Annotated in this window: 51 protein-coding genes (1 of these 51 cut by a window edge); 24 read left to right on the forward strand and 27 right to left on the reverse strand. The window is 65.1% G+C overall.

Annotated features, from left to right (window positions below; translation table 11 throughout):
• Positions 1–483: 483 nt before the first annotated feature.
• Positions 484–1,977, reverse strand: a complete 1,494-nt coding sequence (locus tag ACPFMA_RS25385; protein WP_009400834.1) for a CoA-acylating methylmalonate-semialdehyde dehydrogenase — start codon at positions 1,975–1,977, stop codon at positions 484–486.
• A gap of 62 nt (positions 1,978–2,039) precedes the next feature.
• Positions 2,040–3,386 (reverse strand): aspartate aminotransferase family protein, encoded by a 1,347-nt coding sequence (locus ACPFMA_RS25390; protein ID WP_064304411.1) that lies wholly within the window; start codon positions 3,384–3,386, stop codon positions 2,040–2,042.
• A gap of 117 nt (positions 3,387–3,503) precedes the next feature.
• Here ACPFMA_RS25390 and ACPFMA_RS25395 point away from each other — a divergent pair, with 117 nt between their 5' ends.
• The 3 genes from ACPFMA_RS25395 (at position 3,504) to ACPFMA_RS25405 (ending at position 5,775) form a co-directional block, all read left to right on the forward strand.
• Positions 3,504–4,421 carry a LysR family transcriptional regulator gene (locus ACPFMA_RS25395; RefSeq protein WP_009400832.1) on the forward strand — a complete coding sequence of 306 codons (918 nt, stop codon included), beginning with the start codon at positions 3,504–3,506 and terminating at the stop codon, positions 4,419–4,421.
• Positions 4,422–4,520: 99 nt separating this feature from the next.
• Entirely contained in the window at positions 4,521–5,180 is a 660-nt protein-coding gene (locus ACPFMA_RS25400) for a TetR/AcrR family transcriptional regulator (RefSeq protein WP_064304412.1), read from the forward strand.
• A gap of 10 nt (positions 5,181–5,190) precedes the next feature.
• Positions 5,191–5,775 carry an IMPACT family protein gene (locus ACPFMA_RS25405; RefSeq protein ID WP_420058233.1) on the forward strand — a complete coding sequence of 195 codons (585 nt, stop codon included), beginning with the start codon at positions 5,191–5,193 and terminating at the stop codon, positions 5,773–5,775.
• A 276-nt stretch (positions 5,776–6,051) separates the two neighbouring features.
• On the opposite strand, the gene ACPFMA_RS25410 is transcribed toward ACPFMA_RS25405, so the two are convergent.
• Complete coding sequence (locus ACPFMA_RS25410; RefSeq protein WP_420058232.1) at positions 6,052–6,477, reverse strand: hypothetical protein; 426 nt, start codon at positions 6,475–6,477, stop codon at positions 6,052–6,054.
• 85 nt (positions 6,478–6,562) lie between these two features.
• Between ACPFMA_RS25410 and ACPFMA_RS25415 the strand changes: the two genes are divergently transcribed.
• The 3 genes from ACPFMA_RS25415 to ACPFMA_RS25425 all read left to right on the forward strand — a co-directional run bounded on the left by ACPFMA_RS25415 (position 6,563) and on the right by ACPFMA_RS25425 (position 8,691).
• Positions 6,563–6,928: a MerR family transcriptional regulator gene (locus ACPFMA_RS25415; RefSeq protein WP_009400828.1), complete on the forward strand. Its 366-nt coding sequence runs from the start codon at positions 6,563–6,565 to the stop codon at positions 6,926–6,928.
• Positions 6,925–7,608: an SDR family oxidoreductase gene (locus ACPFMA_RS25420; RefSeq protein ID WP_064304415.1), complete on the forward strand. Its 684-nt coding sequence runs from the start codon at positions 6,925–6,927 to the stop codon at positions 7,606–7,608. The genes ACPFMA_RS25415 and ACPFMA_RS25420 overlap by 4 nt, the downstream gene beginning before the upstream one ends.
• Before the next feature lie 129 nt (positions 7,609–7,737).
• Entirely contained in the window at positions 7,738–8,691 is a 954-nt protein-coding gene (locus ACPFMA_RS25425) for an adenosine deaminase (RefSeq protein ID WP_425929000.1), read from the forward strand.
• A gap of 7 nt (positions 8,692–8,698) precedes the next feature.
• Here the strand turns inward: ACPFMA_RS25425 and ACPFMA_RS25430 are convergent, their stop codons facing one another.
• The 3 genes from ACPFMA_RS25430 to ACPFMA_RS25440 all read right to left on the reverse strand — a co-directional run bounded on the left by ACPFMA_RS25430 (position 8,699) and on the right by ACPFMA_RS25440 (position 10,778).
• Complete coding sequence (locus ACPFMA_RS25430; RefSeq protein WP_425929002.1) at positions 8,699–9,418, reverse strand: ArsR/SmtB family transcription factor; 720 nt, start codon at positions 9,416–9,418, stop codon at positions 8,699–8,701.
• A 43-nt stretch (positions 9,419–9,461) separates the two neighbouring features.
• A complete protein-coding gene (locus tag ACPFMA_RS25435; RefSeq protein WP_425929004.1) occupies positions 9,462–9,686 on the reverse strand; it encodes a hypothetical protein in 225 nt (74 codons plus the stop codon).
• Positions 9,687–9,872: 186 nt separating this feature from the next.
• The gene (locus tag ACPFMA_RS25440) at positions 9,873–10,778 is read right to left on the reverse strand and encodes a LysR family transcriptional regulator (protein ID WP_064304418.1); all 906 of its coding nucleotides are present in this window, start codon (positions 10,776–10,778) and stop codon (positions 9,873–9,875) included.
• A 117-nt stretch (positions 10,779–10,895) separates the two neighbouring features.
• Here ACPFMA_RS25440 and ACPFMA_RS25445 point away from each other — a divergent pair, with 117 nt between their 5' ends.
• The gene (locus ACPFMA_RS25445) at positions 10,896–11,909 is read left to right on the forward strand and encodes a zinc-binding alcohol dehydrogenase family protein (RefSeq protein WP_425929006.1); all 1,014 of its coding nucleotides are present in this window, start codon (positions 10,896–10,898) and stop codon (positions 11,907–11,909) included.
• 111 nt (positions 11,910–12,020) lie between these two features.
• On the forward strand, positions 12,021–12,188 hold the full coding sequence (locus ACPFMA_RS25450) for a hypothetical protein (protein ID WP_009400822.1): 168 nt from the start codon (positions 12,021–12,023) through the stop codon (positions 12,186–12,188).
• On the opposite strand, the gene ACPFMA_RS25455 is transcribed toward ACPFMA_RS25450, so the two are convergent.
• Complete coding sequence (locus tag ACPFMA_RS25455; RefSeq protein ID WP_420058225.1) at positions 12,172–13,353, reverse strand: multidrug effflux MFS transporter; 1,182 nt, start codon at positions 13,351–13,353, stop codon at positions 12,172–12,174. The genes ACPFMA_RS25450 and ACPFMA_RS25455 overlap by 17 nt on opposite strands.
• A gap of 196 nt (positions 13,354–13,549) precedes the next feature.
• Complete coding sequence (locus ACPFMA_RS25460; protein WP_009400819.1) at positions 13,550–13,747, reverse strand: heavy-metal-associated domain-containing protein; 198 nt, start codon at positions 13,745–13,747, stop codon at positions 13,550–13,552.
• Between the two features lie 146 nt (positions 13,748–13,893).
• On the opposite strand from ACPFMA_RS25460, the gene ACPFMA_RS25465 reads away from it, so the two are divergent.
• Genes ACPFMA_RS25465 through cueR form a run of 3 tightly spaced genes read left to right on the forward strand, consistent with a single transcriptional unit; the run spans position 13,894 to position 16,934 of the window.
• On the forward strand, positions 13,894–14,280 hold the full coding sequence (locus ACPFMA_RS25465; RefSeq protein WP_420058224.1) for a hypothetical protein: 387 nt from the start codon (positions 13,894–13,896) through the stop codon (positions 14,278–14,280).
• Between the two features lie 54 nt (positions 14,281–14,334).
• A complete protein-coding gene (locus ACPFMA_RS25470; protein WP_425929010.1) occupies positions 14,335–16,539 on the forward strand; it encodes a heavy metal translocating P-type ATPase in 2,205 nt (734 codons plus the stop codon).
• Positions 16,536–16,934, forward strand: a complete 399-nt coding sequence (gene cueR, locus ACPFMA_RS25475) for a Cu(I)-responsive transcriptional regulator (protein ID WP_009400815.1) — start codon at positions 16,536–16,538, stop codon at positions 16,932–16,934. Before ACPFMA_RS25470 ends, cueR begins: the two co-directional genes overlap by 4 nt.
• Positions 16,935–17,100: 166 nt before the next feature.
• On the opposite strand, the gene ACPFMA_RS25480 is transcribed toward cueR, so the two are convergent.
• Positions 17,101–17,994, reverse strand: coding sequence for a PA4780 family RIO1-like protein kinase (locus tag ACPFMA_RS25480; RefSeq protein ID WP_425929012.1), 894 nt, complete (start codon positions 17,992–17,994; stop codon positions 17,101–17,103).
• Between the two features lie 130 nt (positions 17,995–18,124).
• A complete protein-coding gene (locus tag ACPFMA_RS25485; RefSeq protein ID WP_425929014.1) occupies positions 18,125–18,916 on the reverse strand; it encodes an AraC family transcriptional regulator in 792 nt (263 codons plus the stop codon).
• Between the two features lie 85 nt (positions 18,917–19,001).
• Between ACPFMA_RS25485 and ACPFMA_RS25490 the strand changes: the two genes are divergently transcribed.
• A complete protein-coding gene (locus ACPFMA_RS25490) occupies positions 19,002–20,027 on the forward strand; it encodes a bile acid:sodium symporter family protein (protein ID WP_425929016.1) in 1,026 nt (341 codons plus the stop codon).
• On the opposite strand, the gene ACPFMA_RS25495 is transcribed toward ACPFMA_RS25490, so the two are convergent.
• Positions 20,014–21,297, reverse strand: a complete 1,284-nt coding sequence (locus tag ACPFMA_RS25495; RefSeq protein WP_425929018.1) for an acetyl-CoA C-acetyltransferase — start codon at positions 21,295–21,297, stop codon at positions 20,014–20,016. The two genes, ACPFMA_RS25490 and ACPFMA_RS25495, sit on opposite strands and share 14 nt — an antisense overlap.
• Positions 21,298–21,416: 119 nt before the next feature.
• Between ACPFMA_RS25495 and ACPFMA_RS25500 the strand changes: the two genes are divergently transcribed.
• From ACPFMA_RS25500 to ACPFMA_RS25525, 6 genes are all read left to right on the forward strand, one after another.
• Positions 21,417–22,769 (forward strand): 3-oxoacyl-ACP reductase, encoded by a 1,353-nt coding sequence (locus ACPFMA_RS25500; RefSeq protein ID WP_425929020.1) that lies wholly within the window; start codon positions 21,417–21,419, stop codon positions 22,767–22,769.
• A 2-nt stretch (positions 22,770–22,771) separates the two neighbouring features.
• The gene (locus ACPFMA_RS25505) at positions 22,772–23,623 is read left to right on the forward strand and encodes a MaoC family dehydratase (RefSeq protein ID WP_425929022.1); all 852 of its coding nucleotides are present in this window, start codon (positions 22,772–22,774) and stop codon (positions 23,621–23,623) included.
• 196 nt (positions 23,624–23,819) lie between these two features.
• Entirely contained in the window at positions 23,820–24,569 is a 750-nt protein-coding gene (locus tag ACPFMA_RS25510) for a methyltransferase (RefSeq protein ID WP_009400808.1), read from the forward strand.
• 10 nt (positions 24,570–24,579) lie between these two features.
• Positions 24,580–25,212: a DUF4136 domain-containing protein gene (locus tag ACPFMA_RS25515; RefSeq protein ID WP_420058219.1), complete on the forward strand. Its 633-nt coding sequence runs from the start codon at positions 24,580–24,582 to the stop codon at positions 25,210–25,212.
• Between the two features lie 17 nt (positions 25,213–25,229).
• Positions 25,230–25,790: a DUF4136 domain-containing protein gene (locus ACPFMA_RS25520; protein WP_009400805.1), complete on the forward strand. Its 561-nt coding sequence runs from the start codon at positions 25,230–25,232 to the stop codon at positions 25,788–25,790.
• A 103-nt stretch (positions 25,791–25,893) separates the two neighbouring features.
• A complete protein-coding gene (locus tag ACPFMA_RS25525) occupies positions 25,894–27,843 on the forward strand; it encodes a pilus assembly protein TadG-related protein (RefSeq protein WP_425929025.1) in 1,950 nt (649 codons plus the stop codon).
• Here ACPFMA_RS25525 and ACPFMA_RS25530 read toward each other — a convergent pair.
• Together ACPFMA_RS25530 and ACPFMA_RS25535 are read right to left on the reverse strand one after the other, a co-directional pair.
• Positions 27,828–30,485, reverse strand: a complete 2,658-nt coding sequence (locus ACPFMA_RS25530; RefSeq protein WP_425929027.1) for an ATP-binding protein — start codon at positions 30,483–30,485, stop codon at positions 27,828–27,830. The two genes, ACPFMA_RS25525 and ACPFMA_RS25530, sit on opposite strands and share 16 nt — an antisense overlap.
• Positions 30,482–30,925 carry a TadE/TadG family type IV pilus assembly protein gene (locus tag ACPFMA_RS25535; protein ID WP_064301602.1) on the reverse strand — a complete coding sequence of 148 codons (444 nt, stop codon included), beginning with the start codon at positions 30,923–30,925 and terminating at the stop codon, positions 30,482–30,484. The genes ACPFMA_RS25530 and ACPFMA_RS25535 overlap by 4 nt, the downstream gene beginning before the upstream one ends.
• Positions 30,926–31,001: 76 nt before the next feature.
• Here ACPFMA_RS25535 and ACPFMA_RS25540 point away from each other — a divergent pair, with 76 nt between their 5' ends.
• Together ACPFMA_RS25540 and ACPFMA_RS25545 are read left to right on the forward strand one after the other, a co-directional pair.
• Positions 31,002–31,472 carry an A24 family peptidase gene (locus ACPFMA_RS25540; RefSeq protein ID WP_279896403.1) on the forward strand — a complete coding sequence of 157 codons (471 nt, stop codon included), beginning with the start codon at positions 31,002–31,004 and terminating at the stop codon, positions 31,470–31,472.
• A gap of 135 nt (positions 31,473–31,607) precedes the next feature.
• On the forward strand, positions 31,608–32,390 hold the full coding sequence (locus ACPFMA_RS25545) for a response regulator (protein WP_425929030.1): 783 nt from the start codon (positions 31,608–31,610) through the stop codon (positions 32,388–32,390).
• A gap of 130 nt (positions 32,391–32,520) precedes the next feature.
• On the opposite strand, the gene ACPFMA_RS25550 is transcribed toward ACPFMA_RS25545, so the two are convergent.
• The 8 genes from ACPFMA_RS25550 to cpaB are packed head-to-tail and all read right to left on the reverse strand — an operon-like array spanning position 32,521 to position 39,902.
• The gene (locus tag ACPFMA_RS25550) at positions 32,521–32,802 is read right to left on the reverse strand and encodes a DUF3613 domain-containing protein (protein ID WP_425929032.1); all 282 of its coding nucleotides are present in this window, start codon (positions 32,800–32,802) and stop codon (positions 32,521–32,523) included.
• Positions 32,799–33,476, reverse strand: a complete 678-nt coding sequence (locus tag ACPFMA_RS25555; RefSeq protein WP_064301598.1) for a tetratricopeptide repeat protein — start codon at positions 33,474–33,476, stop codon at positions 32,799–32,801. The genes ACPFMA_RS25550 and ACPFMA_RS25555 overlap by 4 nt, the downstream gene beginning before the upstream one ends.
• Positions 33,477–33,490: 14 nt before the next feature.
• Positions 33,491–34,375 (reverse strand): type II secretion system F family protein, encoded by an 885-nt coding sequence (locus ACPFMA_RS25560; protein WP_420058215.1) that lies wholly within the window; start codon positions 34,373–34,375, stop codon positions 33,491–33,493.
• Position 34,376: 1 nt separating this feature from the next.
• A complete protein-coding gene (locus ACPFMA_RS25565) occupies positions 34,377–35,258 on the reverse strand; it encodes a type II secretion system F family protein (RefSeq protein WP_425929035.1) in 882 nt (293 codons plus the stop codon).
• Positions 35,255–36,523, reverse strand: a complete 1,269-nt coding sequence (locus ACPFMA_RS25570) for a CpaF family protein (protein ID WP_064301595.1) — start codon at positions 36,521–36,523, stop codon at positions 35,255–35,257. The genes ACPFMA_RS25565 and ACPFMA_RS25570 overlap by 4 nt, the downstream gene beginning before the upstream one ends.
• Entirely contained in the window at positions 36,510–37,712 is a 1,203-nt protein-coding gene (locus tag ACPFMA_RS25575) for a hypothetical protein (protein WP_009400781.1), read from the reverse strand. Before ACPFMA_RS25575 ends, ACPFMA_RS25570 begins: the two co-directional genes overlap by 14 nt.
• Entirely contained in the window at positions 37,709–38,950 is a 1,242-nt protein-coding gene (locus ACPFMA_RS25580; RefSeq protein WP_425929037.1) for a type II and III secretion system protein family protein, read from the reverse strand. Before ACPFMA_RS25580 ends, ACPFMA_RS25575 begins: the two co-directional genes overlap by 4 nt.
• Before the next feature lie 22 nt (positions 38,951–38,972).
• A complete protein-coding gene (gene cpaB / locus ACPFMA_RS25585) occupies positions 38,973–39,902 on the reverse strand; it encodes a Flp pilus assembly protein CpaB (protein WP_425929039.1) in 930 nt (309 codons plus the stop codon).
• A 318-nt stretch (positions 39,903–40,220) separates the two neighbouring features.
• Here cpaB and ACPFMA_RS25590 point away from each other — a divergent pair, with 318 nt between their 5' ends.
• Positions 40,221–40,403, forward strand: a complete 183-nt coding sequence (locus ACPFMA_RS25590; RefSeq protein ID WP_009398750.1) for a Flp family type IVb pilin — start codon at positions 40,221–40,223, stop codon at positions 40,401–40,403.
• A gap of 74 nt (positions 40,404–40,477) precedes the next feature.
• Positions 40,478–40,894 (forward strand): response regulator, encoded by a 417-nt coding sequence (locus ACPFMA_RS25595; RefSeq protein WP_425929041.1) that lies wholly within the window; start codon positions 40,478–40,480, stop codon positions 40,892–40,894.
• 40 nt (positions 40,895–40,934) lie between these two features.
• Here the strand turns inward: ACPFMA_RS25595 and ACPFMA_RS25600 are convergent, their stop codons facing one another.
• From ACPFMA_RS25600 to pbpC, 4 genes are all read right to left on the reverse strand, one after another.
• Entirely contained in the window at positions 40,935–42,605 is a 1,671-nt protein-coding gene (locus ACPFMA_RS25600) for a ShlB/FhaC/HecB family hemolysin secretion/activation protein (RefSeq protein ID WP_420058210.1), read from the reverse strand.
• Between the two features lie 105 nt (positions 42,606–42,710).
• Positions 42,711–44,021, reverse strand: a complete 1,311-nt coding sequence (locus ACPFMA_RS25605; protein WP_425929044.1) for a collagen-like triple helix repeat-containing protein — start codon at positions 44,019–44,021, stop codon at positions 42,711–42,713.
• Positions 44,022–44,077: 56 nt separating this feature from the next.
• A complete protein-coding gene (locus ACPFMA_RS25610; protein ID WP_420058208.1) occupies positions 44,078–44,455 on the reverse strand; it encodes a hypothetical protein in 378 nt (125 codons plus the stop codon).
• A gap of 393 nt (positions 44,456–44,848) precedes the next feature.
• Positions 44,849–47,203, reverse strand: coding sequence for a peptidoglycan glycosyltransferase PbpC (pbpC, locus tag ACPFMA_RS25615; RefSeq protein WP_425929046.1), 2,355 nt, complete (start codon positions 47,201–47,203; stop codon positions 44,849–44,851).
• A gap of 80 nt (positions 47,204–47,283) precedes the next feature.
• On the opposite strand from pbpC, the gene ACPFMA_RS25620 reads away from it, so the two are divergent.
• Entirely contained in the window at positions 47,284–47,577 is a 294-nt protein-coding gene (locus tag ACPFMA_RS25620; protein ID WP_064301586.1) for a hypothetical protein, read from the forward strand.
• Between the two features lie 117 nt (positions 47,578–47,694).
• Here ACPFMA_RS25620 and ACPFMA_RS25625 read toward each other — a convergent pair whose 3' ends face one another.
• On the reverse strand, positions 47,695–52,593 hold the full coding sequence (locus ACPFMA_RS25625) for an alpha-2-macroglobulin family protein (protein ID WP_425929048.1): 4,899 nt from the start codon (positions 52,591–52,593) through the stop codon (positions 47,695–47,697).
• A 197-nt stretch (positions 52,594–52,790) separates the two neighbouring features.
• Between ACPFMA_RS25625 and ACPFMA_RS25630 the strand changes: the two genes are divergently transcribed.
• Positions 52,791–54,140, forward strand: coding sequence for an MATE family efflux transporter (locus ACPFMA_RS25630; RefSeq protein ID WP_425929050.1), 1,350 nt, complete (start codon positions 52,791–52,793; stop codon positions 54,138–54,140).
• Positions 54,141–54,416: 276 nt separating this feature from the next.
• On the opposite strand, the gene speA is transcribed toward ACPFMA_RS25630, so the two are convergent.
• On the reverse strand, positions 54,417–55,452 hold the 3' portion of the coding sequence (gene speA, locus ACPFMA_RS25635; RefSeq protein ID WP_009398734.1) for an arginine decarboxylase. The gene runs 878 nt beyond the window's last position; 1,036 of the gene's 1,914 nt are visible here — the last part of the coding sequence; the start codon falls outside the window, past its right edge; it ends in the stop codon at positions 54,417–54,419.

A 55,452-nucleotide genomic window follows, 5' to 3' on the forward strand; every position in this document is an offset into this window, starting at 1 on the left:
CTTTCTGACTATCAGTCCATTACCACAAGCACCCACACGAATTGCTTGATTCGATTGTTAAAGAGCGTTTGGCGAAGCGTTTCGCTTCAACCGAGGCGCGCATTCTACGCTTTCCTCTCAGCCTGTCAAGCGTTTATTTTGAAGTCTTTCAGAATTTCTCGTTCAACTTCAAACACTTGACTCGCTGCGATCTCTCGTCAGCGGGAGGCGAATTCTACAGCGTTACAACCTGCTGTCAACTGCCTTTTTCAACCGCTTTCGGTGAAGACCGAAGTACTTCCGATACTACCTGAAACTTCTAACTCGTTGAATCTCAAGGAGTTTTCCGTTTCGACTGCGCCGGAAGTGGGGCGAATTATAGAGAGATAAAACCGGGCGTCAAGCACTTGTTGCAACAAAATTGTCATGCCGGTCAAAAGCCCTTAAAACAAAGCGGGAGGCCCAAAGGGCCTCCCGCTTCTTCTATATAGAACAGAGCAGCGCTTAGAGACTCGGGAACGCGAACTGCGAAGCCTCATGGCTGGCACGCTGCGGCCAGCGCTGGGTGATCGCCTTGCGCCGGGTATAGAAGCGCACACCGTCCGGACCGTAGGCATGCAGGTCGCCAAACAACGAACGCTTCCAGCCGCCGAAGCTGTGGTAGGCCACCGGCACCGGCAGCGGCACGTTGACGCCGACCATGCCCACTTCGATCTCGTCGCAGAACAGACGCGCCGCTTCACCGTCACGGGTAAAGATGCAGGTACCGTTACCGTACTCGTGATCGTTGATCAGTTGCATCGCCTCTTCCAGACTGTTGACCCGCACCACGCACAGCACCGGCCCGAAGATCTCTTCCTTATAGATGCGCATCTCCGGGGTGACGCGGTCGAACAGGGTACCGCCAACGAAGTAGCCGTCTTCATGGCCGGCAACACGCAAGCCACGACCATCCACCACCAGCTCGGCGCCAGCCGCCAGGCCGTCGTCGATATACCCCACCACCTTGTCGCGAGCCGCTGCGGTCACCAGCGGGCCCATGTCCAGACCGCAGGAAGTACCGGCACCGATCTTCAGACCCTGGATCTGCGGAACCAGCTTGGCCACCAGCGCATCGGCCACCTGGTCACCCACGCACACCGCCACCGAGATGGCCATGCAACGCTCCCCGCAAGAACCGTAGGCAGCGCCCATCAGTGCACTGACCGCATTGTCCAGGTCGGCATCCGGCATCAGCACCGCATGGTTCTTCGCGCCGCCCAGTGCCTGGACGCGCTTGCCGCGCTTGGTTCCTTCGGCATAGATGTACTCGGCGATCGGCGTCGAACCCACGAAGCTCAGGGCTTTCACCTCAGGCGCTTCGATCAGCGCATCCACCGCTTCCTTGTCGCCATGCACCACGTTCAGCACGCCCTTGGGCAGACCGGCCTCGTGCAGCAATTGGGCGATCAGCAGAGTCGAGCTCGGATCGCGCTCGGAAGGCTTGAGGATGAAGCAGTTGCCGCAGGCGATCGCCAGCGGATACATCCACAACGGCACCATCGCCGGGAAATTGAACGGGGTGATACCGGCCACCACGCCCAGCGGCTGGAAATCGGACCAGGCATCGATGTTGGGACCGACGTTGCGGCTGTACTCGCCTTTCAGTACTTCAGGCGCGGCACAGGCGAACTCGACGTTCTCGATACCACGCTTGAGTTCACCGGCAGCGTCTTCCAGGGTCTTGCCGTGTTCTTCGCTGATCAGTTGGGAAATACGCGCCTCGTTCTGCTCCAGCAATTGCTTGAAACGGAACATCACCTGCGCACGCTTGGCCGGCGGGGTGTTGCGCCAGGCCGGGAACGCGGCCTTGGCTGCATCGATGGCCTGCTGCACGGTAGCGCGACTGGCCAGTGCCACCTTGTGGATCGCCTGGCCGGTAGACGGGTTGAAGACATCGGCGCTGCGCTCGCTCGGGGAAACCAGTTCGCCATTGATCAGGTGTGCAACGGTGCTCATGCAATAACTCCAGTAATCAGGTTCGGGCGAGCCAGACGGCCCGCCCCGGAAAGAGAAAGAGATCAGTCGATGGCATTCAGCGCTTCGCCCACCGCGTCGAACAGGCGGTCCAGCTCCTGCGGCCTGGTGTTGAAGGTCGGGCCGAACTGCAGGGTGTCGCCGCCGTAGCGGACATAGAAACCGGCTTGCCACAGCTTCATCGCCGCTTCGTATGGACGGACGATCGCATCACCATCACGCGCGGCAATCTGGATCGCGCCAGCAAGACCATAGTTGCGGATATCGATGACGTTCCTGGTGCCCTTGATGCCGTGCAGCGCGCTCTCGAAATGCGGCGCCAGTTCCGCGGCGGACTGCACCAGGTTTTCCTTCTGCAACAGATCGAGTGCAGCGATGCCGGCCGCGCAGGCCACCGGGTGCGCCGAGTAGGTGTAGCCGTGGGGGAATTCCACCGCGTACTCCGGAGTCGGCTGGTTCATGAAGGTCTGGTAGATCTCGCTGCTGGCGATCACCGCGCCCATCGGGATGGCACCGTTGGTGACCTGCTTGGCGATGCACATCAGGTCAGGGGTCACGCCGAAAGCGTCGGCACCGAACATCGCGCCCATGCGGCCGAAACCGGTGATGACCTCGTCGAAGATCAGCAGGATATTGTGCTGGTCGCAGATTTCCCGCAGGCGTTTCAGATAGCCCTTGGGCGGTGGCAGTACGCCGGCGGAACCGGCCAGCGGCTCGACGATCAACGCTGCGATGTTCGAAGCATCGTGCAGTTCGATCAGCTTGAGCATTTCATCGGCCAGGGCGATCCCGCCCTCTTCCGGCATGCCCCTGGTGAACGCATTGCCTGGCAATACGGTATGCGGGATGTGGTCCACGTCCAGCAACTGGCCAAACAGTTTGCGGTTGCCGTTCACGCCGCCCAGGCTGGTACCGGCGATGTTCACCCCATGGTAGCCACGAGCGCGACCGATCAGCTTGGTCTTGGTGGCCTGGCCTTTCAGCCGCCAGTAGGCACGCACCATCTTCACCGCAGTGTCACAGCACTCGGAACCGGAGTTGGTATAGAAGACGTGGTTCAGATTGCCCGGGGTCAGCTCGGTGATCTTCTCAGCCAACTGGAAAGACAGCGGATGACCGAACTGGAACGCCGGCGAATAGTCCAGCACGCCCAATTGGCGAGCGACGGCTTCCTGGATTTCCTTGCGGGTATGGCCTGCGCCGCAGGTCCACAGGCCGGACAAGGCGTCGAAAACCTTGCGGCCCTTATCGTCGACCAGGTGATTGCCTTCGGCGGCGACGATCAGGCGCGGATCACGCTGGAAGTTGCGGTTGGCGGTGTAGGGCATCCAGTGCGCATCCAGCTTCAGCTGGCTGGCCAGACCGACAGGAGCGTTTTCAGGCAGATTCATCGACAGGACCTCGCGAGGCAGGTTGAACAGCATTCGGTGTATTGCCGATAACTTGTCACGCCTATAAAGTCTGGAAAACTCTACTTTTCCAATCTTTGGATTACCGGTCACTAAACTATGAGCCGTCGTCCCGAACCGCTTTCCCAGGTCAGCGATTTCGATATCCGCCTGCTGAAGATTTTCCGCAGCGTGGTCGAGTGTGGCGGCTTCTCGGCAGCGGAAAACGTCCTGGGCATCGGCCGCTCGGCAATCAGCCAGCAGATGGGCGACCTCGAACAGCGCCTCGGCCTGCGTCTGTGCCAGCGCGGGCGCGCCGGTTTCTCCCTGACCGAAGAAGGCCGCGAGGTCTACCAGTCGGCCCTGCAGTTGCTCAGCGCCCTGGAAAGCTTCCGCACCGAGGTCAACGGCCTGCACCAGCATCTGCGCGGCGAGCTGAACATCGGCCTGACCGACAACCTGGTGACCATGCCCCACATGCGCATCACTCACGCCCTGGCCCAGCTCAAGGACCGCGGCCCCGATGTGCGCATTCGTATCCGCATGATTCCGCCCAGCCAGGTGGAACAGGGCGTGCTCGACGGTAGCCTGCATGTTGGCGTGGTCCCACAGGCCAGTCCGCTGTCGGGCCTGGAGTACCAACCGCTGTACAGCGAACGCTCGCTGCTCTATTGCGCCGTCGGCCATCCACTGTTCTACGTGGACGACCGGCAACTGGAAGACCAGCGCCTCAATGCCCAGGATGCGATCGCCCCGACCTATCGCCTGCCTGCGGACATCCAGGCGCTGCATCAGGCGCTGAACTGCACGGCCAGTGCCTCGGACCGCGAGGGCATCGCCTTCCTCATCCTCACTGGACGCTACATCGGCTATTTGCCGGATCACTACGCCACCTTCTGGGTCCAGCAGGGACGGTTGCGCGCGCTCAAGCCTGGCGAGCGCTTCTACGACCTGTCGCTGGCCTGGGTTACACGCAAGGGGCGACGTCCCCATCTGGTCCTGGAAAGCTTCCTCGAGAGCCTGGCTGCGACACGTTAGGAGCCAATTGCGATATTCTCGCGTCTTCGCGCTTGCCCACCCGCCGTGCCTGGGGTATCAACGCATGTGCCTTAATTTCCTTGCTTGCCGGAATTGCCCATGACCCTTGAAGTGCCCGCCCACCGCACCCTCGCCGCCAAGCCCGCCGGGCGTATCCGCCAGAAGAACGAGCAGGCCATCATCCAGGCCGCCGAAGATGAATTCGCCCGCCACGGCTTCAAGGGCACCAGCATGAACACCATCGCCCTCAAGGCCGGGCTGCCCAAGGCCAACCTGCATTACTACTTCACCAACAAGCTGGGCCTGTATATCGCTGTCCTGAGCAACATCATCGAGTTGTGGGACAGCACCTTCAACGCCCTCAGTGTCGAGGACGACCCGGCCGAAGCGCTCGCCCGCTACATCCGTGCGAAAATGGAATTCTCCCGACGCAACCCCCAGGCGTCGCGGATCTTCGCCATGGAAATCATCAGTGGCGGCAACTGCCTGACCGACTACTTCAGCCAGGACTACCGTGAATGGTTCAAAGGCCGGGCAGCGGTATTCCAGGCCTGGATCGACGCCGGCAAGATGGACAAGGTCGATCCCGTGCACCTGATCTTCCTGCTGTGGAGCAGCACCCAGCACTACGCCGACTTCGCCACGCAGATCTGCCAGGTCACTGGCCGTAGCCGCCTGACCAAGCAGGACATGGAAGAGGCCGGCGACAATCTTATCCACATCATTCTCAAAGGCTGTGGCCTGACTCCGCCGAACTGAACACCCGCTTATGCCTTCTACGCTGCTGGAAACCTGCGAATACCGCGAAGAAATTCGCAAGAGCCGTTTCATAACCCTCGCGGCCCACATCGACACGCCCGCCGACGCCCAGGCCTTTCTCGAACGACACAGCGACCTGGCCGCCACCCACAACTGCTGGGCCTGGAAGATAGGCGCCCAGTACCGCAGCAGCGACGATGGCGAACCCGGCGGTACGGCCGGTCGACCGATCCTGGCGGCAATCGAGGCGCAGGATTGCGATCAGGTGGTGGTGCTGGTGATCCGCTGGTACGGCGGCATCCAGTTGGGCACCGGCGGCCTCGCCCGAGCCTACGGCGGGGGGGCCAACAAGTGCCTGCAACAGGCGCCGAAACGCCTGTTGATAAGTCGAACCGAACTGAAATGCAGTTGCTCGTTCAGCGAGCTGGCTCTGCTCAAGCTACGGATCGCCGAAGCCGACGGCGTGATCCTCGATGAAGCCTTCACCGCGAATGGCGTCGATGTGCAACTGGCCCTTGGTGCCGAACACATCGACAACGTGCAACGCCAACTGGCCGATCTCAGCCGGGGACGCATCCTGCTCGAACGCTGCTGAACACTTGCTCACACCTACTGTGGGCCCGCCTGTGGATAACCTCTGGGCAGGCCGCTGCAAGCCTTCTGCCACAAGGCTTGCAGCGCAACGATCATATTTTGATCAACATTTGATGACAGGCGCTTATTCGTCGAACAATCAGCCGCTTAACCTGGCTTATCGCGTTTCGAAGCGCATGAATCTGCACTTATACCCAGCCAAGCGGCTTGCCCACAGATACTGTGGAGCAAGCTGTGGATAAACCGTGCACGCCTGCGCCACGCGCTTGCCTGGCCGTCATGCGAGAGAATTGATCATTTTTTGTTCGGCCTTGTTCACTGGCAACAGTTGCAGGATGCCCCAGATAACTTCCAGTACCAGGAAGCCCCAAAGCAGTTGCGTGGCCCCGTGCATCAACGCGTACCCCTGCCAGGTGGCAAACAGCAAACGCCCGACCGCGTCGTAGCGGCCGAATTGCTGTTGTGGATCGCGGATACGCAGGACCGACCAGACGCAAACGATCGACCCCATCAGGTTGCCCATCAGCATGTGCAAGGGCGAGAACTCGGGCAGGTCGCCAGCCAGCCCCAGGAAGGCACTGACCTCGCCCAGCAGCCCGTGCAACAACATGAAGCTCCAGGGGGTGACGAACGCTGCTGCAACCAGCAAGTCATACCAGCCACTGGCCCTGACCAAACCACGATAACCGCTCTGGCTCCACATATACCGCTCCTTGTTGGAAAGTGAGAGCGGCAGGCTAAAGCCTGGAGTATGCTCCAAGGTCAACCCCTCTCCACAGGAATTGATCGTGCGTATCGGAGAACTGGCGCAAACCTGCAGCGTCAGCCGCGACACCCTGCGGTTCTATGAAGAACGCGGCCTCATCCGCTCCAACCGCAGCGCCAACGGCTATCGTGATTACCCGGTGGAAACCGTGCAGTTGGTGCTGCTGATCAAGACCGCGCAAAAACTCGGTTTCAGCCTCGGCGAAATCAGCCACAACGTCGCCGAGCTGTGGCAGGCCCCGGACCCCGAAGCGCTGATAACGCGCTTTATCCACAACAAGCTGGAACTGGTCGAGGCGCGTATCGATGCCCTCGTCGAGCTGCGCCAGGCGCTCAGGCAGCGCCTGGAAGAACGCTGCCCCCTCACATTGAAAGGAGCCCTCGCATGACTGTGAAAACCGCCCTGATCATCGGCGCCTCCCGCGGCCTTGGCCTCGGCCTGGTGGAACGCCTGAGCGAAGACGGCTGGCAGGTGGTCGCCACCGTGCGCGATATCGCCAAGGCCACTGCGCTAAAGACGCTACCGAACGTCCAGGTGCTTACCCTGGAAATGAACAGCTCCGAGCAGCTGGATGCCCTGAAGCAACAGCTTGCAGGCCAGACCTTCGACCTGTTGTTCATCAATGCCGGGGTAAAGGGCCCGGACAACCAGAATGCCGAGGCCGTACAACTGGCCGAAATCGGCGAGCTGTTCATGACCAACAGCGTGGCGCCGATCCGTGTCGCCCAGCGCTTCGCCGGACAGTTGCGCCAGGACGGCGGTGTGATTGCCTTCATGAGTTCGGTGCTGGGCAGCATCGCCATTCCCGATGCTCCGGAACTGGCGCTGTACAAGGCCAGCAAGGCAGCCCTCAATTCGATGATCAACAGTTTCGTGGTCCGCCTCGGCGATACCCGCCTGAGCGTCCTGGCGATGCACCCGGGCTGGGTCAAGACCGACATGGGCGGCGACGGCGCGGATATCGACGTTGCCACCAGCACCCGCGGCATGCTCGAACAGGTCAAGGCGCACAGTGGCAAGCCCGGCGTGCATTACGTCAACTACCGGGGCGAAGCCCTGACCTGGTGATGTTCCCTGCCTGAACGACCGGTGCCTAAGAACATGGCGCCTGCATAGTCAACCTGTCGGTCAGGTTTCACCGCACCGGTCTGGCAACCTCTGTAGAATGCGCCGATTGCACCTGATGAGATTCCTCCCATGTACGACTGGCTTAACGCGCTGCCCAAGGCAGAACTGCACCTTCATCTGGAAGGTTCGCTGGAGCCCGAGCTGCTGTTCGCCCTGGCTGAACGCAACAGGATCGCCCTGCCCTGGAATGATGTCGAAACCCTGCGCGCGGCCTATGCCTTCAACAACCTGCAGGAATTCCTCGACCTGTACTACCAGGGTGCGGACGTCCTGCGCACCGAGCAGGATTTCTACGACCTGACCTGGGCCTACCTGCAACGCTGCAAGGCGCAGAACGTCGTTCACACCGAACCCTTCTTCGATCCACAGACCCACACCGACCGTGGCATCCCCTTCGAAGTGGTGCTCGACGGCATCACCCGCGCCCTGAAGGATGGCCGTGAACAGTTGGGTATCGAAAGCGGCCTGATCCTCAGCTTCCTGCGCCACCTCAGCGAAGAAGAAGCGCACAAGACCCTCGACCAGGCCCTGCCCTTCCGTGACGCCTTCGTCGCAGTCGGCCTCGACAGCTCGGAAATGGGACACCCGCCGAGCAAGTTCCAGCGTGTCTTCGACCGCGCCCGCAGCGAAGGCTTCCTGACCGTCGCCCACGCCGGCGAGGAAGGCCCGCCCGAGTACATCTGGGAAGCCCTCGACCTGCTGAAGATCCAGCGCATCGACCACGGCGTGCGTGCCATCGAGGACGAACGCCTGATGCAGCGCATCATCGACGAACAGATCCCGCTGACGGTGTGCCCGCTGTCCAACATCAAGCTGTGCGTGTTCGACCACATGAGCCAGCACAACATCCTCGACATGCTCGAGCGCGGCGTGAAGGTCACGGTGAACTCGGACGACCCGGCCTATTTCGGCGGTTATGTCACCGAGAACTTCCACGCCCTGCACACCCATCTGGGCATGACCGAAGACCAGGCCCGCCGTTTGGCACAGAACAGCCTGGACGCCCGTCTGGTCAGGGCCTGAGGCACCTTCATCCCATCCGTAGGGGAAGCGGCATCCGGGCGATCTGCTGGATGCCGCGCAAGCCCGCCGCGGTCACTTGGGCTGCTCGGGTTTCGTCGGTGATTCGCACCCACCCGGATTGCACGAACAGCTTGAGCACACTGCTGCCCAAGGCGCCTCCCAGGTGTGGACGGCGCTCGTCGACTTCGCTGCAGCAACTGCACAAGCTACACAGGCGGCCATCGCGCTGCGCCAGGGCATCGATGAAAATGCCCTGGCTGGCGAACTCCTCGCGCCCGGTCAGGGTGATGTCCAGTTGCTGCTCGGTCTGCTGCAGCCATTGCGCGTCCAGCAGGCGCTGGAGCAGGTCGGCCGCCACTTCTCCACCCAGGTGATTGCGACACAGGCGCGCCTTGCGCATGGCCAGCGGCACGCTTATGGCGGGCTGCCTGGTCAGCGGCGTCTCGTGCTCGCGGATGGTCACACTGGCAAGGGCCTCCACGGCCGTGCCGATTTCCGGGGCCGCCAGGCGGAAGTAGCGCTTGCGCCCGCGGGCCTCGCGCTTGAGCAGCCCGCAGGCCGACAGCCGGGCCAGGTGGGCGCAGGCCGAAGAAGGTGTAAGGCCGGCCAGCATGGCCAACTCCTCCGACGGGCGTGCCATTCCATCGATCAGCGCCCAGAGCATGGCACTGCGTTTCGGGTCGGCCATCAAACTGGCGACCTGGCTGATACTGGCTATCGGTTGCATGTCTCCACTCCCTGCGTAGTTTCATTGATGAATAAAGTTTTCCTCATATCCAGGCCGGACCAAAGTTGGCCGGCACTGCCGGATCGATTGCCCGGCAATTCCAGGTATGCGTCGGGTCGAACAGCGCATCCGGCGCTGTTTCAGCCTGGGAAACTTTATCTTGATGGCGGCAATTGCCCGGCCCAGTATAAGCATGCTCCCCGCGATAATCGTCGCCGTTTTGCGAGCGATCACCCAAGGTTTGCCTGGCCTTACAAAGTTTGGACACTGACTTTCGTGGCAGCCCGGCCCCTGCGAAATCCCGGCAGATGCCCATGAATGACTGGATGCATCGACACGCTGAATATCCGTCTTCAAGTTCGCTCAGGTAATACGCCTACATTGAAAGTAATAATGCCTTTCAAGCAAATGCGCAGGGGATGTAAGACCTTGCCAATAATCAAACACGCCGCGTTTAAAGTTCATCGAGAACTGTACGACAACGCGCCTTGAGCAAGTCACCCAGGAGTTGTACCGGCTTGCCCAGTTGAGCGCGGTGGGTACACAACAGGTTTAGGGGTGCAGCCTCGCCCCGGTAATGGCCGAGCAGCACCCGCAAGCGCCCGGCACGCACGTCGGCGGCGACATCGAGCCAGGATTTATAGGCGATCCCCGCTCCTGCCACAGCCCAGCGCCGGACGACATCGGCGTCGTCGCAGAAGCGATCGCCACTGACCAGCACGTCCTCTTCCCGCCCATCCAGGTAAAAGCGCCAATGGTCATGCACACCACTGCCCAAGCGGTACAGCAGGCAATTGTGCTCTGTCAGCTGGGCCACGCTTAGCGGCTCGCCATGCCGAGCCAGGTAGTCCGGCGACGCACAGAGCACTCGACGGTTGTCCGGACACAGCGGTACCGCCACCAGGCTGGAATCCTCGGGCGCACCATAGCGCAGGGCGATATCCACGGGCTGGCGGAACAGATCGGCATTTCGGTCGCCCAGCAGTAGACGCACATTGAGCAGCGGGTGCTCGCGCTGCAGTTCGTCGAGCCAGGGCAGCAGCACATTGCGACCGAAGTCGGACGGCGCCGACAGCTGCAACACGCCACTGATTTCGTCACGCTCCCGGGCCAGCAGGCGCCGCCCTTCATCGAGGCTGGTCAAGGCCGCGCGGGCATGGGCAAGAAAGCCCTCGCCCTCGGCGGTCAGGCGCAGGCTGCGGGTGGAGCGTGCCAGCAGACGCGCGCCGAGCTGCGCCTCCAGGCGCTTGAGCGCCGCACTGGCCACTGCCGGCGAAAGGTCGAGCAGGCGTGCCGCCGCCGAGAGGCTGCCGTGCTCCGCTGCACGGACGAAAAGCTGCAGATCATCGAAACGCAACATATGTACCGCCTTTATTTTCAAAATTATTTTGAAAGTTTCTGCGGTTTTAGCGGCTTTTAACCAGAAACGAAAGGATCAATGATGGCGCTCATCCACTTCTCAACGAGGAATCCCCCGATGAAAGCCATTGCCTACTACCAGTCGCTGCCGATCGAAGACGCCGCCGCCCTGCAGGACATCGAACTGCCCGCTCCGCAACCGGGCCCACGCGACCTGCTGGTGGAGGTCCGGGCGATCTCGGTCAACCCGGTGGACACCAAGGTCCGCCGCAACGTCCAGCCGGAGAACGGCGCGGCCAAGGTGCTGGGCTGGGACGTAGCCGGCGTGGTCAAGGCCGTGGGTAGCGAAGTCAGCCTGTTCCAGCCGGGCGATAAAGTTTATTACGCCGGTTCCATCGCCCGCGCCGGCGGCAACAGCGAGTTGCATGTGGTGGACGAGCGCATCGTCGGCCATATGCCGAAAACCCTGGGCTTCGCCGAGGCCGCGGCACTGCCGCTGACCGCCATCACCGCCTGGGAACTGCTGTTCGAACGCCTGCAGATCGCCGAAGGCAAGGAAGACCTGGGCCAGAGCCTGCTGATCGTCGGCGCCGCCGGCGGCGTCGGCTCGATCCTGACCCAACTGGCCAGCCAGCTCACCGGTCTGCGCGTGATAGGAACCGCGTCGCGTCCGGAAACCCAGGAGTGGGCCCGCGAACTGGGCGCCGACCTGGTGGTGGACCACCGCCAGCCACTGGCCGAGGCCCTGCGCAGCGCAGGGGTGCAGCACGTCACCCATGTCGCCAGCCTGACCCAGACCGACCAGCACCTCGATCAACTGGTCGAGGCCCTCGCTCCGCAAGGCAAGCTGGCGCTGATCGACGATCCGCAACAGCTCGACGTGGCCAAGCTCAAGCGCAAGAGCCTGTCGTTGCATTGGGAGTTCATGTACACCCGCTCGCTGTTCGAAACCCCGGACATGCTGGAGCAGCACAAGCTGCTGGAGCGGGTCGCCGAGCTGATCGATGCGGGCACCCTGAAGACCACCCTGGGCGAGCACTTCGGCACCATCAACGCAGAGAACCTGCGTCGTGCCCACCAGTTGCTGGAAAGCGGGGCGGCCAAGGGCAAGATCGTGCTCGAAGGCTTCTGACCACCCGACGCATGGCATGACCGCCAGTCCGCGATTTGCTCCAGGTCATGCCGCAGCCGGGAAACTCGCGCCTACAATCCAGCGACCTTTGCCAACCGGAGGTATGCCGCGATGAAAGTAGTGCTCGAGGCAACAGGCAAGAAACCGGACCGCCCCTGGCAGGTCCGGCTTGACCAGCATGTCGTGGGTTTTCGCAGCGAGGCCGAGGCCCGGGCCTTTATCGATACCTTGCAGGCGCGGATCCGCGCACCGCACCCCTTGTTCAGGCAGGCCGGCTGAGCGGGAGGCGACGGGTCAGCGTCGCCGCCGTGACTGCCGCCGCCCCGCACAGGGTAATGACGATGGCCATGGGCATCGCGCTGCCGTCGTGCAAAATCCCCACCAGGGCCGCTGCGCCCGCAGCGACGCTGAACTGCAGGCATCCCAGCAACGCCGAGGCACTCCCGGCCCTCGCGCCCTGCCCGTTCATGGCGCAGGCCGAGGCATTGGGGATGATGCCGCCGAGGCTGGCAATGCACACGAACAGCGGAATCAGCAGCGGCCACAATGCTTCGGTATGCAGCGCACTGATGCCCAGCAGCACCAATCCTGCCGCCAGGTACAACCACACCATCCGCGCCAGCAGCACGGCCGGGCCACGCTTGGCAAGCAGGCGCGCGTTGATCTGCGCCACCAGGATGAAGCCAGCCGCATTGGCGCCGAACAGCCAGCCATAATGCTCGGCCGGTACCCCGTAGAGCTTGATGAAGACGAACGGCGAGCCGGCGATATAGGCGAACATTCCGGCCATGGAGATGCCGCCGGTAATGGCATGGCCGAGGAAGCGCCGATCCTTCAGCAGGCGCCAGTATTGGCCCAGTGCACCGGACAGCGGCGGGCGCGGCTGGTTGGCCGGCAGGCTTTCCGGCAGGCCGAGGGCCACGGCCAGAGTGCATAGGGCGCTGAACAGGGTCAGGGCGATGAAGATCGACTGCCAGCCATACAGGTTGACCAGCAGCCCGCCCAGCATCGGCGCGAGGATCGGTGCCAGGCCCATCACCAGCATCAACTGCGAGAAGACCTTGGCCGAGCCCACCGCATCGCATTTGTCGCTGACGATGGCACGGGACAGGACCATTCCGGCGCAACCGCCAAGGGCCTGGACGAAGCGGGCGATGACCAGGGCATCAAGGGTGGGAGCGTAGGCGCAGGCCAGGGAAGCGGCGGTGAACAGCACCACCCCGCCAAGCAGCGGAATGCGCCGGCCGAAGCGGTCGGCGATTGGCCCGTAGGCGAGCTGGCCGATGGACAGGCCGAGGAAATACGCGGCCAGGGTGCTCTGGATGTGTTTCTCGTCGGTGCCGAAGGCCAGTGCCATGGCCGGGAAGCCGGGCAGATAGAAGTCGATCGCCAACGGCCCGAACGCACTGAGGGCGCCGAGGATCAGGATGGTACGCAGGTTCATGGGAATCCGTAGCTAGCTAAGCAAGTTGGCTAGTCTACCGGGGCTCCAAGGGAAAGAGGTGAAAATTCGAAAGGCTGATCGCGCACCTTGTGGGAGCGGGTTCATCGGAGCGCCGAACCGCCGCGATTGCAGTAGTGAATCCACCGATGTCATCGCGGGTGAACCCGCTCCCACAGGGTATGTGATCGCTCGCGGATCAGATCACCCGGGCCTCATACCCCTCGTCGCGGATCAGTTCGAGAATCTGCTCCGCTGGCAATTCGCTTTTCACCGAGACCTGCTTCTGTGCCAGATCCACCTTGACCTCCGCCGCCGCGTCCTCGCGCTGCACCGCGTTGGTCACGGCCTTGACGCAGTGACCACAGGTCATTCCTTCCACGTTGAATACTTGCATCGTCGTGACTCCTGGTTGGGTTTGTCCGCAGTCTCAAGCTTGCCACCGGGGCAAGGTCAAGTTTGCCGTGATGCTGCCGGGCTGGAAATCCTTGCCCGGGTCGGCCAAGCTGCGTGCTTGTCGATTTATCAGCAGGAGTTTCAGCCATGGGCAAGGCAGCACTCGGCCTTCTCGCTCTGCTCGGATGGTCCGGCCAGGTTCCCCTGGCCAGCGCCGCAGCGCCCACCGATTACAGCGTGATGATCATTTCCCGTGAACGCCTGGAGGTCGCCACGTCCTGCGAGATCGGGATCTACCTCAACGACCAGCTCACCGGTCGTCTGTTCCAGGAAGAGTCCACCTCCTTCAACCTGCCGCCGGGCGATGTGGAAGTGCGCCTGCGCCTGTTGCCGGGCCAGGCCCCGGGTTGCAACAACGGCGTCGAGAATCAGAGGTCCCAGCGCTTCACCCTCAAGGCCGGGCAAGTCGTCAAGTACCGCATAGCAACGAGCCAAACCGGCCTTTACCTGAAACAGGCCGCCCTGGGCTATTGACCTTGCCAGCATGGCAAGGTTGATGCTGGAGGCCAGTCCACGGAGGAGAGCCCCATGCCCGAGTCAATCACCTTCGACCTGCCGATCGGCGGTATGACCTGTGCCAGTTGCGCCGGTCGGGTCGAACGCGCGCTGAAGAAGGTCCCCGGTGTGCAGTCGGTGAGCGTCAACCTCGCCAACGAACGCGCCCATATCGAAACCGCCCCAGGTCTGGAAAGCACCACGCTGATCGCCGCCGTCGAACGCGCCGGCTACAGCGCCAGCCTTGAGCAAAGCGAAACAGCCAGCCGTGACGACAGCGAACGACGCCTGCGCAACGAGCGTTGGGCGGTGGCCCTGGCCGTCCTGCTGGCGCTGCCGCTGGTACTGCCGATGCTCCTGCAGCCCTTTGGTATCAGCTGGATGCTCCCGGCCTGGGCGCAGCTCGCCCTGGCCACGCCGGTGCAATTCATCCTCGGTGCGCGCTTTTACGTCGCGGCCTGGAAAGCCGTACGCGCCGGGGCCGGCAACATGGACCTGCTGGTCGCACTGGGCACCAGCGCCGGCTATGGCCTGAGCCTGTACGAATGGTCCCGGGCCATGCCGGGAATGATGCCGCACCTGTATTTCGAAGCGTCCGCGGTGGTGATCGCCCTGGTCCTGCTGGGCAAGTACCTGGAAAGCCGTGCCAAGCGCCAGACCGCCAGCGCCATCCGCGCCCTCGAGGCGCTGCGCCCGGAGCGGGCCGTGCAGGTAGTGGACGGCGTCGAGCGCGACGTGCCGATCAGCGTCCTGCGCCTGGACGACCTGGTGCTGGTCAAGCCCGGCGAGCGTTTCCCGGTGGACGGCGAAGTGGTCGAAGGCCAGAGCCATGCCGACGAAGCCCTGATCAGCGGCGAGAGCCTGCCGGTGCCGAAACGGCCCGGCGATCGCGTCACCGGCGGCGCGATCAACGGCGAAGGCCGGTTGCTGGTGCGCACCCTGGCACTGGGCACGGAAACCGTGCTCGCACGGATCATCCGCCTGGTGGAAGACGCCCAGGCGGCCAAGGCGCCGATCCAGAAGCTGGTGGACCGGGTCAGCCAGGTGTTCGTCCCGGCGGTGCTGGTCCTGGCCCTGGTCACCCTGGTCGGCTGGTGGCTGGCCGGTGCCCCGCTGGAAGTGGCGCTGATCAATGCCGTCGCCGTGCTGGTCATCGCCTGCCCCTGCGCCCTGGGCCTGGCTACGCCGACGGCGATCATGGCCGGCACCGGGGTCGCCGCGCGCCACGGCATCCTGATCAAGGACGCCGAAGCCCTGGAACGGGCCCATGCGGTCAACCGCGTGGTATTCGACAAGACCGGCACCCTGACCTCCGGCAGCCCGCGCATCGTCCATCAACACTCGATGGACGGTGACGACGCCCGCCTGCTGCAACTGGCCGGGGCCTTGCAACGTGGCAGCGAACACCCGCTGGCGAAAGCCGTGCTGGACGCCTGCGCCGAACGGAACCTGAACGTCCCTGATATCCGTGATAGCCAGTCCCTCACCGGTCGCGGTATCGCCGGCACGCTCGACGAACGGGCCCTGGCCCTGGGCAACCGCCGCCTGCTCGACGAAAGCGGCCTGCAACCCGGCGCGCTGGCGGACCACGCCAAGGCCTGGGAAGCCGAAGGCCGCACCCTCTCCTGGCTGATCGAGACCGCCCCGCAGCCCCGGGTACTGGGCCTGTTCGCCTTTGGCGACAGCCTCAAGCCGGGCGCGGAGCAAGCGGTCAGGCAACTGGCGCAAACCAACATCACCAGCCACCTGCTGACCGGCGACAACCGTGGCAGCGCCAGCGTGGTCGCCAGGGCCCTGGGCATCGACGACGTGCACGCCGAGGTGCTGCCGGCGGACAAGGCCGCGCATGTGGCGTCATTGAAAGCGTCCGGTGTAGTGGCCATGGTCGGCGACGGTATCAACGACGCCCCGGCCCTGGCCGCCGCCGATATCGGTATCGCCATGGGCGGCGGTACCGACGTGGCCATGCAGGCGGCCGGTATCACCCTGATGCGCGGCGATCCGCGCCTGGTCCCGGCGGCCCTGGAAATCAGCCGCAAGACCTACGCAAAGATCCGCCAGAACCTGTTCTGGGCCTTTATCTACAACCTGATCGGCATCCCCCTGGCCGCCTTCGGCCTGCTCAACCCGGTGCTGGCCGGCGCGGCCATGGCCCTGTCCAGCGTCAGCGTGGTGAGCAACGCCCTGCTGCTGAAAACCTGGAAACCTGAAACACCGGCGGAGGAACACAAGGCATGAACATCGGTCAGGCAGCCAGGCGCACCGGCCTGAGCGCAAAGATGATCCGCTACTACGAGTCGATCGGCCTGCTCAAGCCCGCCGCACGCAGCGACAGTGGCTATCGCCTGTACAGCCAGGACGACCTGCACAGCCTGACCTTCATCAAGCGCTCGCGGGACCTGGGGTTCTCGTTGGAGGAAGTGGCGAAGCTGCTGACCCTGTGGCAGGACCGCCAACGTGCCAGCGCCGATGTAAAGGCCCTGGCCAGCGAGCATATCGCCGACCTGAACCGGCGCATCGAGGAACTGGTGAGCCTGCGTGACACCCTGAGCGAACTGGTCGCCCATTGCCACGGCGACGACCGCCCCGACTGCCCGATCCTCAAGGACCTGGCAGCCGGTTGTTGTCACTGAATACTGGACTCCAGTGCGCCGCGGATACTGTGGGAGCGGGTTCACCCGCGATTACGATGGTGGGTTCACTTGAGTCATCGCGGGTGAACCCGCTCCCACAAGGTCCTTGCAAATCAAAGAGTTATGTTTTGTTCTGTGGGAGCCGTCTTGCCAGCTCCCACAGGGATTACTGCGCCCAAGGTGGCGGCGGTTCTTCGCCCTTGACCGGGCCGCGCTCGGCGTCCTCGCGGCCGGCGCGGCGGCGGGCATCCTCGAACTTCGCCGCTTCGATCTCGCGCATCACGCCACCCACGTCGGCAACGTGGTCATCGTCCTTCCAGCTGCCGGTCAGGACGCTGTCCGGCTGCAACTTGCCTTCCTGGTACAGCGCCCACATCTCCCTGGCGTAGCGGGTCTGCTTGAGTTCCGGGGCGAAACGCCCGAAGTAGTGGGCCATGTTCGCCACGTCCCGCTCCAGCATGCTGAAGGCGTGGTTGTTGGCCGCCGCATCCACGGCCTGGGGCAGGTCGATGATCACCGGCCCGTCCGGCCCGAGCAGCACGTTGAATTCCGAAAGGTCGCCATGCACCAGTCCGGCGCAGAGCATCAGCACGATCTGGCGAATGATGAAGGCGTGATATTCGCGGGCCTGGTCGGCTTCCAGGTGCACATCGTTGAGTCGCGGCGCGGCCTGGCCGTCTTCGTCGGTGACCAGTTCCATCAACAGCACGCCGTCGAGGAAATCGTAGGGTTTCGGGACCCTCACCCCGGCACTGGCGAGGCGGAACAGGGCCGCCACTTCGGCGTTCTGCCAGGCTTCCTCGGCTTCCTTGCGCCCGTACTTCGAGCCCTTGGCCATGGCCCGGGCCTGGCGGCTGTTGCGCACCTTGCGTCCTTCCTGGTACTCGGCGGCCTGGCGGAAGCTGCGCTTGTCGCCCTCCTTGTACACCTTGGCGCAGCGCAACTGACGCCCGCAGCGCACCACGTAGACCGCTGCTTCCTTGCCGCTCATCAGCGGGCGCAGCACTTCATCGACCATCCCGTCTTCGATCAGCGGTTCTATCCGTTTGGGAGTCTTCATCGGCTTTTGTTCTTGCTCCTGTCTGCCACTGAATTGGGGTGCCTCTTTAGGCGAGGCGCACACGATATATCAAGCGCCCTGCCGGTATCGGTGCCGAAGCGAAGGCCACATGGTTTCAATTTACGTCAGCTCATTCCCGGAACAGTTCCCCGGGGGTCGCGCCGAACAGCCCCTTGAAGGCGGCAATATACGCCGAGGTTGAATCGTAACCGCATCCCAATGCCGCCTGCGTGACACTCTGGCCCTGTTCCAGGGACTCCAGCGACGACAGCAGGCGCATGCGCTGGCGCCAGGCGCGGAAGCTCAGGCCGGTCTCGCGCTGGAACAGGCGCATCAGGGTCTTTTCCGAGCGCCCCAGGCGCTGCGCCCAATGCTCCAGGTTGTAACCTTGCTCGGGGTTTTCCAGCAATTGGTTGCAGACCTCCAGCAACCCCGGATGCTGCGGCAACGGCAGGGAAAAGCCGACCTCGGGCAAGGTGCGCAACTGATCGAGCAAAACCTGGACCAGATGGGCTTCGTCACTGTCCCCTTGCGCATAGTCCACCGGGTACTGGCAGAACTGCTTGATCAACTCCCGGGCCAGCGGCGTCACCTCCAGCACCCGGCAATGCCCCGGCGCCCAGGCCGAATCGCTACGGCGCACATACAGGCTGCGCATCTCCGCGCGGGTCGAGGTGATCACCTCGTGCTCGACCCCGGCCGGTATCCACACGCCCCACTGCGGCGGGGCAAAGTAACTGCCCTCGGCGGTGTACACCCCAAGCACGCCACTGATGGCGTAGGAAAACTGCACCCAGTCATGCCGATGCCGTGTCGTCCACGACCCCGGACCGAGGCTCTCGGCCCGCGCGTACAGCGGTCGGGGCAACTCGCTCAGGTCGGGAATCCGACGGGGAGCGCCGTTTTGTCCGTTAGTCGGCATCGCTTGGCCTTATGTCGCAAGACGGAAAATCCCTTGCAGGTTAACGTCACGGCTGATTATTACAAGATGATTCGAAGGTCCGCCTATGCAAGCATTCAAGCACCTCAAGCGCGTGGTCACCGACTGGTTCCTCTGTGGCATGTTCCTCGCCACCTTCCTCGCCTGGCTGTTCCCGCATTTCGGCGCGGCAGGCGGGGCCATGCACGCCGAATATGTGATCAATATCGGCGTGTTCGTGGTGTTCTTCCTCCACGGCATCAACCTGTCCAGCGAGCAGATTCGTCACGGCCTGAAGAACGTGCGCCTGCACGTCATGGTGCAGGTCTTCACCTTCGTGGTCTTTCCGCTGCTCTGGCTGCTGGGCAAAAGCGTCATCGGCAGCCAGCTCCCGGCCTTGCTGATGCTCGGTTTCCTCTACCTGTGCGCCCTGCCTTCGACCATTTCGTCTTCGGTGGCGCTGACCGGCAGCGCCGGAGGCAACGTACCGGCGGCGATCCTCAACGCCAGCCTGTCGAGCGTGCTCGGCATCTTCATCACCCCATGGCTGTGCAGCCTGGTGGTAGGCAGCGGCAGCGATGGCATCGACCTCGGCGCGACCCTGCTCGACCTTTGCGCCCTGCTGCTCGCTCCGCTGTTGCTGGGCCAGGTGCTGCGTCCCTGGCTGGGCCGCTTCTTCGCCAAACACAAGCGCTACACCAACGTGATGGACAAGGTGGTGATCCTGCTGCTGGTGTATGCCGCGCTCTGCAACTCGATGATGTCCGGCATGTGGCAGCAACAGGGGCTGTCGGTGCTGATCACCGCCTTCGTCGGCAGCGCGCTGATCCTTGCCCTGGTGCTCTGGCTGACCACCCGCACCGCACGCGCCCTGCACTTCAACCGGGCCGACGAGATCGCGGCGGTGTTCTGTGCCAGCAAGAAGTCGCTGGCGGCGGGTGCGCCGATGGCCGCGCTGATCTTCGGCGCGCACCCGGGCCTGGGCCTGATCCTGCTGCCGATCATGATCTACCACCCGCTGCAGTTGATCGTCTGCTCGATCATGGCCGAGAGCTATTCCAGCCAGGCCAAGGCCGCCGCCGCAAAGAGTCCGGAGCTGGTCAACGCTCGATGATCGCCGTCACGCCCTGACCGCCCGCGGCGCAGATCGAGATCAGCCCGCGGCCGCCTTGACTGCCAGCCTGGTCGAGCAGCTTGGCCAGGTTGGCCAGGATGCGGCCCCCCGTCGCGGCGAAGGGGTGCCCGGCGGCCAGGGAACTGCCCTTCACGTTCAGCTTCGAGCGGTCGATGGCGCCCAGCGGCTGTTCCAGGCCGAGGCGGTCGCGGCAGTACTCGGGGTCTTCCCAGGCTTTCAGGGTGCACAGCACCTGGGCGGCGAAGGCCTCGTGGATTTCGTAATAGTCGAAGTCCTGCAGGGTCAGGCCATGACGCGCCAGCAAGCGCGGCACGGCATAGACCGGCGCCATCAGCAAGCCTTCGTGACCTTTGACGAAGTCCACCGCGGCGCTCTCGCCATCCAGCAGGTAGGCCAGTACCGGCAGGCCGCGCGCCCTGGCCCATTCCTCGCTTGCCAGCAGGACCACCGACGCGCCATCGGTCAGCGGCGTCGAGTTGCCAGCGGTCAGGGTGCCGTTGCCGCCGCGCTCGAACGCCGGCTTGAGGGCAGCGAGTTTTTCCAGGCTCAGGTCGGGCCGCAGGTTGTTGTCGCGGGTCAGGCCCTGGAATGGCGTAAGCAGGTCGTCATGCCAGCCCTCGTCGTAGGCTGCGGCCATGTGCTGGTGACTGAGCAGCGCCAGTGCGTCCTGCTCCTCGCGGGGGATGCCCCAGTGCTGCGCCATCAGCTCGCAATGCTGGCCCATGGACAAGCCGGTACGCGGCTCGCCATTGCGCGGAAACTCCGGCTTGAGGTCGGACGGGCGCAGCTTGAGCAGGGCCTTGAGCTTGTCGGCGGTGGTCTTGCCGCGATTGGCGTCCAGCAGCACCCGACGCAGGCCCTCGGCGACCGCGATGGGCGCATCGGACGTGGTATCCACGCCACCTGCGATGCCGCATTCGATCTGCCCGAGGGCGATCTTGTTGGCAACCAGCAACGCCGCTTCTAGCCCCGTTCCGCAGGCCTGCTGAATGTCGTAGGCCGGGGTCTGCGGCGACAGGCGCGAACCGAGCACGCATTCACGGGTCAGGTTCAGGTCCCGCGAATGCTTGAGCACCGCCCCCGCTGCCACCTCGCCCAGGCGCAGGCCATGCAGGCCGAAGCGTTCGATCAGGCCTTCGAGCGCGGCAGTCAGCATGGTCTGGTTGCTGGCCGTGGCATAGGCGCCATTGGAGCGGGCGAAAGGGATTCGATTACCGCCGATGATCGCGACCCGACGCAGACTTCGCATGAAAGACATTCCTTTTATTCCCGAAATAGACGCATAGAGCGTAGGACTTTTTTCCCGGTTCGAACGACCAAAGGCCGATCATGGTCCACACTCTGATGCTTATTTCAGGGAGACGTGCCATGAGCGACCGCTATATCGACTTCGCCAACTCCGATCTGGGTCGGCGTGTGGTAGGGGCTGTCGGGCTGCCGCAGCCTGCCCGCCTGGAGCGCTGGCAAGCCGGCCGGCTGCGGCCCGTGGAGGGTACGCTGTTGCTCGGTGGCGGGCCGCTGGCGCTGAAGGTCGCGGAGTTCGGCCAGCGCCTGACGGGCGAAGTGGTCAGCTTCGCCGATGACGCCCTGGGCCTGCCGGCGTGGGTCGCGGGGCTCGGCAGCAAGCTCAAGGCGGTGGTCTTCGATGCCAGCCACCTGGGCGACATCGATCAGCTCAAGCAGTTGCGCGAGTTTTTCCAGCCGCTGCTGCGCAGCCTCGATCGCAGCGCCAAGGTGGTGATTCTCGGGCGCGCCCCGGAGCAGCTCGACGGCGTACTTGCCCGGGTCGCCCAGCGCGCCCTGGAAGGCTTTGCCCGCTCCCTGGCCAAGGAATTGCGCAGCGGCGGCACCCTGCAGCTGCTGTACGTGGCGAAGAACGCCGAAGACCAGCTCGAAGGCGCGCTGCGTTTCTTCCTTTCGCCGAAAAGCGCCTTCATCAGCGGCCAGGTCCTGCGCCTGGAAGCCTGCGCCAGCCAGGTGCAGGATTGGACCCGCCCGCTGGCCGGACGCAGAGCGCTGGTAACCGGTGCTGCCCGCGGGATCGGCGCCGCCATTGCCGAAACCCTGGCCCGCGATGGCGCCGAGGTGGTGCTGCTCGATGTACCCCAGGCCGCGGATGATCTCAAGGCCTTGGCCGAGCGCCTCGGCGGACGCGCGCTGGACCTGGATATCTGCGCCAGCGACGCGTCCGCCAGGTTGCTCGAAGGGCTGCCGGACGGCATCGATATCGTCGTGCACAACGCCGGGATCACCCGCGACAAGACCCTCGCCAACATGACCCCGGAATACTGGGATTCGGTCCTGGCGGTGAACCTCAAGGCACCGGCCTTGCTGACCCAGGCGCTGATCGACGGCGGCGCCCTGCGCGATGACGGGCGCATCGTGGTCATGGCGTCCATCAGCGGCATCGCCGGTAACCGTGGTCAATCCAACTATGCGGCGAGCAAGGCCGGGCTGATTGGCCTGGCCCAGGCCTGGGCGCCGTTGCTGGCCGAGCGCGGCATCAGCATCAATGCCATCGCGCCGGGCTTTATCGAAACCCGCATGACCGCAGCCATCCCCTTCACCCTGCGCGAGGCCGGACGGCGCATGAGTTCGCTGGGCCAGGGCGGGTTGCCGCAGGATGTCGCCGAAGCGGTTGCCTGGCTGGCGCAGCCGGGTAGCGGCGCGGTCAGCGGCCAGGTGCTGCGGGTTTGCGGCCAGGCGGTAATGGGAGCCTGACCATGACCCAGACCTGGCACGACCTCGGCAGCACCGCCAGCCTCTCCGGGCTGTACATGAAGGCGGCGAGCAAACGCAGGATCACCGGCGATAGCCTGCCGCGCTACGGACTGCGCTGCGGGATCAATGTCGACGAGCGCAACCTGGAGGCTTATCGCAGGCTCTGCCTGTTCGTCCAGGATGGTCGCCTGCCGCCGACCTACCCCCATGTCATGGCCTTTGCCTTGCAGTTGCAATTGCTCACCGCCAAGGAGTTCCCGGCACCGTTGCTGGGCATGGTTCATCTGGGCAACCGGATTCGTGTGTTGCGGCCACTGGGCGGCATCTCGCGGCTGCGCTTCTCGGTGTCGGTGGACAACCTCCAGCCCCATGAAAAAGGCGCCACCCTCGACCTGCGCACCGATGCCGAGGACGGGCTCGGGCTGATCTGGTCCGAGACCAGTCGCATGCTTTGCCGTGGCATGAAGGTGGCAGGAGAAGTGCCGCTGGAGGCACAGCCCGAGCCACTGGAGATGAGCGAGCTGGCCCGCTGGTATGCGGACAGCGATATCGGTCGGCATTACGCTAAGGTATGCGGCGACTACAACCCGATCCACCTGAGTGCGGCCAGCGCCAGGCTCTTCGGCTTCCCCCAGGCCATCGCCCATGGCATGTGGAGCAAGGCCATGGCCATGGCCCATCTGCGCGGGCACCTGCCGCGCAGCGGCTATGAGGTGGCGGTGGCATTCCACAAGCCGGTGCGGTTACCGAGCGAGGTGATCCTCGATGGCAGCGAGGCCGCGGCGAACGGGCAGTTTCGCTTGAGCGGACATAGTGGGCTGGTGCACATGACCGGCACTTGGCAACCAATCTGAGGCCGTCATCCAGGCAACACAAAACCTGTGGGAGCTGGCTTGCCAGCGATTTGGCCCGACCTGACAACATCATTGCCCAGGCCGCCCTCATCGCTGGCCAGCCAGCTCCCACAAGGTTCTCCGCCAGCCATACGACCCCCCTTGCCAGCCCGAACTTTCCCCCTGAAGCTATATCGCCTCAGGAGACCCGATACCAATGAACGACCGTCATTTCGATGCCCTTGCGACCCGCTTCGCCGAGAAGATCTACGGTGGCGCCAAGGGCGCGATCCGCCTGGCCGTGCTCCAGGCCGATCTTGCCGAGTGCCTGCCGGAACGCCCGCTGCGCATCCTCGATATCGGTGCCGGCCTGGGCCATATGGCGCTGTGGCTCGCCGAACGAGGCCATCACCTGACCCTCGCCGAACCCGCCGCACCGATGCTCGATGGCGCACGCGAGCGCTTCGCCGCTGCCAGCCAGCCGGCCACCTTCATCCAGGCGCCCTGGCAGGACCTGCTCGGCGAACTGACCGAACCCTACGACCTGGTGCTGTGCCATGCGGTGCTGGAGTGGCTGGCCGAACCCGAGGCGATCCTGCCAGTGCTGCACCAGTTGACCCGCAGCGACGGTCTGCTGTCCCTGGCCTTCTACAACCGCGATGCACTGGTCTATCGCAACCTGCTCAAGGGCCATTTCCGCAAGATGCGGCGCAATACCCTGGCCGGCGAGAAACAGAGCCTGACCCCGCAAAAACCCGTCGATCCTCGCGAACTCAGGACCTGGCTCGAAGGTCTATGGCAGGTAGAGGCCGAGAGTGGCGTGCGGGTGTTCCACGACTACATGCCGACCGAGTTCCAGGCCCGCGCCGAGTTGATCGACCTGCTGGAAATGGAACTGGCCCACCGGCGCCATCCAGCCTTCGCCGGCCTTGGCCGCTACCTGCACTGGATCTGCCGTCCCCTTTAGGGAGAGCCCCATGCGCTACCCCGTCGTTCTTGCCCTGACCTGCCTGACCCTGGCCGCCTGCCAGGGCAGCAATCCCTATGTCGCCAGCTCAAATCCCCTGCCCCCGGCGCCGCCACAGGCGGCGAACACCTTCGATCGCAGCGCCTACCCTGCCCCCGCCCGGGATTACGGGCGCTACCGCAACTGGAGCTGGCGCGACGGCCGGTTACCGGCGGGCAGCGCGTCGATCGACCCGGCGCAGTTGGCCGAGGCGGTGAGCAATGCGCTCGACCAGCGCGGCCTGCGTCCGGCCCGGAACGGACTTGGCGATCTGCTGGTCAGCGCCGACATGCACCTGGAACGGCGCCTGCGCCAATACCGCGACGATGATTACTACCCGTATGGGCCTTACGGTGGCTACGGCGGCATGGGCTATGGCCGCGGCCCTTACGGCAGCGGCTACGGCATCTACGGCAGCGTGCCTGTGGTGCGCACCTATGAAGTCGAGGTCATGGTGGTGCGTGTCGACCTGTTCGATGCCGGCAGCGGCCAGCCGGTCTGGAGCGCCAGTGCCGAGACCGCCAGCCAGGGCTCCCTGGCCGAGCGTGCCGATGCCCTGCGCGAGGCCGTCGATAAAGCCATGAGCGGCTATCCTCCCAGCTAGGCCTTTGGAGAATCATCATGTTTCGACGTCTCGCTTTGCTGTCCCTTATGGCGCTGCTCGCTGCCTGCCAGAGCAACAACGTGTCCCAGGACTTCGACGCCAGCCGCGATTTCGCCGGCTACCGCAGCTGGAGCTGGCAGGAGCCTGCGCTGCAATATCGCCCGGACGATCCACGGATCAAGAGCGACCTGACCGAACAGCGCATCCGCCAGGCGGTCAGCGGCGAACTCGACCAGCGTGGCCTGCGTCCGGCCCCGGCCGGTAGCCGCGGCGACCTCAAGGTGCAGACCTACCTGATCGTGGAAAACCGTCACCAGCAGATCACTACCCAGTACGGCGGAGGCTGGGGTGGTTATTACGGCGGCTACTGGGGCGGCCCGGCCTTCAACGAAACCCGCACCGTGGAGTACAAGGTGGCGACCATCCAGATCGACCTGTTCGACGGTCGCGACGGCAAGCTGGTCTGGCGCGGCAGTGCCGAGCAGGTGATGAACCACTACCCGCCAACGCCGCAAGAGCGCAATTCGGCGATCCAGAAGACAGTGGCGCAGGTGCTGGCCAACTATCCGCCGCATTGACCCGGCACCGCGGGGTCAGGGGCTAGAGGCGACTGGCCATATCCTTGGCTACACTCCTTGAACGCACGCGACGTGCACGGCATGTGCCGGCAAAGGAGTGCTCGTGTCTCCCCGATTCGCGAAACGCCAGCGCGGCGCCATCGGCCTGGCGGCTGTCCTGACCCTGGCCATGGCCCTGGTCTTCGGCCTGGTGGCCGTGGACGGCGGGCGCTTGTACATGGAGCAGCGCAAGTTGCAGCGCGTGGTCGATATGGCCGCCCTGGAAGCGGCCGGCCAGAGCGCGACCTGCAACGGCGTCGGGCCCCAGGCCGCAACCCTCGCCAACGTCAGCGCCAGCCGCAACGGTTTCAGCGTCGGCAATGGCCGGACCCTGGTCACCACCTGCGGCAGCGTCACCACGGGCGCCGCCAGCCGGCGCAGTTTCAGCGCCAATCCAGCCATCGCCGAGGCCATCAAGGTGGACGCCACGAACAACGTCGCCACCAGCATCGCCTCCGGCATTCGCAGCCTGGTCGCCGGCCAGGCGATCCCCGCCACCACCCAACTCCACGCCCACGCCGTGGCCGCCGCACCGCTGCCGCCACGGGCCATGCTGCGCCTGCGCTCGACCCTGGCGACGGTGGACTCAAGCAAATCGGCGCTGCTCAATGCCCTGGTCGATCCGCTGGGCGGCCGGGTAAGCCTGAACGCCGTGGGCTGGCAGGGCATCGCCAATACCGACGTCAAGCTCCTGGACTTCCTCGATCAACTGGCGATCGACGTATACGTCGGCGCCGGCCGTTACGACGAGCTGCTCAGCAAGAACCTGCACGCCACCGATCTGATCCGCGCCACCGCCACGGTACTGTCGCGCAGCGGCGCAGCGGCGGATGTGGTCACCAACCTGGGCAGGGTGCTGGTCGGGGCCGACAACAGCACGCTGATCAAGCTCGGCGATATTCTCGACCTGCAGAACGGCACCTCCACCGCCGGCCTCGATGCAACGCTCAAGGCCATCGACCTGGTCCAGGCAGCCGTGATGCTGGCGGCGAAGAACAGCGCGGCCGTGGTGCAGATACCGCTGAGCCTGCTCGGCCTGGTAAACGGCACGATCCGGGTGAAGGTGATCGAGCCGGAGCAGCTTTCCGCCATCGGCAATCCGGCCACGGACGTGATCGAGGTGCATACGGCGCAGGTGCGCGTCCTGGCGTCGCTCGACCTGCCCGTGCTCGGCACCATCGCCGGGCTGGCCAACGCCGTGCTCAACCTGGCAACGCCGCTCACCAACATCATCAATCCGCTGCTCGGCCTGAACCTGCAAGGCACCTTGCAATCGGTGGGCTGCCTGATCCTGGTGCCCTGCAAGGTCAGCGATATCCAGTTGGTGCCCGACGCACCGCCGCACCTGGATATCGGCCTGGAGGTGGATTCGGCGACCAGCCGGGTCACCGGCTACAGCTGCACCCCGAACAAGACGCTCACCGCCGCCACCCAGACCGCAGCCGCCCGGGTGGCGATCGGTAAATTCGCCACGCCGAACGATTTCTTCGTCACCGGCAACGCGGCGGTGCAGGCCATCCCGTTGATCGACTTCGGTACCAATGTCTGCACCAAGCTGACGCTGCTGACCCTGGGCTGCGGAACCCGGGTGCCGTTCGCCGGTGGCGGGGTCGGCATCAAGGTGAACAGCAGCGTGGTCGGTTCGCCGGCCAACAGCGCGTCGCAGCTCTGGAGCGGAGCCACCGCGCCGCCCAACCTCAACCAGCCGGCGGTCTACCAGAGCACACCGGGCGCCTCGAATGCCGTCACCAGCCTCGGCGCCACCTTCAGCGGCATTCAGCTCCTGGCCTACCAGCCACAGGGAGGAAACCCGCTGGGCCAGGTGGTCACCGCCGCCACCAGCACCCTGAGCAACGTGGTGAGCATCCTCGTGCCGCAGATCACCACCCTGCTCGGGCGCATCACCGATCCGCTGATCAACGCGCTGCTCAAGGTGCTGGGCATCGATCTGATGGTCACCGACGTCGGCGCCAACCTCGATTGCAGAAACAACCGCGCTCAGCTGGTGCTGTGAAGCGGCAAGGCGATCACGAAGCGCGCGCCATGGTCACCGTTATCGACACTCAGGCTGCCACCCATGCTCTCGACGATGCGGTAGCTCACCGATAACCCCAGGCCGGTGCCGACCCCGACGGGCTTGGTGGTAAAGAACGGTTCGAAAATGCGCTCCAGCAGACGCGGCTCGATACCACCACCGCTGTCTTCGACGAACAGGCGCAGCCACTGCCCGTCGCGCTCGCCCAGCAGCGAGATCCATGCCTGCGCGGGCTTCTTCTCCAGCAGTACATCGCGCGCATTGACCATCAGGTTGATCAGCACCTGTTCGAGCTGGTCCTGATGGCCGTGCACCTGGCCCTCCAGCGGATCGCCAAGGCGCACGTCGATGCCCTTGCCGGCCAGGCCGTCGGCCAGCAACGAGAGCGCCCCTTCCACCGCCAGCCAGGGTTCGAACAGCGACTGCTCGACCTCCGAACGCCGACCGAACACGCGCATGTGATCGACCACCCTGGAGGCCCGTACCACCTGGGCGTCGATGCGCTTGAGTTTTTCCTGCAGGTACTCGATGTCCAGGTCGCCGTTTTCCATGCGCTTGAGCGCATTGACCACGGCCATGCGCATGACATTGAGCGGCTGGTTGATCTCATGGGCCAGGCCCGTGGACATTTCGCCCAGGGTCGCCATCTTGGCGCTCTGCAACACCAGTTGCCGGGCGCGACGGACCTCGGTGTTGTCGCGGCCCACCGCCTGGATCTCCAGCAGTCGCCCCTGCTCGTCGAACAGGCCGCGGTCGGACCAGATCCACCAGGCATGCTGGCGCCCCGGCAGTTGCAGGCAGACTTCGTCGCTGCTCACCGGCGCCTGCGGGCTGAGCGCGGCGATACGCTGCACGAACAGCTCGCGCTGCTGCGCCGACATCCAGTCGCCGAGGTTCATCCCCGGCAACCGGGCCGGGGTGCACTCCAGGTAATCGGCCAGCGGCTGGTTGCCGTAGAGCAGTTCCAGGTCGGGTCGATAGCGGCAGATCATCGCCGGCGAGTCCTCCACCAGCACCCGGTAGCGCTCCTCGCTCTGGCGTATGCGCTCCTGGGCCTGGGTAGCCTCGGTGACATCCAGCCACAGGCCCACCGCCTCCACCGGCAGGCCCAGGTCGTTGCGCAGCAGGCGCGCCTCGTCGAGCACCCAATGCCAGCCACCGTCGCGGTCGCGCAGACGGTAACGACTGCGTACCTGCCCCTCGCGCAGCAGGGTGCGGGTGCGCTCCAGCCACAGTGGCTGGTCGTCCGGGTGCACCCATTGCGCCGGCTGCAGGCGCTCGTCCGGCGCAGTGCGCCAACCGAGCAAGGGTTGCAGGCTGGCGCTGAAGAATTCCGCGTGCAGGGCCCCGTCTTCGTAGCGCTGGATATAGATCACCGCCGGCGAACTGGCGATCAGGTTTTCCAGGCGCGCCTGGGCGGCGCTGGCCTGCTGTTCCTGCTGCTTGATGTCGCTGATGTCGAGCATGAAGCCGTGCAGGCGCCGGTTATCCCCCTGGCCGGTAATCTCGCCGCACAGGCGGTACCAGCGCCCCGGTTCGCCGAGCAGGCGCAGGCACAGTTGCAGGCTGTCGCCCTGGCGTTGCAGGGCGCTGAAGGCCAGCAGCGTCGCTTCACGGTCGGCAGGATGGACCAGGGCCAGCCAGTCGGCCAGGCTGATCCTTAACGGCACGCCAAAACCGGCTGCCAGGCCCGGCGCCAGGTGCAGGGTCGAGTCCTGCGGCGTCCATTCCCACCAGCCGGCGCCGAGCAGGCCCTGGACGGTGTCCAGGCGCTGCTGGCTGGCGTGCAGGCGATCTCCGGCAAGGCGTGCCAGCAGCGGTTCGAGCAGCGCGTCGGCAAGCAGCAACGCATCGTCGTCCAGGCGCTGGCCACCGGCGTCCTCGCACAGCAGCCAGGCGCGCACTTGATGTTGTTGGGTATGGGGCATCAGGTAGAACGGCAGTTGCAGCGCCTGCAATGCCGGCTGGCCGGCACTGTGGGAGAGATGTGCAGCAGGAAGCGCGTCGAGCAGCGGGCTCAGGCGCGATTCATTCAAGGGCAATCCGCCTCCGCTGTGGACGAAGGACTTCCAGCCGTTGCCGCTCGGCAGCAGGATCACCGCCCAGCTCGCCCGCCAGTGCCAAGCCAGGCGTTGCAACTGTTCAGCGGCCTCTTCGGTCAGCCGTTGCAGGCTGCAATCACGCAGGGCCGCAGCGATCGCCCCGGCCAGCAGTTGCTGCTGACGCGCTTCGGCGCCCTGGCGCTGTTGCTGGATCAGGTCGCCGATATCGAACAGTTGCAGCAACCAGCCATCGGCCTGGGCCAGCAGCCAGCCGCGGGTGTGCAGGTTATGCCCAGCGGCGGTGCGCAAGTCCAGGTCCAGCGGGTGCGCCTGCCAATCCGCCGGTTCGCCCTCAAGAACCAGCAGGCTCTGCGGCTGCACGTAATCACGCAAATGGGCCGGCGACTGCGCGGGCAGTGCCAGGGCCGTGCGCAACGGGCCGCCCTGGCGCAATACCCGGCCTTGGACGTCCAACCACAATTGCAGGCCGACAGCCGGTGGGCTCAAGGCCTGTGACCAGTCCCCGGTGTCGCCGGCGCGGGTCCGCCAACGGTCGAACAGCCCCGGGCCGCCGTTCAAAGCTGCAGGCTCGCTTGCGAGGTCAGGGTCGCCGGCAACCGCGGCACCTCGCCGATACCCGGCAACACCAGGATCGGCAAGGTCGAGGCCAGCTTGGCCTTGCTGTAGTGCACGCTGACCGTCAGCAGGCGGCTGCCGCTAAGGGTCACCGTGGCGTCCGTGGCGAACTGGAAGCCCAGCGAACCCGGCAACCACGCCAGTTGCTGTTCCAGGGTCTGCCTGGCCAGAGCATTGACGTCGGTGGCATAGGTGGCACTGGCCGGGTCCAGGGCCACGCAACGGCGTACCGCCTCGCTGCTGGCCTGGTTGAACGACTGCACCATCAGCATCGGCAGGCTGTAGCTGAGCAGCCCGTAGAACACCGCGAAAAACATCAGAAACACGATGGCGAACTCGATGGCCACCGCACCTTTTTGCCGTCCAGCGAGGCTTGCTTTCATGATCGCGTCTACCCTGACAGAGACACCTCTACTGACAAATATAGAATCAATCAGACCAAGGGATGGCGATTCGCCAATGCAAAGTCTCGTCCTGCTGTTGTGGCTTGCCCTCTGCGCCGAACAGGATGTCCGTGAACGGCAGATCGCCAACACCCTGACCCTCGGCGCCGCCACCTTCGCCCTCGTCTACCTGTTCGTCACCGGTCACACCTGGATCGGTGCCGAACCCGCCGATGCCGCCCTGGCCCTGGCCCTGGTGATGGTGTTAACCCTTCCGGGCTATATCCTTGGTCGGCTCGGGGCCGGCGATGTGAAGCTGCTCGGGGCCCTGGCCCTGGCAACCGACCAGTGGTATCTGCTGGGTACGTTCATCGGTGCCGGGGTCACGGTGCTGGCCTGGCTGCTGGGACGACGCTGGGTGTGGTCCCTGCTCAATCAAAAGCTTAAGAAGCGCCTGCGTGAACTCCAGGAGGAGATGTCAAAAAAACAGCCCTTCGCGCCGTTCCTCTTTAGTGGCTTTTTGCTTGCACTTTTATGGATCCATTAGTCGCCTGGGCCCTCTAACCCGGTGTCACTCCTTGTAAATAATCGAAAGGAGCGACTACTTTCTAGTTAGTGCCCCACCGTGACCAGGACCGCTCCTTGGCAGCATTCAGGGAGGGCACTTCAGCATGGAGTCGCGATGCAAATGCCAGCCAGCCAAGTGAAAGTCCTGGTCGTCGATGACCAGCGCGAGATTGTCGAAGAACTCTGCGAATTCCTCGAAAGCAACGGTTACCGTTGCGTGGCCTGTACCTCAAGCGCCAATGCCATGGAACGCTTCGTCGCTGATCCGACGATAGGCCTGGTGGTGTGTGATCTGAACATGCCCGAGTACGACGGCATCGAACTGGTCAAGGTACTGAAGAAGAAGGCGGGACAGGAGCGGATCTTCGAGGCAATCATGCTCACCGGTCGTGCTGAAAAGCAGGACGTGATCAAGGCCCTGCGCCAGGGGTTCGCCGACTGGTATCAGAAGCCGGTGGACGTGCACGAGTTGCTGGAAGGGGTCAGGCGGCAGGAAGCCGAGTTGCTGGCCAGGCAAAAGGATTACCACCAGCTGGGGCATTTGAACCAGAAGCTGAAGATCCTGTCCGAGTCCATCGAAGGCCTGTACCAGGACCTCGACAAGGCCCGCCCGCATGCCCAGGCAGATGCAGCAAGCAACGAGGAAGGCGATGCCGACAGCGACGCCATCCCCACCATCTTCGCCCCGCTATCGCCGCGCCAGCTCGACGTGGCCCGGCTGGTCGGCAAGGGCAAGACCAACTACCAGATCGCCTGCGAGCTGGGCATCACCGAGAACACGGTGAAGCTGTATGTCTCCCAGGTACTGCGCCTGACCCATATGCACAACCGCACCCAACTGGCATTGGCACTGGCGCCGAGCGGGTCGGCGTTGCGGCAGAGGGTTACCGAGCACTGAGTGCTGTGATGTGCTTGATGGCCTCATCGCTGGCAAGCCAGCTCCCACAGGCTCAGCACAGGCTTTGAGACTTGTGCAATACCTGTGGGAGCTGGCTTGCCAGCGATGAGGCCATAGAAGCAATGCAAGGCTAGTTGCTTCCTCCGCCTTTCGCCCCGCCACTGTCCATCTTCTCCCACTTGAAGACCTCCGGAATCTTGTAGTCATACACCTTCAACCAGCGCGCCATGGTCTCGTCGTATTCCCGCGCCGTCTGTGTCTGCGGCTTGTCCGAGGCGTGCAGCCCGCGTGGCTGCAGTTGCAGCCAGGTTTCGGTGGTGAGCTGCGGTTTCGACGACGGCCCGGGCGGCATGGCACTGGCGAGCAACGGCAGGCTGGCAAGCAAGGTCAGGGTAAGAATACGAGCCTTCATGACGGACTCCGGGGCGGCTGCGCGCCGCCAGGTTTGAGTTGCTCGGCACGGGCCTGGGCCTCGCTGAACTGCGCGGCGCTCAGCCCCAGGCGACTGACCAGGTCGGCGGCTTGCTGCCACTTGTCCTGGTAAAGCAACAGGGTGACCAGGTTGACCGCCGCGAGACGGTCGTCCTTGAGCTCGATCGCGGTGAGAAATTCGAAACGCGCCTTGTCCAGCTCACCCTGTTCGAGGTAGATCACCCCGAGGTCATTGCGGATCTTTTCGTCGGTCGGTGCCAGGCGCGCGGCGCGCACCAGGTGCTGGCGGGCCTGGACCTTATCGCCACGATCCGCCGCCAGTTGCCCCAGGCCATGCTCCGCTTCGGCGCCCATGCAGGTGCCCAGCAAGCCGCGATACAGCGGTTCCGCCTCGCTGCTGCCGAGTAGCCGCAAGACCTTGGCCTTGCGCACCCGCACCTGGATCAGGTTGTCCTGCATTTCCTCGAGATGCGCCAGGCTGGCATGGGGACGGCCATCGGCAAGCAGTTCATCGGCCATGTTCAACCCCAGCTCCTGCGACGAATCGGGGCGGGGGCAGGCGCCGGGCGTGGTCTGCGCCAGCCAGGGCACGCCAGCCTGCCCGGCACAACCGCTCAACAACAGCACGCCAACGATCAATCCCGCTATTTTCATGCAGCTCTCCCGGTTCAGGAACTGAAGGCCCGGGCCAGGGCGGTGAGCCCGGGGCCGGCCAGTACGATCAACAAGGCGGGAAACAGGAACACCATCATGACGATGGACATCTTCCCCGACATTTTCGAAATCCTTTCCTGCAGCCGGGTCAGGCGCCGGTCGTCGAGCAGCTGCTTGAGCGCCAGCAGCGATTTCATCGCCCCGCCGCCCTGCACCAGCAGTTGCTGGAGGATCACGCAGGTGTCGCTGAACTCGTCCACCGAGAGCAGCCTGGCCGTCTGCTCCAGCTCCGGCGCCAGGGCCAGCCCGGAGTCGACCCTGACCAGTATCAGCCGCAGCTCTTCGCTGAGTACCGGCAGCAGTTGCCGGCCTTCGGTACTGAGGATGCGCAGGCTCTGTTCCACGGCAAGGCCCGAGTCGAAGAGGATGCGCAGCAGCGGGATGAAACTGGAGACTTCCTCGGCAATCTGCCGCTGCCGTACCGCCGCCGCCCAGGCGAGGATGCGCTTGGGCAACAGGTAGCCGATGCCCAGGCCGAACATCGGCAACAGCCAGGGCGTGTGGCTGGCCGGATAGGCAATCTGCTGCACCAGCACGGCCGCCAAGGCTGCCGCCAGCGGTACGCCGACCTGCAGCGCGGCGTACAGCGAACGCTGGCGCGAGCGCCGCCAGCCGATACGGTCGAGCAGCATGCGCGTCTCGCCATCCAGGCTCAGCGAACGCTGGGCCAGGGCGCTGCTGCCCAGCCGCTGCAGCCAGCCGTCCTCACGGGCTTGCTCGGCTTGCTTGCCTTGCAGGCGCAGGGCGATCACACGCTCGCGGCGATGCTGCCGGGCCAGGGTCGTCAGCAGCAGCACAAAGGCGAGGAAGAACAGCACGGCACTGATCAGCAAGGCCATTTCAGATACTCCGCAACATGCGCCACAGCGCGACGCAGCCCAGCACCTGCAGGATGAACGCCGCCAGCAGCATCATCTGCCCACTGTGGTTATTCCACATCGACAGCAGGTAGCCGGGGTTGGCCACCATGAAGTAGCCAACCATGCAGATCGGCAGCAAGGCCAGGACCATCGCGGTCATCCGCGTCTCGCCGGTCATCGCGCGCAACTGGCGGGCGCCCTGCTCGCGTTCGCGGATCAGCTTGATCAGGTTTTCCAGCAACTCGCTGGCATTGCCGCCATAGCGGTGGTTGATGCGCAGGCCGAGGGCGAAGACGCGGAATTCGTCCTGGGCATACAGCTCGGCCAGGTCGTGCAGCGCCTCATCGAGGCTGGCGCCCATCTGCACGTTGCGCTGCACCCGCTGCATCGCGCTTCTCAGGGGATCGTCGGAAATCTCCACGGCCCCCAGTACCGCGTCGTTCAAGGTGCGTCCGGCCTTGAGGCTGCGCACCGCGTGGTCCAGCAGGGTCGGCAATTGCTCGATCATCCGCCGCAGCCGGCGGTGATAGCGCCAGCTCATGTACAGGCGCCACAGCAGCGGGCCAAGCACCAGCATGATCGCCGCCCCCGGCCAGCCCGCCAGACCGCCCGCCAGGACGATCAGCAGCAGCCAGGCCGCGCCCCAGAGCATGAAGCGGTCACCGCGCTGGTCGAAGCCGGCGCGCAACAACAGCAGTTCCAGCGAGCCGCGGGCCGGTTCCTGCAGCGTCGCCGGCTCGGGCAACTGGCCCAGGCGCTGCAAGGTCCGTTCGGCCGCGGCCTTGCGGGCACCGTGATAGAACAGCCCGACCGACGCCGCCAGCAACGCCAGGCCGAACAGGCCGAGCACTGCCGCGATCATGGCGCCGGCTCCAGGTTGTCCCGGCGCAGCTTGTCACCGGCCGGGTTGACCGCCTCACGCACGAAGCCACCACCGCCACGGCGGTCGAAGCGGAACAGGGTATTGGTGACATACACGTCGTCGCGCAGGCCGACGACCTCCAGTACCTCGCTGATGCAACGACGCCCGTCGGGTAGCCGGGTCAACTGGATGACCACGTCGAGGGCGGCGCAGATCATCTGCCGCAGGGTCTTTTCCGCGACCTGGCGCCCGGTCAGGCCGACCAGGGTTTCCAGGCGCAGCAGCGCGTCCTGCGCGGTGTTGGCGTGCACGGTACTCATGGAGCCGTCATGGCCGGTGTTCATGGCGGTCAGTACGTCGATCACCTCGACGCCGCGAATCTCGCCCAGAAGAATGCGGTCCGGGCGCATGCGCAAGGCATTGCGGATCAGTTCGCTGGCCTTGATCTCGCCATGCCCCTCGGCATTCGGCGGACGGGTTTCCAGGCGTACCACATGGGGATGATCCAGCTGCAGTTCGGCTACGTCCTCTATGGTCACCAGGCGCTCGCGAGGGCTGATCAACTGGCTGAGGATGTTCAGCAGGGTGGTCTTGCCGGTGCCGGTGCCGCCGCTGACAAGAATGTTGCAGCGCTGGGCCACGGCGGTCTCGAAGAACGTGAGGATCGCCGGATCGATGGCACGGGTCGCCAGCAGGTCGGCGCTCTTGAGCATGTCCTTGCGGAACTTGCGGATCGACAGGCAAGGCCCGTCCAGGGCCACCGGCGGAATGATCGCGTTGACCCGGCTGCCATCGGGCATGCGCGCATCGACCATCGGCGATGATTCATCGAGACGCCGGCCCAGCGGCGCGAGGATGCGCTGCATGACCCGCTCGACATGGTGCGCATCGATGAAACGCAGGTCGGTCTGGTGCAGCACCCCGGCCCGCTCGACGAACACGCGAAACGGGCCATTGACCAGGATCTCGGTGACGCTGCTGTCGCGCAGCAACACTTCCAGCGGGCCGAAGCCGGTGAGTTCGTCCACCAGTTCCTCGGCCATGCGCTCCATTTCATAGCGCGACAGTGCCAGGTGCAGGCGCGCGATGTACTCGCCGACCTGCTCGACCACGAACTGCGCCAGGGCCGGCCGCGAACCTTCCAGCAGGTTGCGTCCGGAATCCTCGATGGCATCGATGATGTAACGGTGCAAGGCGCGCTTGAGCGCCTGTGGATCGGAGCCGAGGTTATGCCGCGGGCCGCCGAACAGTTCATCGCTGCTCATGCTTGTGTCCCCAGAGCCGGCTCAGCCAGCCATCGGGTTTGGGCTTGACGTTCTCGGAGCGTCGCGCCAGGCGCTCGCCCAAGGTCTTGAGGCCCTGGGTCAGGTGGTCCCGCGGGGCCAGCTCGAACAGGCTCAGGCCCTGGTTGCGCGCATTCAGGCGCACTTCGGCGCTGGCCGGCAACTCGCTCAGCACCGGCAGGGCAAAGCGCTTGCCCAGGGCCTCGGCATCCGGGATCACGCTGCGCAGGTAGCGGTCCACCAGCAGCTTGGCGTGCTCCAGGTTCATGCCCTTTTCCCGCCAGGTATTCAGGACTTCCAGGTTGCGCCGGCATTCCAGTACGTTCTGGTCGGTGTACCAGATCAGCTTGTCGCAGTGGCTGACAAAGGTGCGCAGCGCCTCGCAATCCGCCTGCCCGGTGAGGTTGACGATGATGTGCTGGAAATGCTGGCGCAGGGCACTGAGCAGCATGTACAGCTCGGCAGCGCTGGTGCGCTCCAGCGGCTCGTCGCCCGGGGCATAGGCAAGCAGGCGCAGGCCATTGCTGTCGCGGGCGAAGGCGCTGTCGATCAAGGTGCTGTCGAGGCGGCGCAGGTGGCGCAGGGCATCACCGAAATGAAACGACGCCTCGACGCCGAGCAACGCCAGGCTGTCGCCACGGGGCAGGCCAAGGTCGAGCAGCAAGGTCTGCTGGCCGCTCTTCTGCACCACCTGCCCCAGGTGCACGGTCAGCAACGCGCCGTCGGAACCGCACTGGGTGCCGTACAGCACCGTGAGGCCGCCCAGGTGAGGGTTTGTGGTTACCGGCGGCAGGCGCTTGCTCAAGCGCCGGACCAGCCCGGCCACCTCGCTGGCACGTGAGCCGTAGGCGACGAAGTCGCGCGCCCCGGCACGCATGGCATTGAGCACCAGCTGGTTATCCATGCCGTCGCCGAGGGCGACGATGGCCAGCATCGGCTTGGCCTCCAGCACCCCTTCGATCAGCGCGCACTGGTTGACCACGTGCTCGCGATCGAGGCCGATGAACAGCAGGTTGGCGAAGGTTACGTCAACCAGCGCCAGCAACTCGTCAAGGCTGCCGTTGCCGGCCCCGACCACCTGTCCTAGGGGCGTCAGGGCCGACTGCAGCCATTGCAGATCGCCCTCGTTGCGGGTCAGCGCCAGGAAGGTCTGGCTCAGGCTCTCGCTCATCGGGATAACCCACTCTTGCGATCGAAGTCGCCGTTTTCCAGGAAGAACAGCCGGCCCCAGCTCGGATCATAGGTACGCAAGCGCTCGCCCGGCAGCTCGGGCAACTGCGCGTTCGCCGCCAAGGGCTGGACCAGGTGCGGAGTAACGACCATCAGCAGTTCGGTCTCCTCGCGCTGCACCGAAGACTGGCGGAACAGCGCACCCAGTACGGGGATGTCGCCAAGGCCGGGAAACTTGTCCACGGCGGAACGGTTGCTGGTGTTGATCAGGCCGCTGATAACGAAGCTTTCGCCGTCGGCCAGGGAAATGCTGGTGTCGGTACGCCGGACCTTCAGCGCCGGCACGGTGATGCCGGCGATCTGCACGGCGTTGCTGAAGTCCAGTTCGCTGACCTCCGGTGCCACCTTGAGGCTGATGCGATCGCGGCTGACCACGGTCGGCGACAGCGCCAGGCGGATCCCGAATTCCTTGTATTCGATCGACAGGCTGTCGCTGCCGCTGCTGGGCACGGGGATGGGGATCTCGCCACCGGCGAGGAAGCTGGCGGTCATGCCGCTGAGCACCGTCAGGCTGGGGCGCGCCAGGGTATAGGCGAAGCCGGTGTTCTCCAGGGCATTGATGGCCGCGAGGAAGCGGCTGCTGCCCCCGCCCCAGACAATGTTGAAGGCGCCGTTATCAAGCGGGATCAGCGGCGTGTTCACCGGTACGTTGCCAGGCGAGACCACGGTGCCCGGCACGCTGCCCGGCGAGCCGATGAGCGAGTTGTTGGAGCCCTTGTAGAACAGCCGCGCCCCGGCTTCCTTGAGCTTGGTGCGGCTGACTTCGACGAAGCGGATATCGGCCTGGATCTGCATCGGCAGGTCAGGTTCCGGCACAGGATTGGCGAGCATGTCCGCCGAGGCCCGCCCACGCACGAAGACCATGGTCTGGCGCGGCGTGCTCGAACAGGCGGTCCACAGGCTCAGGCTGGTGGCCCCTGGCGCCATGGCGGTGAGCAGCACGGCATCGTTGCCCAGCCCATGCACGTCGGCCACCTTCGGATCGCCCACCGCGGCGCGGCTGATGCTCACTGGCAGGCGCAGTTCCTGCTGCAGGCCCTGGTCGATCTCGAGGGTCGCCGGTACCCGCGGCAGCGCCGCACAACCGCTGCTCGCGGCGCGCGCCTGGGACAGCGGCAGCAAGGCCAGCAGTGCGGCGACCAGGGTTACGGAACGGATCGGCGAGGAACGATGGTTCATCGAGGGTGCATCCTTGCTCAATTCAGTGAAGTGACTCGGACGTTTGCGCGCCGCGAATGATCTCGATCCCGCGCCTGGGTGCCGAGGCGGCCACCGGCACGGGCGCCGGCGCGGTCATTGCCAACTGGTTGAAACGGTAGAGCTGGCGATTGGCATCGTCTGCGGCACGCACCGCGGTTTTCGGATCGGCCCAGAAATCCGCGAGCGACTTTTCTTCGGCACTGCGTACTGTCAGGCCCAGCTTGCCGGCCTGGGCGGCCAGGGTCAGGCGGCTGGCGAGCACCTCGGGCACGGCCAGCACCACGGTGCGCGCCGGAGTCCGGCGTTTTTCCTCGCGGACCTTGGGATCGGGATCGACCGGCTCGGCGGAACGCCCGTCCCTGGCCACGCCGATCTGCTGGCCGACACTCAGGACCCGTAACGCAGGCACCACCACCTGCGCGCTGGCCAGCGGGTTGTCCGTTTCTTCACGCAGGAACACCAGCACATCCACGTAGTCGCCCGGGCGCAGGTAACCGGCGGCTCCACTGACCTCATCGACCGCCACGGTCAGGGCGCGCTCGCCTGGTTCGATCATCCGCGCCAGCGGGCCGCCGGCCTCGAAGCTGCTTTCCTCCAGCCAGGTACCGGCCGGCAGGTCGCGCCGGGGGCTGCGCCCGGCAACCTGTTCAAGGGTCTGGAAGCTACCGGCGGGCGCCACCAGCAGGCGCTCGACAGCGAGGGCATCGGGGTTCAGCGGCTGGTTGGCGGCGACGTCGCGGCGCAGCACCACCACGGGTTTGCGCAGTTCGTCCTGGGCGTTGTTGACCACCTGGGTGACCGGCTGGGCTGCCGGTTGGGCGACGGGTGCGGAAGGTTCCGGATGTTTGCTCAGGACCATGCCCCAGTACCCGGCAATGATCGCCCCCAAGAGAAACAGTCCGGCAAGAATCAAGGTGATGCGACTGCTCATGGCTGGCCCTCCCTGCCTTGTACCGCAGCCCGTGACTTCTTGTTTAACAGGCCCACCCGCTCACATTTGGAAGTAACTATTTCGCTATTTCACGGTAGTCCAGCTAGGACAAAACGCCATTACGGCACGGCAAAATTTTCCTTGTGACGTGCATCACGTTCTGAAAACAACGGCTTATTGACGTCGGCTTTGCGCTATCACTTTCGGGTTAATGCTTTCTTACATTTGCTCAGGTGTTATCTCTTGACGATGCTCTGATGGCGAAGGGGAATCATGTATGCCCCCGTGTTACGGCCTTCTGGCGCAAGGAGCTACATCATGTCGGTAAGAAAGATCATTCAATCCATTCGGACGTTCTGCCAGCGCACGGACGGCGCATCGGGTATCGAGTACGCATTGGTCGCGGCCATGGTCGCGGTGGCGCTGGTGGCGTTCGTACCGACCATTTCCGAGGGAGTCACCTCCATCTTCACCAGTATCCAGGGCGCCTTGCCAAGCTGATGTCGATGATCGTCCGGCGGGGCGAGCACGCCGTTCCCCGCCGGCTCACTGCAACTGCCTGACAGGACCGCGCCATGCCAGCTTCGCAGCCACGTGAACAGTTGCTTTTGGTGGACGATGAAGAGGAAGCATTGCTGGAACTGGCGGAACTACTGGAAAACCACGGCTTTCGTTGTCATGTCGCCACCTCGGTGAAGGTTGCGCTCCAGCAGCTGACCCGACACCCGGATATCGCCCTGGTCATCACCGACCTGAACATGCCGGAAGAATCCGGTATTTCCCTGATCAAACGCCTGCGCGAACACACCGCACGCCAGCACCTGCCGGTGATCGTCACCACCGGGCATGCCGACCCCGACGTGGTCGGCGAGCTCAGGAAACTGGAAGTGCTGGACCTGTTTCGCAAGCCCATCTACCACATCCGCTTGCTGGAGACGCTGGGCAACCTGTTTGCGCTGGATGTCTCCCAGGGCAAGCGGGCGGTGCACTGACCCGCTCACCGCCGGAGACCGGATCCGTAGGAACGATGGCTCACAGCTGATAACTGAAACTCACGGTAAACCGCGGCCGCCGGTTGAAGCTGTCCAGGGCGATATCGGACATCGGTTTGGCCACCTCCAGCGAGATGTTGTAGTAGTGCGCATCGCCGAAACGCAGGCCCAGCGCCGCCGAGGACATGCGTGAATCCTGCACGTCCAGTTCGTTGAACCAGGCCCGCGCCGCGTCCAGCACCACGTAGGGTTGCAGCAGTTTCACCCAGTCGCCATCGCGCTTGAAGCTGTAGTTGACTTCATAGGCAGCCCCCCAGCCCTTGTCCCCGGAAGCCTGGTCCACCGGGTAGCCACGCCCGAAGTTCTGCCCGCCGAATACCGCTCGCTCACTGTCGGCGAGGTTGTCGTCGGTCCAGTAGAACGCTGCGGACGCAACGCCCTGCCAGCTTTCCAGGAAGCGGTCGCTTTGCACGCCGGAAAGGCGCAGGCGGAAAAAGTCGAGGTCGTATCCGGCGTTGGTCCTGGCCCCGAAGTGATCGAGGCCCTGGTACACACCGGCGCTCAGAATGCGCAGACGGGTGTCGGTAGCCTTGCGCCAGTCGCCCTCGAAGGCCAGGGCGCGGATATCGGTGCTGGTGCTGATCTTCAACGGGAAGCCGACGACGCGGTAATCGGTGGTGTCGTCCACCGCGTAGAAGCGCGCCGATAGGCTCAACCATTCATTGGGCGAAGCGATCAGTGGATGGCTCAGGCCAATGGAATAGCGGTCGTTCTCGCGATGCTGCTTGAGGTCGACATTGTTGGCCAGGCGCACCACCGCCTTGGGATCGCTACGGTATCGGGAGCCGGACAGCATGAGCTGGGTGCCCTCGCTGTCGAGGCTCTGCGAATAGTCGACGCGCAGGTAATGCTCCTTGTCGTCACCTGGCGGAAACAGCGCGCTCACACTCAGTTGCTCGGCCCAGGCGGTTTGCGCATTGCTGTTGGCACCGAACAGCGCCTGGACGTCATCACGGCTGCCGTCGGTGAGGTTCATGGTGGTGGTGAAGGGCTTGCGCGAGGCCTGCACCAGCATCTTGCTCGCACCGTCGGTGGTTCCCGGCGGCGGCACCTGGGCCTGCAGGGTAATGCCGGGTACCCGGCTCATCAGGGAGGTGTAGCGGTCGAAGGTCTTGCGCGTCAGCGGACGCTCGGCCTTGAGCTTGGCGGCCAGCTTGTCGAGGTAGGCGGAAACCCGGCCGACATCGCCCTGCAATTCATAATCCCGGATATAGCCTTCGACCAGCACCACGCGCAGGCGCCCTTCGGCGAAATCCTGCACCGGGAGGAAAGCGTAGGAAAGCAGGTAGCCGTCCTGCTGGTAGCGCTGGGTCACGCGGCGGGTCGCTTCGATCAGTTCACCCACGGTGACCTCGCGATCGAGAAGGCCCTGGTAGTTCTGCCGCAGTTCGTCCAGCGGGTAGACGGTGCCACCCTCGATGCGCACCCGGTGGATCAGCACCTTGGTGTTCATCATCAGCGGCTGGGCTTGTGTTGCCGAGGGGGTCGGCACCTGTAGCTTCGGTGTGACCGGCCTGAACGCATCGGCCGGCAGGTTGGGCGCCGGCAGGTTGCGCTCCGTTTCGTTACTGTTCAGATAGCTTGGGAGCGGCTCCGCCTGCAGCGCGCTGACCCAGGAAAGACTCACCAGCGCGATGGCCATCGATCGCATACGGCACTCCATGTCCTGAAAAGTACGAGGGAACCAAGACGGTTCCCTCGTCAGACTCAAGCGTAGGTGTTGCTCGTAAAATTTTCTAACAAGGGTGATGGCTTTTTACTTCTGGGTGCCCAGCAGGCCACCGACGCCGTTGAGCAGGCCGCCGCTACCGGTGGTGCTGGCTCCGGCTCCGGCCCCGACGCCCGCACCAGCCCCGACTCCGATGGTGGCCCCGCCCAGGGCACCGGTCACGCTGTTGACCACCCCACCGACCGTAGTGCCGAGACCGCCAGTGGCTCCGCCAGTGCCGCCCAAGGCGCTGGTTACGGTATTGACCACTCCGCCGAGGCCGGTGCCGACGCCACCGGACGCAGGCTGGCCATTCACCAGGCCACCGCTCTGGGTAACGGTCGCACCGACCGCACCAACAGTGGCAGCAAGATTGTCCACGATCGGGTTGTTGGTCGCGCCCGCCAGTTGTCCGCCAAGGCCGCTGACCGCACCGCCAACCTGGCCGAGCACACTTTTGAGCGGAGCGCCCAGCGTGGTTGTCGCGCCCACCTGCTGGGTCACGCCAGCGACGGTGTTGACCACCGGCGTCACTGCGCCACTGACCGTGTTGGTGAGGGCCGCTGCCGGCGCCGCCGCGCTGCTGCTGGCTACGCCATTGCCACCGAGCACGGTGCCCAGAGAGGCCACGGTATTGCCCAGCCCGGTGGTGGTGGTGCCCGCGCTGCCGACCACAGTGTTGTTGGTACCCGAGGTCAACCCGCTACCTGCCCCGGCGACCACGCCACCGACGGTTTCCAGCAGGCCGGTGGAACCACCTGCGGCACCATCGCCGACCAACCCGCCCGCGGTGCCAGTAGCGCCGCCGACGTTGGTGAGCAACCCGCCGACACCTGTGGTGACAGGGTTGCCATTACCCGCGCTGGTGACAGTCTGCCCCACCTTGCTCACCACGCCGCCAACTTGCTGCAGCGCGCCATCCAGCGGCGTGCCGAGACCGGTCGCCTTGCCCAGGTTGCCCGTGGTGTTTTCCACCAACGACACCACCTGCACCGCTGCATCGCTCAACCGCTGGGTAGCGCTGCCGAGCGGCCCGCTGGTGCTCTGGGTGGTGAGGGTGTTGCCAATCATGGTCACGTTCTCGCCAACCCCACCGAGCACGCCACCCACCAGCGGCACCTGCTCGATGGCGGAGCTGCCAGCTACGGCCTGGATGCCTTCGCCCAACGAGCCGACGCCAGTGCCGACACCCGCCAGGGTCGTGCCGATCGCATTGTTGCCGGTGCCAAGCTGGCCGAGCCCGTTGGTGAGCCCGGTGCCAATATCGTTGACTGCTTGGCCTGCGCCATCTACCAGCCCTCCGGCATTGGTCGCGCCGACTATCGGCACCGAATTGACGACAGTTCCAAGGCTGCTCACCGTAGTGCCTAGACCAGAGACACCACCACCAACCTGGCCGACGACCTGGCCGACGATCAGCGGGTTGGTGGTGCCACCGCCGGTGCCGCCACCATCGCCGCCCCCCGTACCACCACCGCCAGTACCACCACCCGTGCCACCTCCGGTACCGCCGCCAGTGCCACCGCCAGTACCGCCTCCGGTACCGCCGCCAGTGCCGCCGCCCGTGCCACCTCCGGTACCGCCGCCAGTGCCACCGCCAGTACCGCCTCCGGTACCGCCGTCACCGCCACCCGTGCCGCCTCCGGTACCGCCGTCGCCACCGCCAGTGCCGCCTCCGGTACCACCGTCGCCGCCGCCAGTACCGCCTCCGGTACCACCGTCACCGCCACCCGTGCCACCGCCAGTACCGCCGTCGCCACCACCCGCCCCGCCATCCGTCGGCGACGAGCCATCCACCGCGCTATGGTGACCACCGCCACCACTGCTGCAACCCGCCGAGAGGCTGATTGCCAGAACCATTGCCAGTGCCGTGCTTGCCTTGATCCACGCTTGAGTTTTCATGGCGACTCCTGTGCTTTCGCTGCCGCTGCTTTTATTGGATGTGGAAGCCCCTCGATAGAACTTCCACGACCTGTGCAGCTATCTCAGTCCGCCGCGCGTGGTGTAACAATTCTGAACTTGGTATTAACCCGTCCTATAGGTTTTTTGGTCCGCTAAAAAGTCTTCAGATTCAATGCGTTGAGTATCGACAGCAGCCGAAATGATGGCATTTCGACTTTAGCGCTATAACCATTTGACGGGTATCTGGCGCCAGTTCCTGCGCACTTGCGAGCCGCCCACGGGGTTCAGTCACTGACCCGGAAGGTCAGGCGCGCGGTCTGGCCGCTGGCATCGAGCACGCTGAGTTCGTATTGCCCGACCTGTTCGAAACGGGCCTTGAGCGCTTCCTGGCCACTGGTCTCGCCCAGGGGCGCGCCATTGAGGAACCACCAGCGCTGACCATCACCGCCCAGGGCGGAAACATCCAGCTGCAGCACCTCGCGACTGGTGACAGGGCGGCGCAATTGGTCGCCCTGACGGACCCCGACGATGGACAAGGGTGGCGCCGTGGCCGGCACTTGCGGCGCACAGCCCGGATCGATCGCCGGCAAGCGTGCCTCGCGCCGCTCGGCCTTGGTCAACCAGGGCTCCAGCGGTGCCGGCCAGAGCGCGATATCCCGCGATTGCGCACCGGGGCAAGTGGCATCGACGCGCAGGCCCTGGTCGTTGACCCAGACCCGCTCCAGCAACCCCAAGCCCAGCGGCTGGTCCTGCGCCAGCAGGGTCGGCGGGGTGGTGCCGTCGAGGGTCCAGGCAAAACGCTGGCGCCGGCAGTTGCTGTCGCTGCGCGCCAGCGGCTGGCCCAGCGGCCAGCAGATCGCCGCAACGCCGACGCTGGCCGGCACCGGCGGAACCGGCGGGCGAATGCCGCGCTGGCTGTCGCGGTTGCTCAATACATCGTGCACCTGCAGCATCAACGGTGCCGCCGAGGCCAGGCCGAACTGGCCCGGTACCGGCGTGCCGTCGGGACGGCCGATCCATACGCCGATCAGGTAACGCGGGCCGACGCCGATCGACCAGGCGTCGCGGAAGCCGTAGCTGGTACCGGTTTTCCAGGCCAGTTGCGGGCGCTGCACCAGTTCGGCGTGGGGATCGCGGTCCGGTCGTGCCTGGCCGCTGAGGATGCGCCGGACGATCCATGCCGCGCCGGGCGAAAGCATGCGCCGCTGCACCAGCGGTGCATCCGGTTGCAGGCGCAGGCTGGCGCTCATGCCGTCGCGGGCGAAGGCGCTGTAGCCGGCGACCAGGTCTTCGAGGCGACTGCCGCCGCCACCAAGGATCAACGACAGGTTGGGCTCGGCCAGTGCCGGCAGGCTGATCGCAATGCCACCGGCACGCAGTTGCGCGGCGAAGCGCTTGGGGCCGTAGGCTTCAAGCAATTGCACCGCCGGCAGGTTGAGCGACAGCGACAAGGCCGAACTGGCCGCCACCGGCCCGCTGAATCCCATGGAGAAGTTGCCGGGGCGGTAGTCACCGTAGCGCCGCGGTACGTCCTGCAGCAGCGATTCGGAATGGATCAGGCCATCGTCCATCGCCATGCCATAGAGGAACGGCTTGAGGGTCGAGCCAGGCGAGCGCCAGGCACTGACCATATCGACATGGCCGAAGCGGCGCTCGTCGTTGAGGTCGATCGAGCCGAGGTAGGCACGCACCGCCATGGTTTCGGATTCCACCACCAGGATCGCCGCCGAGGTGCGCTCGGGCAGGCGCGCGCGCCAGCCGCCGAGCAGGTCCTCGAGGCGGCGCTGCAGCGAGGCATCCAGGGTAGTGCGGATCAGCGGCGGGCTGTCGGGACGATTCAGGCGCCGGGCCAGCAGCGGGGCCAGGGCCGGCTCCTGGCGCGGCGCGAGGAGCAGCGGTTCTTCCATGGCTTCACGGATCCGCTGCGGCGGCCACACCTGATAGTCGCCCAGGCGTTGCAGGACCTTGTCCCGGGCCGCCGTGGCGCGCTGCGGATGACGATCCGGGCGCAGGCGGCTGGGTGCCTGGGGCAACACCGCCAGCAGCGCGGCCTCGGCGGGGGTCAGTTGTTGCGGCGCCTTGCCAAGGTAAGCCCAGCTCGCCGCCGCCACGCCTTGCAAGGTGCCACCAAAGGGCGCGCGGTTGAGGTAGATCTCGAGGATCTCGCGCTTGGACAGGTGCCACTCCAGTTGCACGGTGCGCCAAAGCTGGCGCAACTTGCCGGGCAAGGTGCGCGCATGAGGGTCGAGCAGGCGCGCCACCTGCATCGACAGGGTGCTGCCCCCGGACAGTACCCGGCCACCGCTGAGGTTCTGCCAGGCGGCACGACCGAGGGCCAGCGGATTGACCCCGGGATGGCTGTAGAACCAGCGGTCCTCGTAGGTCAGCAGGGCTTGCAGGTAAAGCGGCGAGACGTCATCCACCGACACGGGATAGCGCCACACGCCATCGGCATCGGCGAAGCGCCACAAGGGCGTGCCGTCCTCGGCCAGCACCACGCGGGCCAGGTCATCGGCCGGCAGCGGCAGCGGCCAGAGGCGGTCGGCCAGCCACAGCAACGCGACCAGGCCAACCGCCGACAAGGCTGCGATACTCGCCAGCCGGGCCTTGCGCCCACGTGGCAGGGCTAAGCTGAACATGCACGGGAACCGAGGCGGCCCGATAATGGCCAAAGGCTGGAAGGCAGCACCAATGCTGTGACGATCATCAGGACACGACCATGCAGGTAGAAGGTTTTTTCGAGTGGCTGGGGCAAGCGCTGGGCGCGGCGATCAGGTTCGTGGTGGATTTGCTGAGCGGCCTGTTCGCCATGCTGGCCAATGCCGGGACGAAGTTCATCGACGGGCTGGCGAGCACGCTGGGCATGGATACGTCGCTGATCAGCATCCTGATCCTGATCATCGGCTTGATCCTGCTGTATTCGGCGGTGCGGGCGTTCATGCGGGCATCGGTGATTGCCGGGATCATCTGGGCACTGCTGGGGTTGTGGGTGTTGAGTTGGGTGGTGCATTGAGATCCTGAGGGCTGACAAGGCCCCTGTGGGAGCGGGTTCACCCGCGATTGCGGTGCTGGATCCACTATCGCAATCGCGGGTAAACCCGCTCCCACAGGGTTCGGTGCAAGCCGCTCCTCAGCGGCCCTTGATGACCATCTCCCCGGCACTCTCCCCCACCGCCTGCCAGTCCGGCCGGTACATCGACTCCACCTGCGCCGGCGGAATCCGGTAGCTGCCCGGGGTCACCGCCCGCGCCAGGTACAGCAGGTGGGTGGTGCCATAGCCATCCAGATTGAGCGCGGCGACGTAGCGGTCATCGCGATACTCCTGGTGCACCACATTGGCGTTCTCCATCGCCTCGCGCCATTGCTTCACCGCGCTGCTGGCGTTGTCCAGGCTGGCGGCGCTTTGCGCAAGGTTCTGGTTCTCCAGCTCCAGCCCCGCCGGCAGCAGGTCAACCACCAGTGCATCGGGAACCCGCTCCTTGGCCTGGATCGCCAGGTGCACCAGCACCAGGTCGCCACTCTCCAGCGACTTCAGGTCCAGCGCCTGGCCATTCATGCCCAGGTATTCGCGGCGGATGCTCATGTTGTTGCCGCTGGCCGGCGGTGCCTGGCGTGGGTAACCGGACAGGGTCAGGCGCTGGTACAGGGTCTGGTCGCCGTCATTGCGCACGCTCAGCGGCGAGGCCAGCAGCGGCCCCTCCAGGTGCAGGCCGGATTGTTCCGGACCCAGTTCACGGGTCTGCCCGGCGCTGTCCAGTTGCGCGCTCCACTTGCCTTCCGGCTGCTGCGCCAGGCCACGACCGGCAAGGAACAGGGCATTGCGTTCCTGGGTCGAGAGCCACTGGCTGCCAGCCAATTGGTCGGACAGCTTGAACAGGCGGTCCGGGATGTCCTTGCTCGCCAGCTTGTATTCGTCGAGCAGGGCGATGATCAGCGCCTGATCACGCAGCGAGCTGCCGTAGTCGGCCAGCCAGCCCTTACCGCGACCTGCGGCAAGTCCGGCAAGCAACGCCTGCTCGGCCCGCGGCTTGTCGCCCATGGTGTCGAGGGCGATCGCCAGTTGTACCAGCGGCAGGCCGGACCGGGCATCGGCACGGCGCTCGAACAGGCTGCGCAAGGCACCCAGCGGTGCCTGCTTGCTGCGCGACAGCACCAGCGCTGCGTAGGCCTGCACGGCGAAGCGGCTGTGCTCGGCATTCTCGCTGTAGTTGACCTCGATCAGGTTGCGCTCCTGCACATAGCGCAGCAGGCGCTCGCTGGCCTTCTTCAGCGCCTCGGGCGGCACGGCGAAGCCCTGGTCGCGGGCGCGCAGGAGGAAGTCGGTGACATAGGCGGTCAGCCAGTATTCTTCCTCGCCGTCGGAACTCCACAGGCCGAAGCTGCCGTTGTAGCGCTGCATGCCCAGCAAATGCTCGATGCCGATTTCGATCTTGCGCTTGCGCTCGTCTGCCGGCTCGCCGGTGATGCCCAGGCGCTTGAGGGTCGCGGCATCGGCGTAGAGCGACGGGTACAGGCCGCTGGTGGTCTGCTCGGCGCAGCCATAGGGGTAGGCCTTCAGTGCGCGGATCTGCTCGGCGAGGTTCAGCGGCGGACGGCTGGACAGCGCCAGGGTGCCCTCCAGGCCGGCCGGTTCGAAGGTCGCCAGGTCCTGCTCGGGCAGGGTCCAGGGCTCGCCGCCGTTCAGCGCCACACGGTAATGCTTGAGCTGCGCCGGGTAGGCCGGGCGGATGCCCAGGGTCCAGTCGCGGGAGAAGCCGGTATCGGTTTCGCCCGGCAGCACCAGGCCATCGACGCGCACGGTGACACGACCCTGGCCATAGCCGCCGGTGGCCTGCACCGGGATCTTCAAGGTGACGCGCTGGCCCTGCTTGAGCTTGAGCGACTGATGCGACGAGCCGAGCAGGTCCAGTTGGCCTTCGGTGGCCAGGGCCACGGCGAGGGTCTGGTCCTGGCCGGACAGGTTGGACAGGTCCAGGGCCAGGCTGGTGCGGTCGCCACCGGCGAGGAAGCGTGGCGCCGACAGTTCGGCGATCAGCGGTGCGGCGACCACGGTCTTGGCTTCGGCCACGCCGAAGCGGTCCTCGCTCCAGGCCTGGGCCATCAGGCGCAGTTCGCCGTTGAAGTCGGGGATGTCCACCGTGGCCTGGCCCTTGCCATCGGCGTCCAGGCTCACCGGGGCGCTTTGCAGGGCGACGATGGTCACGCTGGTGTCCGGGCGCTTGCCGCCCTTGGCCATGCCGGCGTCACCGCCGAAGGCCAGGCTGGCCAGGCGACCCTGGCCGGCCTCGATCAACTGACCGTAGATATCCAGTTGGTCGGCGCCATAGGCCTTGCGCCCGAACATGCCGGTGAACGGGTCCGGGGTGACGTAGCTGGTGATATTGAGGATGCCCACGTCCACCGCCGCCAGCAGCACCTGAACCTGCTTCGGTACGCTGCCGTCGGCATTGCGCGCCTGGATGTTCACGGTCAGCGGATGCTTGGGACGCATCTTTTCGGGAGCTTCGAGGGTCACGGCCAGCTTGCGCTGCGCGCGATCCAGCGGCAGGTGCAGCACGCCCACGGCACGCTTGGGCGTGACATTGGCCTTGCGCTCGCCGGGGCGGATCACCAGGGCACTGATATAGAGGTCATGCCGGGCCCATTTCGGGTCGAGCTTGATATCGAAGGCCTTGCCCTCGGCGGGCACGTCGATTTCCTGCCACCACAGCGGACCGTCGCCACCTTCCACCATCAGGTAGCCCTTGCCGGCTGCGGGCGGGGTGACGGTGACCTTGGCCGTGTCGCCGTCGTTGTAGGCCGGCTTGTCCAGGGCCAGGCGCACCTGGTCGGGACGCACCGCGCCACCGTCGGCGTTGTCCTGGGCGCGGTATCCGGCCCAGAAGCGCAGGCTGCTGGTGACCCCGGTTTCCGGATCTTCCACTTCGACCCGGTACGGGCCCCACTCCACCGGGAAACTCAGCTTGGTGGTGCTGCCCTTCGGCACGCTGACGCTCTGCTCGCTTTCGGTGAGGTATTTTTCGTTGAAGTTGTAGCTCCAGCCGTCGCTCTGCGAGTAGTTCCAGTAGTAGTCGCGGCGCTCGCGGACCAGGCGCACGCGCAGGTTGTCGGCGGCCAGCTTGTTGCCGTCGCGGTCGGCCATCAGCAGTTCGATTTCCACCGGCGCATCGCCGTCGGTTTCCTCGCCGTCGAACAGGCCACGCAGGCCCGGCAGGTGATCCGCCGGCCAGATCGGCTGCTCCAGGCGCCGGGTGATCGGACGGCCACCGGACTCCTGCAGGCTGGCCTGTACGGTGAGCTGCAGCGGCGAACGGGCCTCGGCCCATTCGCTGGCGATAGCGATGGTGGCTTCACCGTCGGCGTCGAGGGTGGATTCTTCCAGCTCCAGATCGTGGCTCAGGTCTTCTTCGGTGACCGAGCCGAACTGGTAGCCAGGCAGCGCCGGTACCGCCTCGCGCAGCGGCCGAACGTAGACCTGGCCGCTGAGGCGATTGCCCGCCGCCGGAGCGCCATAGAGGTAACGGCCATTGACGCTGATCTCGGCGGTTTCATCCGGGCTCAGCGGGGTGTCGCTGCCCTTCAGTTCCAGGGCCAGGCGCTCGGGCAGGAAGTCTTCCACCAGCACTTCGTAGACCTGCTGATGCCCGCCGCCGAGGTCGAAGAGCAATTGCCAGCGTCCGGTCGGCGCTTCGCCGGCCAGTTGCAAGCGGTACTGATAGAAACCGTTGGCGTCCGCCTCCCAGACGAACTTGCGGCTGACCTGCTCATCCGGGCGACGCACTTCCACATTGATCGGCTGGCTCTTCACCGGCTTGCCATCCTGGTCGCGCAGCAGGCCGTTGAGCAGGACGGTTTCGCCTGGACGATACAGGTCACGCGGGCCGAACACGAAGAACTGCAGCGGGTTGGCCTGGGGGCCGGTGACGGTGAATTCGGAGAGGTCGAGGGCGGCGCTGTTCAGACGCAGCAGCGTGGTGTTGGCGCCCTGGCGCGCCAGCAGCAGATCGGCCTTGGGCGGCAGCGGCAGTTGCGCATGGCCGTCACTGTCGGTCTTGCCCTGGGCGAGCACCTTGCCGTCGTGGTCGAGCAGGTCGAGGTCGATCGAACCCAGCGCCTTGCCGCCTTCCAGGGCCTGGGTGAAGACATCCAGGCGGTTGCTGTAGCGGTGCACCGAGAGGCCGATATCGCTGAGGGTGAACAGGGTCGCCGGCTGCGAGTAGTTATAGGTGCCGGCCTCGCGCATTACCGCCAGGTACACCCCGGCTTCCTGCAATGGCTTGATCCCGGCCATGGGCAGCAGCAGGGTCTCGCGGGTATTGGCCGGCGGGTTGAGGTCGAAGCGCCCGGCATAGACCAGGTCGGCCATGGGCAGCAGGTCGTTGGCTTCATAGCTCTGCAACGAGCTGTTGCGGCCCCAGGCGCCGAGGAAGCTGGGCAGCGACTCGGGCTTGATCCGGAAGAACTCCACCTCGACCTTGTTCACGTTCAGGGCGATCACCGGCAAGCCCTCGGCCAGGCGGGTCGGCAGCAGCGAGCCACGGCTGGCGAAGCCGATGCTCGGCTGCATGTCGCGGGTTTCCAGGCGGCTGATGTATTCGTTGGCCAACTGGTTGCCATTGATGCTGCGCAGGCCGGCGTCGATGGTCAGGACCAGCTTGCGCTGCGGCTCGAGGTGGCGCAGGCGCAACTCCATGCGATTGTCGGACAGCTCCCAGGCGCCATCGACCTTGCCCTTGGTGGTGTCCACCAGGTGCAGGCGCTCGGCGAAGCGCTGGTCGGCTTCGAGCGGTGCGGAGAAGGTGACCGACAGGGCGCTGGCGCCATCGACCTGGACCTCCGAGACGTCCACCACGTTCAGCTCGCGGCCGGCGTAGCGCTGGGCCAGGGTCGCCTCATCGACCTTCGGCGCATTGGCGGCCGGGCCGGCGGCTTTTTCGGCAGGCGCGGGAGCAGGTTTGTCGGGGGAAGACGAGTCGCAGGCACTCAGCAACGCCAGCGCGCAGGCCAGCCACAATCCTTTGTTCAGCATGGGAGAAAGCTCTCGGGGCAACAGGGGCAGACGGGAAACTATATATCAAGGTCCACGGTTTCACCGGGGAACGCTGCCGAGGTGAGACAGGGTTCACCGAGCAAAGTGCCGTCAGGTGGGTAGAATGGTCGGCTTGGGTTGCGCGGTGGTGCTTTTGCGGCTGCCTCGCGGTCCCGATACTCACAAGGACCTCGCGAATGTCTCTTCTGTTGACCGACTGGCGCCACCGCCCCACCCACCACAAGGTCTGGGCCCTGGCCGCGCCGATGATCCTGTCGAACATCTCGGTGCCGCTGGTGGCCCTGGTCGACAGCACGGTCATCGGCCACCTGCCCCATGCCCACCAGCTCGGCTCGGTGGCGGTCGGCGCCAGCCTGTACACCCTGCTGGTGGGGGTACTCGGCTTCCTGCGCATGGGCTCCACCGGCTTCGCCGCCCAGGCTGCCGGCCGCTCGGACGGCGACGGCCTGCGCCAGGTGCTGGTGCAGGGCCTGAGCCTGGCCCTGTTCTTCGCCCTCGCCCTCGGCCTGCTGGCGATCCCCCTCAGCCACCTGGCCCTTGGCCTGATGCAACCAGGCGCGGAGCTGGCACAGGGCACGCAGGACTTCTTCACCACCCGCCTGCTCGGCCTGCCTGCAGCATTGGCGACTTACGCCCTGGTCGGCTGGTTCCTCGGCACGCAGAACGCCCGGGCACCGTTAATGATCCTGCTGACCACCAACCTGCTGAATATCGTCCTCAACCTGTGGTTCGTGCTCGGCCTTGATTGGGGCGTGGTCGGCTCGGCGCGCGCCTCGGTGATCTCGGAATGGGCCGCGGCCCTGCTCGGCCTGGCGCTGACACGGCCTTCGCTGCGCGCCTATCCGGGGCGGGTGGTGTGGCCGCTGCTGGCGCGCTGGCAGAACTGGCGGCCGATGCTCAGCGTCAACCGCGACATCTTTATCCGCAGCCTGGCCTTGCAGGGGGTGTTCTTCCTGATCACGGTGCAGGGCGCGCGGCTGGGTGAGGCCACGGTGGCGGCCAATGCGCTGCTGCTCAACGGCTTGCTGGTGACGGCCTATGCACTGGATGGCCTGGCCCACGCAGTGGAAGCACTATGCGGACACGCCATCGGCGCGGGAAACCGGGACGCGCTGCGGCGCTCGCTGACGGTAGCCAGTGGCTGGTCGCTGATTGCCAGCCTTGGCTTTGCCGCGCTGTTCATGTTTGGCGGGCACCTGTTCATCGCCATGCAGACCGATATCCCCAGCGTGCGCCAGACGGCGTTCGAATACCTGCCGTACCTGGCGCTACTGCCGTTGATCGCAGTGTGGAGCTATGTGCTTGACGGCTTGTTCATCGGCGCCACGCGAGCACGGGAAATGCGCGATGCGATGTTGCTCAGCGTGGTGATTGCCCTGCCCTTCGCCTGGATGGCGCGGGACCTGGGGAACCATGGGTTGTGGCTGGCATTCCTGTTGTTCATGGCGGTGCGCGGAGTAACGCTCGGGGTGATGGGGTGGCGGTTGCAGCAGCGGGGTGGGTGGTTTGTACAGGGCATGAATTGAGGGTGCGGCCATTGGCCTCATCGCTGGCAAGCCAGCTCCCACAGGGTTCTCGGCCAGCCTCAGGAGGCGGGTTTGACACGGACCCTGTGGGAGCGGGTTTACCCGCGATTGCGATGCTGAATTCACTGATGCTATCGCGGGTAAACCCGCTCCCACATTGACCGAGTCGAGTCGGATCTCGTGGTTGACAGAGAACCCTGTGGCTACCCGATCAGCCCACGAAAAAGGCCCGCCCCCGGAATCCCGGGAGCGGGCCTTTTCTACATCGGCAAAGCCTTACGACGACAGGTAGGAAGACCGTGTCAGCCCCAACCGCAAGGCATCGAGGAACTGCGTGCGCTCACGTTCGCTGAGCCGGGCGCTGGCCACCTTGTCACGGTAGTGAGTCATCAACTCCTCCGGCGACAGGTGCACGTAGCGCAGCATGTCCTCGATGGTGTCGTGGGTCTCGATGCCGGCGTGGTACACGCTGCCGTTCGGGTTCTGGTAGATGTTCACCGAGTCGGTGTCACCGAACAGGTTGTGCATGTCGCCGAGAATCTCCTGGTAGGCGCCGACCAGGAACACGCCCAGCAGGTAGTCCTCGCCTTCGTTGACCGCGTGCACCGGCATGCTGGTCTCGATGCTTTGCTCATCCACGTACTGGTTGATCTTGCCGTCGGAGTCGCAGGTGAGGTCCTGCAGCACCGCGCGGCGCAGCGGCTCTTCGTCGAGGCGATGCAGCGGGATGATCGGCAGGACCTGGCCGATGGCCCAGGTGTCCGGCAGGCTCTGGAACACCGAGAAGTTGCAGATGTACTTGTCGGCCAGCTTGTCGTTGAGTTCGTCCAGCACCTGGCGGTGCGAGCGCTGGCGGGCCTTGAGCGAGTTGTGCAGGCGCCGGCACACGGCGAAATAGCACTGCTCGGCCAGGGCCTTCTCGGACAGGCTGATCTTGCCGTCGGCATACTGGGCGGCCACGTCGCTCATGTAGTGGGTGGCGCGCCAGTAGGTTTCGGTGACCATCTCGATATCGGTCGGGCCGAGCAGGTCGACCAGCCATTGCACGGTCTCCGGCAAGGCTTCCTTGTTCTCGATGGTCGGCACTTCGTCGTTGTGCTTCTCGACGTCGGTGACCTGGATCACCAGCACGGCGTGATGCGCCGTGAGCGAGCGGCCGCTTTCCGAGAAGATGTGCGGGTGCGGCAGGCCCTGGGCGTCGCAGAACTCCTTGAGCATGCCGACCACGACACCGGCGTAGTCGTCCATGTCGTAGTTGATCGAGCTGGCATTGCGCGAGTGGGTGCCGTCGTAGTCCACGCCCAGGCCGCCA

It is taken from the genome of Pseudomonas sp. NyZ201, assembly GCF_049860765.1.
GTDB classification, from domain to species: domain Bacteria; phylum Pseudomonadota; class Gammaproteobacteria; order Pseudomonadales; family Pseudomonadaceae; genus Aquipseudomonas; species Aquipseudomonas bharatica.

What these genes read in the sequence shown, in the direction of transcription:
- ACPFMA_RS25545 (WP_425929030.1), top strand. Translation starts at nt 31,608, where the DNA reads ATGCAAATGCCAGCCAGCCAAGTGAAAGTCCTGGTCGTCGATGACCAG.
- ACPFMA_RS25570 (WP_064301595.1), bottom strand. Translation starts at nt 36,523, where the DNA reads ATGAGCAGCGATGAACTGTTCGGCGGCCCGCGGCATAACCTCGGCTCC.
- ACPFMA_RS25420 (WP_064304415.1), top strand. Translation starts at nt 6,925, where the DNA reads ATGACTGTGAAAACCGCCCTGATCATCGGCGCCTCCCGCGGCCTTGGC.
- ACPFMA_RS25480 (WP_425929012.1), bottom strand. Translation starts at nt 17,994, where the DNA reads ATGAAGACTCCCAAACGGATAGAACCGCTGATCGAAGACGGGATGGTC.
- ACPFMA_RS25555 (WP_064301598.1), bottom strand. Translation starts at nt 33,476, where the DNA reads ATGAAAATAGCGGGATTGATCGTTGGCGTGCTGTTGTTGAGCGGTTGT.
- ACPFMA_RS25400 (WP_064304412.1), top strand. Translation starts at nt 4,521, where the DNA reads ATGACCCTTGAAGTGCCCGCCCACCGCACCCTCGCCGCCAAGCCCGCC.
- ACPFMA_RS25515 (WP_420058219.1), top strand. Translation starts at nt 24,580, where the DNA reads ATGCGCTACCCCGTCGTTCTTGCCCTGACCTGCCTGACCCTGGCCGCC.
- ACPFMA_RS25580 (WP_425929037.1), bottom strand. Translation starts at nt 38,950, where the DNA reads ATGAACCATCGTTCCTCGCCGATCCGTTCCGTAACCCTGGTCGCCGCA.
- ACPFMA_RS25490 (WP_425929016.1), top strand. Translation starts at nt 19,002, where the DNA reads ATGCAAGCATTCAAGCACCTCAAGCGCGTGGTCACCGACTGGTTCCTC.
- ACPFMA_RS25630 (WP_425929050.1), top strand. Translation starts at nt 52,791, where the DNA reads ATGTCTCTTCTGTTGACCGACTGGCGCCACCGCCCCACCCACCACAAG.
- ACPFMA_RS25405 (WP_420058233.1), top strand. Translation starts at nt 5,191, where the DNA reads ATGCCTTCTACGCTGCTGGAAACCTGCGAATACCGCGAAGAAATTCGC.
- ACPFMA_RS25455 (WP_420058225.1), bottom strand. Translation starts at nt 13,353, where the DNA reads ATGAACCTGCGTACCATCCTGATCCTCGGCGCCCTCAGTGCGTTCGGG.
- ACPFMA_RS25495 (WP_425929018.1), bottom strand. Translation starts at nt 21,297, where the DNA reads ATGCGAAGTCTGCGTCGGGTCGCGATCATCGGCGGTAATCGAATCCCT.
- ACPFMA_RS25610 (WP_420058208.1), bottom strand. Translation starts at nt 44,455, where the DNA reads ATGGCTCGTCGCCGACGGATGGCGGGGCGGGTGGTGGCGACGGCGGTA.
- ACPFMA_RS25505 (WP_425929022.1), top strand. Translation starts at nt 22,772, where the DNA reads ATGACCCAGACCTGGCACGACCTCGGCAGCACCGCCAGCCTCTCCGGG.
- ACPFMA_RS25450 (WP_009400822.1), top strand. Translation starts at nt 12,021, where the DNA reads ATGAAAGTAGTGCTCGAGGCAACAGGCAAGAAACCGGACCGCCCCTGG.
- ACPFMA_RS25625 (WP_425929048.1), bottom strand. Translation starts at nt 52,593, where the DNA reads ATGCTGAACAAAGGATTGTGGCTGGCCTGCGCGCTGGCGTTGCTGAGT.
- ACPFMA_RS25565 (WP_425929035.1), bottom strand. Translation starts at nt 35,258, where the DNA reads ATGATCGCGGCAGTGCTCGGCCTGTTCGGCCTGGCGTTGCTGGCGGCG.
- ACPFMA_RS25430 (WP_425929002.1), bottom strand. Translation starts at nt 9,418, where the DNA reads ATGCAACCGATAGCCAGTATCAGCCAGGTCGCCAGTTTGATGGCCGAC.
- ACPFMA_RS25510 (WP_009400808.1), top strand. Translation starts at nt 23,820, where the DNA reads ATGAACGACCGTCATTTCGATGCCCTTGCGACCCGCTTCGCCGAGAAG.
- ACPFMA_RS25425 (WP_425929000.1), top strand. Translation starts at nt 7,738, where the DNA reads ATGTACGACTGGCTTAACGCGCTGCCCAAGGCAGAACTGCACCTTCAT.
- ACPFMA_RS25385 (WP_009400834.1), bottom strand. Translation starts at nt 1,977, where the DNA reads ATGAGCACCGTTGCACACCTGATCAATGGCGAACTGGTTTCCCCGAGC.
- ACPFMA_RS25390 (WP_064304411.1), bottom strand. Translation starts at nt 3,386, where the DNA reads ATGAATCTGCCTGAAAACGCTCCTGTCGGTCTGGCCAGCCAGCTGAAG.
- ACPFMA_RS25465 (WP_420058224.1), top strand. Translation starts at nt 13,894, where the DNA reads ATGGGCAAGGCAGCACTCGGCCTTCTCGCTCTGCTCGGATGGTCCGGC.
- ACPFMA_RS25395 (WP_009400832.1), top strand. Translation starts at nt 3,504, where the DNA reads ATGAGCCGTCGTCCCGAACCGCTTTCCCAGGTCAGCGATTTCGATATC.
- ACPFMA_RS25620 (WP_064301586.1), top strand. Translation starts at nt 47,284, where the DNA reads ATGCAGGTAGAAGGTTTTTTCGAGTGGCTGGGGCAAGCGCTGGGCGCG.
- ACPFMA_RS25520 (WP_009400805.1), top strand. Translation starts at nt 25,230, where the DNA reads ATGTTTCGACGTCTCGCTTTGCTGTCCCTTATGGCGCTGCTCGCTGCC.
- ACPFMA_RS25600 (WP_420058210.1), bottom strand. Translation starts at nt 42,605, where the DNA reads ATGCGATCGATGGCCATCGCGCTGGTGAGTCTTTCCTGGGTCAGCGCG.
- ACPFMA_RS25575 (WP_009400781.1), bottom strand. Translation starts at nt 37,712, where the DNA reads ATGAGCGAGAGCCTGAGCCAGACCTTCCTGGCGCTGACCCGCAACGAG.
- ACPFMA_RS25445 (WP_425929006.1), top strand. Translation starts at nt 10,896, where the DNA reads ATGAAAGCCATTGCCTACTACCAGTCGCTGCCGATCGAAGACGCCGCC.
- ACPFMA_RS25500 (WP_425929020.1), top strand. Translation starts at nt 21,417, where the DNA reads ATGAGCGACCGCTATATCGACTTCGCCAACTCCGATCTGGGTCGGCGT.
- ACPFMA_RS25595 (WP_425929041.1), top strand. Translation starts at nt 40,478, where the DNA reads ATGCCAGCTTCGCAGCCACGTGAACAGTTGCTTTTGGTGGACGATGAA.
- ACPFMA_RS25460 (WP_009400819.1), bottom strand. Translation starts at nt 13,747, where the DNA reads ATGCAAGTATTCAACGTGGAAGGAATGACCTGTGGTCACTGCGTCAAG.
- ACPFMA_RS25540 (WP_279896403.1), top strand. Translation starts at nt 31,002, where the DNA reads ATGCAAAGTCTCGTCCTGCTGTTGTGGCTTGCCCTCTGCGCCGAACAG.
- ACPFMA_RS25590 (WP_009398750.1), top strand. Translation starts at nt 40,221, where the DNA reads ATGTCGGTAAGAAAGATCATTCAATCCATTCGGACGTTCTGCCAGCGC.
- ACPFMA_RS25410 (WP_420058232.1), bottom strand. Translation starts at nt 6,477, where the DNA reads ATGTGGAGCCAGAGCGGTTATCGTGGTTTGGTCAGGGCCAGTGGCTGG.
- cueR (WP_009400815.1), top strand. Translation starts at nt 16,536, where the DNA reads ATGAACATCGGTCAGGCAGCCAGGCGCACCGGCCTGAGCGCAAAGATG.
- ACPFMA_RS25535 (WP_064301602.1), bottom strand. Translation starts at nt 30,925, where the DNA reads ATGAAAGCAAGCCTCGCTGGACGGCAAAAAGGTGCGGTGGCCATCGAG.
- ACPFMA_RS25550 (WP_425929032.1), bottom strand. Translation starts at nt 32,802, where the DNA reads ATGAAGGCTCGTATTCTTACCCTGACCTTGCTTGCCAGCCTGCCGTTG.
- ACPFMA_RS25440 (WP_064304418.1), bottom strand. Translation starts at nt 10,778, where the DNA reads ATGTTGCGTTTCGATGATCTGCAGCTTTTCGTCCGTGCAGCGGAGCAC.
- ACPFMA_RS25470 (WP_425929010.1), top strand. Translation starts at nt 14,335, where the DNA reads ATGCCCGAGTCAATCACCTTCGACCTGCCGATCGGCGGTATGACCTGT.
- ACPFMA_RS25485 (WP_425929014.1), bottom strand. Translation starts at nt 18,916, where the DNA reads ATGCCGACTAACGGACAAAACGGCGCTCCCCGTCGGATTCCCGACCTG.
- ACPFMA_RS25560 (WP_420058215.1), bottom strand. Translation starts at nt 34,375, where the DNA reads ATGGCCTTGCTGATCAGTGCCGTGCTGTTCTTCCTCGCCTTTGTGCTG.
- cpaB (WP_425929039.1), bottom strand. Translation starts at nt 39,902, where the DNA reads ATGAGCAGTCGCATCACCTTGATTCTTGCCGGACTGTTTCTCTTGGGG.
- pbpC (WP_425929046.1), bottom strand. Translation starts at nt 47,203, where the DNA reads ATGTTCAGCTTAGCCCTGCCACGTGGGCGCAAGGCCCGGCTGGCGAGT.